Origin of the sequence: Flavobacterium sp. UBA4197, assembly GCF_002379575.1 — a bacterium.
GTDB classification, from domain to species: domain Bacteria; phylum Bacteroidota; class Bacteroidia; order Flavobacteriales; family Flavobacteriaceae; genus Flavobacterium; species Flavobacterium inviolabile.
Window position 1 is genome coordinate 115,453 of the sequence record NZ_DFUB01000032.1, and the last position, 57,671, is coordinate 173,123.

At 39.0% G+C, this 57,671-nt stretch carries 55 protein-coding genes (1 of these 55 running past the window's edge); 22 read left to right on the forward strand and 33 right to left on the reverse strand.

The window, feature by feature from the left end; translation table 11 throughout:
• Positions 1-136: 136 nt before the first annotated feature.
• The 4 genes from B3394_RS16395 to B3394_RS16410 all read right to left on the reverse strand — a co-directional run bounded on the left by B3394_RS16395 (position 137) and on the right by B3394_RS16410 (position 3,301).
• The gene (locus B3394_RS16395) at positions 137-616 is read right to left on the reverse strand and encodes a MarR family winged helix-turn-helix transcriptional regulator (RefSeq protein WP_177734638.1); all 480 of its coding nucleotides are present in this window, start codon (positions 614-616) and stop codon (positions 137-139) included.
• Positions 616-1,110 (reverse strand): GNAT family N-acetyltransferase, encoded by a 495-nt coding sequence (locus B3394_RS16400; protein ID WP_286927191.1) that lies wholly within the window; start codon positions 1,108-1,110, stop codon positions 616-618. The genes B3394_RS16395 and B3394_RS16400 overlap by 1 nt, the downstream gene beginning before the upstream one ends.
• Before the next feature lie 371 nt (positions 1,111-1,481).
• Positions 1,482-3,050, reverse strand: coding sequence for a malate dehydrogenase (quinone) (gene mqo / locus B3394_RS16405; protein WP_286927193.1), 1,569 nt, complete (start codon positions 3,048-3,050; stop codon positions 1,482-1,484).
• Entirely contained in the window at positions 3,047-3,301 is a 255-nt protein-coding gene (locus tag B3394_RS16410) for a hypothetical protein (protein WP_286927195.1), read from the reverse strand. Before B3394_RS16410 ends, mqo begins: the two co-directional genes overlap by 4 nt.
• A gap of 212 nt (positions 3,302-3,513) precedes the next feature.
• On the opposite strand from B3394_RS16410, the gene B3394_RS16415 reads away from it, so the two are divergent.
• From B3394_RS16415 to B3394_RS16435, 5 genes are all read left to right on the forward strand, one after another.
• The gene (locus tag B3394_RS16415) at positions 3,514-3,930 is read left to right on the forward strand and encodes a GNAT family N-acetyltransferase (protein ID WP_286927250.1); all 417 of its coding nucleotides are present in this window, start codon (positions 3,514-3,516) and stop codon (positions 3,928-3,930) included.
• 150 nt (positions 3,931-4,080) lie between these two features.
• Complete coding sequence (locus B3394_RS16420) at positions 4,081-4,500, forward strand: hypothetical protein (RefSeq protein ID WP_286927252.1); 420 nt, start codon at positions 4,081-4,083, stop codon at positions 4,498-4,500.
• 121 nt (positions 4,501-4,621) lie between these two features.
• Positions 4,622-4,951 (forward strand): YegP family protein, encoded by a 330-nt coding sequence (locus B3394_RS16425; RefSeq protein ID WP_177734643.1) that lies wholly within the window; start codon positions 4,622-4,624, stop codon positions 4,949-4,951.
• A gap of 179 nt (positions 4,952-5,130) precedes the next feature.
• A complete protein-coding gene (locus tag B3394_RS16430; protein ID WP_286927254.1) occupies positions 5,131-5,637 on the forward strand; it encodes a GNAT family N-acetyltransferase in 507 nt (168 codons plus the stop codon).
• A 73-nt stretch (positions 5,638-5,710) separates the two neighbouring features.
• Entirely contained in the window at positions 5,711-6,388 is a 678-nt protein-coding gene (locus tag B3394_RS16435; RefSeq protein ID WP_286927256.1) for a hypothetical protein, read from the forward strand.
• Positions 6,389-6,503: 115 nt separating this feature from the next.
• Here the strand turns inward: B3394_RS16435 and B3394_RS16440 are convergent, their stop codons facing one another.
• Positions 6,504-6,686, reverse strand: coding sequence for a CAL67264 family membrane protein (locus B3394_RS16440; RefSeq protein WP_177734646.1), 183 nt, complete (start codon positions 6,684-6,686; stop codon positions 6,504-6,506).
• 63 nt (positions 6,687-6,749) lie between these two features.
• Complete coding sequence (gene holA / locus B3394_RS16445; RefSeq protein WP_177734647.1) at positions 6,750-7,754, reverse strand: DNA polymerase III subunit delta; 1,005 nt, start codon at positions 7,752-7,754, stop codon at positions 6,750-6,752.
• 55 nt (positions 7,755-7,809) lie between these two features.
• Between holA and B3394_RS16450 the strand changes: the two genes are divergently transcribed.
• The 3 genes from B3394_RS16450 to B3394_RS16460 all read left to right on the forward strand — a co-directional run bounded on the left by B3394_RS16450 (position 7,810) and on the right by B3394_RS16460 (position 10,183).
• The gene (locus B3394_RS16450) at positions 7,810-8,256 is read left to right on the forward strand and encodes a type I restriction enzyme HsdR N-terminal domain-containing protein (RefSeq protein WP_286927258.1); all 447 of its coding nucleotides are present in this window, start codon (positions 7,810-7,812) and stop codon (positions 8,254-8,256) included.
• A gap of 14 nt (positions 8,257-8,270) precedes the next feature.
• Positions 8,271-9,260 carry a glycosyltransferase family 2 protein gene (locus B3394_RS16455; RefSeq protein WP_286927259.1) on the forward strand — a complete coding sequence of 330 codons (990 nt, stop codon included), beginning with the start codon at positions 8,271-8,273 and terminating at the stop codon, positions 9,258-9,260.
• An 83-nt stretch (positions 9,261-9,343) separates the two neighbouring features.
• Positions 9,344-10,183, forward strand: a complete 840-nt coding sequence (locus tag B3394_RS16460; protein WP_177734650.1) for an OmpA/MotB family protein — start codon at positions 9,344-9,346, stop codon at positions 10,181-10,183.
• Positions 10,184-10,395: 212 nt separating this feature from the next.
• Here the strand turns inward: B3394_RS16460 and B3394_RS16465 are convergent, their stop codons facing one another.
• From B3394_RS16465 to B3394_RS16475, 3 genes are read right to left on the reverse strand one after another with little or no spacing between them, the layout of a single operon-like run.
• A complete protein-coding gene (locus B3394_RS16465; protein ID WP_177734651.1) occupies positions 10,396-11,016 on the reverse strand; it encodes an L-threonylcarbamoyladenylate synthase in 621 nt (206 codons plus the stop codon).
• A gap of 24 nt (positions 11,017-11,040) precedes the next feature.
• Positions 11,041-11,190 carry a hypothetical protein gene (locus tag B3394_RS16470; protein WP_286927260.1) on the reverse strand — a complete coding sequence of 50 codons (150 nt, stop codon included), beginning with the start codon at positions 11,188-11,190 and terminating at the stop codon, positions 11,041-11,043.
• Positions 11,191-11,201: 11 nt separating this feature from the next.
• Positions 11,202-13,541, reverse strand: coding sequence for an ATP-dependent helicase (locus B3394_RS16475; RefSeq protein WP_177734653.1), 2,340 nt, complete (start codon positions 13,539-13,541; stop codon positions 11,202-11,204).
• Positions 13,542-13,697: 156 nt separating this feature from the next.
• Here B3394_RS16475 and B3394_RS16480 point away from each other — a divergent pair, with 156 nt between their 5' ends.
• A complete protein-coding gene (locus B3394_RS16480) occupies positions 13,698-14,216 on the forward strand; it encodes a hypothetical protein (protein ID WP_177734654.1) in 519 nt (172 codons plus the stop codon).
• A gap of 82 nt (positions 14,217-14,298) precedes the next feature.
• Here B3394_RS16480 and B3394_RS16485 read toward each other — a convergent pair whose 3' ends face one another.
• Positions 14,299-16,044, reverse strand: a complete 1,746-nt coding sequence (locus B3394_RS16485; protein ID WP_286927267.1) for a hypothetical protein — start codon at positions 16,042-16,044, stop codon at positions 14,299-14,301.
• A gap of 209 nt (positions 16,045-16,253) precedes the next feature.
• The gene (locus B3394_RS16490) at positions 16,254-18,323 is read right to left on the reverse strand and encodes a M1 family metallopeptidase (protein ID WP_286927268.1); all 2,070 of its coding nucleotides are present in this window, start codon (positions 18,321-18,323) and stop codon (positions 16,254-16,256) included.
• A gap of 89 nt (positions 18,324-18,412) precedes the next feature.
• On the opposite strand from B3394_RS16490, the gene B3394_RS16495 reads away from it, so the two are divergent.
• From B3394_RS16495 to B3394_RS16510, 4 genes are all read left to right on the forward strand, one after another.
• Positions 18,413-19,144 carry a diphthine--ammonia ligase gene (locus B3394_RS16495; RefSeq protein ID WP_286927269.1) on the forward strand — a complete coding sequence of 244 codons (732 nt, stop codon included), beginning with the start codon at positions 18,413-18,415 and terminating at the stop codon, positions 19,142-19,144.
• A gap of 7 nt (positions 19,145-19,151) precedes the next feature.
• Positions 19,152-19,766 carry a hypothetical protein gene (locus tag B3394_RS16500; RefSeq protein ID WP_286927271.1) on the forward strand — a complete coding sequence of 205 codons (615 nt, stop codon included), beginning with the start codon at positions 19,152-19,154 and terminating at the stop codon, positions 19,764-19,766.
• Between the two features lie 78 nt (positions 19,767-19,844).
• On the forward strand, positions 19,845-20,351 hold the full coding sequence (locus B3394_RS16505) for a hypothetical protein (RefSeq protein ID WP_286927273.1): 507 nt from the start codon (positions 19,845-19,847) through the stop codon (positions 20,349-20,351).
• Between the two features lie 3 nt (positions 20,352-20,354).
• Complete coding sequence (locus tag B3394_RS16510; RefSeq protein WP_273246659.1) at positions 20,355-21,041, forward strand: aspartyl/asparaginyl beta-hydroxylase domain-containing protein; 687 nt, start codon at positions 20,355-20,357, stop codon at positions 21,039-21,041.
• 137 nt (positions 21,042-21,178) lie between these two features.
• Here the strand turns inward: B3394_RS16510 and B3394_RS16515 are convergent, their stop codons facing one another.
• From B3394_RS16515 to B3394_RS16535, 5 genes are all read right to left on the reverse strand, one after another.
• Positions 21,179-21,445: a hypothetical protein gene (locus B3394_RS16515; RefSeq protein ID WP_177734661.1), complete on the reverse strand. Its 267-nt coding sequence runs from the start codon at positions 21,443-21,445 to the stop codon at positions 21,179-21,181.
• 146 nt (positions 21,446-21,591) lie between these two features.
• Positions 21,592-22,035 (reverse strand): hypothetical protein, encoded by a 444-nt coding sequence (locus B3394_RS16520; protein WP_286927275.1) that lies wholly within the window; start codon positions 22,033-22,035, stop codon positions 21,592-21,594.
• Between the two features lie 26 nt (positions 22,036-22,061).
• Entirely contained in the window at positions 22,062-22,427 is a 366-nt protein-coding gene (locus tag B3394_RS16525; protein ID WP_177734663.1) for a hypothetical protein, read from the reverse strand.
• A gap of 294 nt (positions 22,428-22,721) precedes the next feature.
• Complete coding sequence (locus B3394_RS16530; protein ID WP_286927325.1) at positions 22,722-24,815, reverse strand: S41 family peptidase; 2,094 nt, start codon at positions 24,813-24,815, stop codon at positions 22,722-22,724.
• A gap of 22 nt (positions 24,816-24,837) precedes the next feature.
• Complete coding sequence (locus B3394_RS16535; RefSeq protein WP_286927327.1) at positions 24,838-28,632, reverse strand: leucine-rich repeat domain-containing protein; 3,795 nt, start codon at positions 28,630-28,632, stop codon at positions 24,838-24,840.
• A 106-nt stretch (positions 28,633-28,738) separates the two neighbouring features.
• On the opposite strand from B3394_RS16535, the gene B3394_RS16540 reads away from it, so the two are divergent.
• From B3394_RS16540 to B3394_RS16555, 4 genes are all read left to right on the forward strand, one after another.
• Complete coding sequence (locus B3394_RS16540; protein ID WP_286927329.1) at positions 28,739-29,479, forward strand: MBL fold metallo-hydrolase; 741 nt, start codon at positions 28,739-28,741, stop codon at positions 29,477-29,479.
• A gap of 81 nt (positions 29,480-29,560) precedes the next feature.
• A complete protein-coding gene (gene recG / locus B3394_RS16545) occupies positions 29,561-31,663 on the forward strand; it encodes an ATP-dependent DNA helicase RecG (RefSeq protein WP_286927331.1) in 2,103 nt (700 codons plus the stop codon).
• Positions 31,664-31,812: 149 nt separating this feature from the next.
• The gene (locus B3394_RS16550) at positions 31,813-32,676 is read left to right on the forward strand and encodes a bestrophin family protein (protein WP_177734667.1); all 864 of its coding nucleotides are present in this window, start codon (positions 31,813-31,815) and stop codon (positions 32,674-32,676) included.
• 105 nt (positions 32,677-32,781) lie between these two features.
• Positions 32,782-33,705, forward strand: a complete 924-nt coding sequence (locus tag B3394_RS16555) for an AraC family transcriptional regulator (protein ID WP_286927348.1) — start codon at positions 32,782-32,784, stop codon at positions 33,703-33,705.
• On the opposite strand, the gene B3394_RS16560 is transcribed toward B3394_RS16555, so the two are convergent.
• Positions 33,702-34,076, reverse strand: coding sequence for a DUF779 domain-containing protein (locus tag B3394_RS16560; protein ID WP_286927349.1), 375 nt, complete (start codon positions 34,074-34,076; stop codon positions 33,702-33,704). The two genes, B3394_RS16555 and B3394_RS16560, sit on opposite strands and share 4 nt — an antisense overlap.
• A gap of 74 nt (positions 34,077-34,150) precedes the next feature.
• Entirely contained in the window at positions 34,151-35,656 is a 1,506-nt protein-coding gene (locus B3394_RS16565) for an aldehyde dehydrogenase family protein (protein WP_286927350.1), read from the reverse strand.
• Positions 35,657-35,909: 253 nt separating this feature from the next.
• Between B3394_RS16565 and pheT the strand changes: the two genes are divergently transcribed.
• On the forward strand, positions 35,910-38,336 hold the full coding sequence (gene pheT / locus B3394_RS16570; protein WP_286927351.1) for a phenylalanine--tRNA ligase subunit beta: 2,427 nt from the start codon (positions 35,910-35,912) through the stop codon (positions 38,334-38,336).
• Positions 38,337-38,408: 72 nt separating this feature from the next.
• Here pheT and B3394_RS16575 read toward each other — a convergent pair whose 3' ends face one another.
• From B3394_RS16575 to B3394_RS16635, 13 genes are all read right to left on the reverse strand, one after another.
• Positions 38,409-39,089 carry an HAD family hydrolase gene (locus tag B3394_RS16575; protein WP_286927352.1) on the reverse strand — a complete coding sequence of 227 codons (681 nt, stop codon included), beginning with the start codon at positions 39,087-39,089 and terminating at the stop codon, positions 38,409-38,411.
• A 139-nt stretch (positions 39,090-39,228) separates the two neighbouring features.
• Positions 39,229-39,726 carry an HAD domain-containing protein gene (locus tag B3394_RS16580; protein WP_286927354.1) on the reverse strand — a complete coding sequence of 166 codons (498 nt, stop codon included), beginning with the start codon at positions 39,724-39,726 and terminating at the stop codon, positions 39,229-39,231.
• Positions 39,727-39,748: 22 nt separating this feature from the next.
• On the reverse strand, positions 39,749-40,156 hold the full coding sequence (locus B3394_RS16585) for a hypothetical protein (RefSeq protein ID WP_286927355.1): 408 nt from the start codon (positions 40,154-40,156) through the stop codon (positions 39,749-39,751).
• A gap of 449 nt (positions 40,157-40,605) precedes the next feature.
• Positions 40,606-41,172, reverse strand: coding sequence for a fasciclin domain-containing protein (locus B3394_RS16590; RefSeq protein ID WP_273246668.1), 567 nt, complete (start codon positions 41,170-41,172; stop codon positions 40,606-40,608).
• A 235-nt stretch (positions 41,173-41,407) separates the two neighbouring features.
• The gene (gene rpsA, locus B3394_RS16595; protein WP_177734674.1) at positions 41,408-43,171 is read right to left on the reverse strand and encodes a 30S ribosomal protein S1; all 1,764 of its coding nucleotides are present in this window, start codon (positions 43,169-43,171) and stop codon (positions 41,408-41,410) included.
• Between the two features lie 305 nt (positions 43,172-43,476).
• A complete protein-coding gene (locus B3394_RS16600) occupies positions 43,477-44,853 on the reverse strand; it encodes a nucleoside permease (RefSeq protein WP_286927357.1) in 1,377 nt (458 codons plus the stop codon).
• Between the two features lie 129 nt (positions 44,854-44,982).
• A complete protein-coding gene (gene cmk / locus B3394_RS16605; RefSeq protein WP_273246669.1) occupies positions 44,983-45,672 on the reverse strand; it encodes a (d)CMP kinase in 690 nt (229 codons plus the stop codon).
• A 12-nt stretch (positions 45,673-45,684) separates the two neighbouring features.
• A complete protein-coding gene (gene porQ, locus B3394_RS16610) occupies positions 45,685-46,704 on the reverse strand; it encodes a type IX secretion system protein PorQ (RefSeq protein ID WP_177734677.1) in 1,020 nt (339 codons plus the stop codon).
• A 142-nt stretch (positions 46,705-46,846) separates the two neighbouring features.
• Complete coding sequence (gene lon, locus B3394_RS16615) at positions 46,847-49,306, reverse strand: endopeptidase La (protein WP_177734678.1); 2,460 nt, start codon at positions 49,304-49,306, stop codon at positions 46,847-46,849.
• A 267-nt stretch (positions 49,307-49,573) separates the two neighbouring features.
• The gene (locus B3394_RS16620) at positions 49,574-50,572 is read right to left on the reverse strand and encodes a DUF6252 family protein (RefSeq protein WP_286927359.1); all 999 of its coding nucleotides are present in this window, start codon (positions 50,570-50,572) and stop codon (positions 49,574-49,576) included.
• A 164-nt stretch (positions 50,573-50,736) separates the two neighbouring features.
• Positions 50,737-51,345, reverse strand: a complete 609-nt coding sequence (locus B3394_RS16625) for a lipocalin family protein (protein WP_177734680.1) — start codon at positions 51,343-51,345, stop codon at positions 50,737-50,739.
• A gap of 62 nt (positions 51,346-51,407) precedes the next feature.
• Positions 51,408-52,703: an MFS transporter gene (locus tag B3394_RS16630; protein ID WP_286927404.1), complete on the reverse strand. Its 1,296-nt coding sequence runs from the start codon at positions 52,701-52,703 to the stop codon at positions 51,408-51,410.
• Positions 52,704-52,759: 56 nt separating this feature from the next.
• Positions 52,760-53,578 (reverse strand): M48 family metallopeptidase, encoded by an 819-nt coding sequence (locus tag B3394_RS16635; RefSeq protein WP_394353027.1) that lies wholly within the window; start codon positions 53,576-53,578, stop codon positions 52,760-52,762.
• A gap of 180 nt (positions 53,579-53,758) precedes the next feature.
• On the opposite strand from B3394_RS16635, the gene B3394_RS16640 reads away from it, so the two are divergent.
• Genes B3394_RS16640 through B3394_RS16655 form a run of 4 tightly spaced genes read left to right on the forward strand, consistent with a single transcriptional unit; the run spans position 53,759 to position 56,130 of the window.
• A complete protein-coding gene (locus tag B3394_RS16640) occupies positions 53,759-54,619 on the forward strand; it encodes an alpha/beta hydrolase (protein ID WP_177734682.1) in 861 nt (286 codons plus the stop codon).
• Positions 54,620-54,624: 5 nt separating this feature from the next.
• Positions 54,625-55,092 carry a peptide-methionine (R)-S-oxide reductase MsrB gene (msrB, locus tag B3394_RS16645; RefSeq protein ID WP_177734683.1) on the forward strand — a complete coding sequence of 156 codons (468 nt, stop codon included), beginning with the start codon at positions 54,625-54,627 and terminating at the stop codon, positions 55,090-55,092.
• A complete protein-coding gene (msrB, locus tag B3394_RS16650; protein WP_177734684.1) occupies positions 55,089-55,481 on the forward strand; it encodes a peptide-methionine (R)-S-oxide reductase MsrB in 393 nt (130 codons plus the stop codon). The genes msrB (B3394_RS16645) and msrB (B3394_RS16650) overlap by 4 nt, the downstream gene beginning before the upstream one ends.
• Before the next feature lie 4 nt (positions 55,482-55,485).
• Positions 55,486-56,130: an endonuclease III domain-containing protein gene (locus B3394_RS16655; protein WP_286927450.1), complete on the forward strand. Its 645-nt coding sequence runs from the start codon at positions 55,486-55,488 to the stop codon at positions 56,128-56,130.
• 61 nt (positions 56,131-56,191) lie between these two features.
• Here B3394_RS16655 and B3394_RS16660 read toward each other — a convergent pair whose 3' ends face one another.
• Entirely contained in the window at positions 56,192-57,574 is a 1,383-nt protein-coding gene (locus tag B3394_RS16660) for an MFS transporter (protein WP_177734686.1), read from the reverse strand.
• Positions 57,575-57,594: 20 nt separating this feature from the next.
• A protein-coding gene (locus B3394_RS16665; protein WP_286927452.1) for a porin crosses the window boundary here: on the reverse strand, positions 57,595-57,671 show its end. It continues 1,303 nt past the right edge of the window; the window shows 77 of its 1,380 coding nt (coding positions 1,304-1,380); its start codon lies beyond the right edge, outside the window — the gene reads right to left on this strand; the stop codon is at positions 57,595-57,597.

Genomic DNA, 57,671 nt, shown 5'->3' on the forward strand with positions numbered 1-57,671 from the left:
ACACCATTCATATATCGTACTTCTAACTTCTTATATTGAAGAGGGTTGATATTTGAGGTTTGAAGTAACCCTTAATATATCATACTTCTAACCTCCTACATCTTGCCTCTTGCTTTTTGCCTCTTGCTTTTTGCCCTTATTTCCCCTCTTTCAACTGCATCGCCCTTTGTAAAAAACTCTGATTCGCTATTTTACTTTCGGCTTCGTTGATGGCTTTTAATAAATTGTTCTGATTGTCGGCTATTTCATTCAGCGCCGTACTGATAACCTCCCAAACGGGTTTCATTTCTTCAATGAGTTCCTGTCCTTTTGCCGTGAGCAAAATCAGACGTTTGCGTTCGTCTATTTTGTCCTTTTTAGAGCGGATCAGCTTTTGTTTTTCAAGTTCTCTTAACAGGCTTATTGTTGACGGATGGGTATAGCCAATTTCGTTCGCTATTTCCACTACACTCAATACTTCTTTATGATGAAGCGTGTAAATAACCGGAAACCACTTGGGTTCAAACGCAATACCGAAAGCCTTATATACTAAGGCGCCATCTTTACGCAACTGTTCACTAAGACGCTGTAGTCTTGTGGATATGGCTAAAATACCCGATTCATCAATAATATTCATTATACCTGATTTAGCGTTAAATGACAAAATACATTATCGGCACTCATTAACGGAAATTGTTCCGGCAGTGCTTCCTTTTCAATACGGACAAAATGGTTACGTTCGTAAAAACGTAAAGCTGCTTCCAATATTGAAACGGTTCCCAAATATAAGTGTTCTATACCATTTTCTTTGCTATAGGCAATTAAGATCTCTAATAATTGCTGGGCAATCGCCAGCTCTTTACCTCTGTATTCCTTTTTAACAAACATTTTCCGGATGGCACCTTCTTGATCGGCATATTTTACCAAAGCAATAGTACCTACCAGTTCCTCACCGATAAAAGCACCCCAAAAGCCCCCGCCATCAGTATAATAAAAACGGTCAATCGCCAGCAAATCCGGCTGATCTTCTAAAGTAATGGGCACGTTAAACTCCTTTTGCTGAATGCTTAAAATCAAATCGACAGCTGCATTTGAATATTCGTTTTTTATAGGTTTAATAACTGTTTTCATAGTATTTTTATTTACAATACAAAACTACGTAGTTGAATACATATATAATACTTTTTAAGTTGAATTTAACGTTTTTATAAAGAATTGATAAGTGGCAATTAGCAAAGGGCAATTAGTAAAAGGCAAAGGGCAAAAAAATAAAAAAGGCAATTACCAACCTTATAGTGATACATAAAGTTGGTAATTGCCTGATTATTGATTTAAAAATTCTTATACCTTGCTAATTGCTCCTTGCTAATTGCTCCTTGCTCCTTGCCCCTTGCCCTTTGCTTTTTACCTTTCTCTACACCATCAAGCTTGCTCCTTGCCTCTTGCCCTTTGCTACTTCCTTTTCTACACCATCAAGCTTACTCCTTGCCTCTTGCTTTTTGCTACTCCGCAATCTCTTTCCAGACAATTCCCAGTGTTTCACAGTTCTTTTGTCGTATTGCATTTGCTAACGGGATATTATCAGATAGTTTTTGGCCATAAGAAGGAATCATTTCTCTGATTTTCAATTGCCATTCCGGTGTTTTGAGTTTTTCGGCATAACATTTTTCGATGACTTTCAGCATAATCGATACCGAAGTTGAAGCCCCGGGAGAAGCGCCCAGTAAAGCCGCCACACTTCCATCGGAAGCCGTAACGACCTCCGTTCCGAATTGCAGAATACCGCCTTGTGTAGACTGGTCAATTTTAATAACCTGAACCCGCTGTCCGGCAATTCGAAGATCCCAGTCTTCCATTTTTGCTTTGGGGAAATACTCTTTTAAAGCGGCCAGACGCTGTTCGGGTGTTAAAACAACCTGTTCCAGCAAGTACTTTGTCAGCGGTACATTATCCAGTCCGGCTTCCAGCATCGGGCGGATATTATAAAAATTAAAAGATTCCGGAAGATCAGTCCAGGTACCGTTTTTCAGGAACTTCGGCGTAAAGCCGGCAAAAGGTCCGAAAAGCAGCTCCTTTTTGCCGTTGATGATACGGGTGTCCAGATGCGGCACAGACATAGGCGGTGAGCCAACCGAGGCCATACCGTAAACTTTAGCCTGATGCTGTGCAATAATCTCAGGATTGTTACACACCAGCCATTCTCCGCTAACCGGAAAACCGCCGTAGCCTTTGGCTTCCGGGATATGTGTTTTTTCAAGCAGCGGCAATGTCGCACCACCGGCACCAATAAAAACAAAACGGGCGTTGATGGTTTTGGTCTGATTGGTAGTCAGGTCTTTTACATAAACCTTCCAGGTACCGTCTTTATTCCTTTTAAAATTAGTCACCTGATGATTCACTTTCAGGAATGTTTTGGCAGACCTGGTCAGATTTGCCGTCAGTTCCTGCGTTAGTGCACCATAATTAACATCGGTACCGATATCGATTTTGGTTGCCGCTATTTTTTGGGAAGCATCCCTCCCATTCATAACCAACGGAATCCATTTGCTGATTTGCTCCGGATTATCCGAAAATTCCATTCCGGTAAAAAGCGGTGCTTTTTGCAGCGCCAGAAACCTCTTTTTCAGATAGGTAACATTCTTCTCACCGGTTACAAAACTCATGTGTGGCGTGGGATTGATAAACGAATGCGGCGGACCAATTTTTTTAGCCCGTACAAGATAAGACCAAAACTCTTTTGAAATTTCAAAAGACTCGTTAATCTCCACAGCTTTATGAATGTCTATCGTACCGTCACTTAATTCCGGTGTGTAGTTGAGCTCACACAAAGCGGAATGCCCCGTACCGGCATTATTCCATGCAGCCGAACTTTCCTGTCCGACGGCATCTAATTTTTCATACATCGCTACCGACAATCCGGGATCCAGTTCTTTTAACATGGTTCCTAATGTTACACTCATTATCCCGCCACCCACCAAAACAACATCTGTTGTTTCACTTTCGCTGTCTTTTTTATCCGCACAGGAAATCAATACAACAGCGCTTACGAAGTAGATCAGGCACTTTTTCATCGGTTGCTGATTTCAATTAAGATGTTTATGATTTTGGCAAAAGCATATAAAAACAGGAAAATCAGGAATCCTGCAATAAATGTAAAAGCCGGTAATATCCAGGCGCCAATACCTCTGGGAGTAAACAACAGATAACCGGTACCGATAATTGTTCCAAGCGCTACCAGCCAGGCAAATAACGCGAATATGGACGATAGAGTTTTAAGTGTTTTTTGTTGCTTTTTGATGTCATTAGTAGTCGTTGTTTCCATAATTTTTATTTTTTAGGGGTAAATAATTCAAAATAAAACAGTTAACAGTGACTTAAAGATAAAAAAATAACAGCATATTCTTGTTATTATTAATCATATTATCCATTTACAACTGTATAATCGCAGTTATTACTTTTTGATTTATCTTTATCCGGCTGCTTTTAACAGCATATACTCCAACCATTCTTAAACAAAAAACTTTCCAGAGTGCCATGAAATACAAAGCCGTTTATCAGGACGTTAGTCCGGAAACCTATATCCACCTTCGCGTGTCCAGCGGATTAAGCCCTAAAACACCGGAAGTCGCCGAAACAGGATTGCGCCATTCGGTGTGCAGTGTGGTCATTATGGATACCGAAAACGATAACCAGGCTGTCGGGATGGGACGAATTATCGGTGACGGTGCCTGCCATTGCCAGATTGTGGATATCTGTGTATTGCCGGATCACCAGAAAAAAGGATTGGGCAAACTGATCATGCAGCAGTTAAAAGCTTTTATTGACGAATCACTGCCTGCTTCCTGCTATATCAGTCTGATTGCCGACGGTGATGCTTACCGTTTGTATGAACAATACGGTTTTCAGGAAGTCTGGCCGGCTTCGCGGGGAATGGCCTTTCTGAAAAAGTAAACAGCTATCCTCAATACCGCAGATTCCGTTAATTACAAAATTTTCAACCCTTATTACATATTTTAATTAACCTATAACAGGATCAAAATCTTCTTTTTCCTGAAGTGCTAAATTCGCCCCCGCTATCGAATAATACAGCATTTTAAGAAAATGAAGAAAACTATTTATTGCTTCCTGTTTGCAATCGCTTTTATGTGTCCGTCTGTAAACGCCCAAAACAACGAGCCCAAAACCAATACCAATCCAAGCTCCAAAATTGGCTTTTCCCTGTTTGAAGGTACTGTAATTGCCGGTTATGTAGACAAAGGAGCTTACTTAAATTTCGTCGGTCCGAATATCAGTTATACAAACGGAAAGTCAAAGTTATTATTAGGAATGCTTCCATCCCTGCGTTTTAAAGAAGACCATTCCGAACCTAAAAATGCTTTTGTTACGCCAAACTTAGGCGCCGGATTAACCTATTGCTATGGAAAAGTAGCCCTACAGCTTCCGTTTTATTACAATGCCAAAACCGCCACACAAAACGGAAAGTGGAATATGGGAATCGGTATCGGCTACCGTTTTAAGTAGTCTTTCAAGCAGTCCGTTATCCTTTTCCCGTTGTTTATTCACGATCACTTTTACGGAAACCCGTAAGGCTTACCGCTAATTCCGAAGTAATCTTGTTCCTCATAACATTAAAAAAATAACAATGGGAAAATTTGAAATTAAAAAAAGGATCAATGGGGAATTCCAATTCAATTTAAAAGCCGCTAACGGGCAAATTATTCTTACCAGCGAAGGGTATACAACAAAATCCGGATGCCAGAACGGGATTAATTCCGTAAAAAACAATGCGCCGTTAGATTCCCGTTACGACCGGAGAACGGCAACAAACGGAAAATCCTATTTTAATCTGAAAGCAGCAAACGGTGAAATAATCGGTACCAGCCAAATGTATGAAAACGCCAGCAATCGTGATAACGGAATTGAATCGGTAAAAACGAATGCACCAACAGCCGAAATAGCAGATTTGAGTTAATCGCCAATAATTGTAAAGCCATCTTTTTAAGATGGTTTTTCTTTTTTACCTGTCGGCTAATCATAAACAATTATTTTACAAATATCACACACATTATTATATTTAATAAAAAAATCACAAATTTCACTACAATAATCCTATTTATCTTACATTAGCATTCCAACTCAATCTGTATAATTATGATTATTGCAACTAGTACCCTTCAGGATATAGACACTATCTTTCAGCTGTATGAAGCCGGAACCGACTACCAGAAAAGTGTCGCCGAAAAACACTGGAAAGGTTTTGAACGCGGATTGGTCGAAACCGAGATCCGGGAAAACCGCCAATGGAAAATGATAATTGGCGGTGAGATTGCCTGTGTATTTGTCATTACTTATAATGATCCGTTTATCTGGCAGGAAAAAGACCGGGATCCGGCAATTTATATTCACCGCATCGCCACCAATCCGCAGTTTCGTGGCAATGGTTTTGTTAAACATATCGTAGCCTGGGCAAAACAGTTTGCTAAAGAGAACAAAAAAGAATACATCCGCATGGATACCGGAAGTGGTAACGACAAACTGAACAATTATTATATCCAGTGCGGTTTCAACTATTTAGGCGTTTTTGAATATCCCGCCACAGATGATCTGCCGGAACATTATAAAGACGGTTCTTCCAGCCTGTTTGAGATAGTGGTCTAAAAACAGTCGGGATTACGCTCCTTTTTATATCTTCGTTTCAGAAAGAGTTCAAACTGAAATACCCAGCAACTGCATGACCAACCGATTGTTACTGATACTGCTATGTTTTATGGCACTGCCTTCATTTGCCCAACTGCAGCATGGACTTCACGGTCGTGTAAAAAGCACCCGGGAGCATTCATATCGCCCCAAATTAATAAACGATCAATGGGTAAACGGAGCTGCCCATACAGAAGGCAACCAGTTATTTTTATTTGATGAAGAAGGTAAATATACCGAAATGGTCGTTACCGATAGTTTAGGCACTATCATTATGAAACTGGTTCCTTCCTATAAAAACAATAAAATTGGAACTGAAAAAATCTATGATCGCGATGGTAAGTTACTGCAGACCATAACGATGAATTGGCTGTCGCCTACCATAGTGGAATCTGTTAATAAGGATGCCGATGGTAAAAAAATCAATGAAGGAAAAACAACATACCGGAATAACCGGGTACAACATGTCTCCTATCGGGTCTATAAAGACAATATTGTTACCGGGGAATTTTCAGCGGTATTGACTTACAATACAGACAATCAGTTACTGTCGCATAAAACAACCGATTCAAAAGGAGTAATCACTTCTTTTAAAGAGTACCGGTATTTAGCTTTTGACCGTTCAAACAACTGGACCAAAATGCTGGTTTACGACGCTAAAAGCGACAAAAATCCGGAAACAATTGTAATCCGCCAATTGGATTACTATTAGCTTTTCGTTATCCGGTAATCCAAAAAAATAAACCCGAAACAAGTAACTTGTTCCGGGTTTGTTTTTTATATAGAATAGCGCTACATGAACGCTTATCGGATTTCTTATTATGGTTTTATACCCTTCCTTTAAGGGCGTTAAAAACCCATGCATTCGCCAAAAAGCCAATTCCTACCGCTGCGAATCCCCAGCCTGAAACTTCACTGTATCTGAAAATTCCCAAGCCAATCAGTAAAAATCCCATGATAACCATGATTAACGTTGCCCATCCTAAGATGGTATTTTTATTCATTCCCATAATCTTTTTTATTTTGAACGCCAAATATCGTAATAATATCAGTGTGGTAGCGTTTATGAAGTGTTAATTAAAAATCTTAACCAGCATCTCTTTCAGTAAATCATGCTGCGGTAACGCATTAGCACCCACTCCCTTACTTTTCACATCCACATCACGCAGTATCGCTACGATCTGACTCACTTTTTTCATCGGGTAATTCTTAATCGCCACATCGTAATCCTTTAAAAAATACGGATTGACCTTTAAAACTTTCGCCACATTAGCCGGATTTTTATCTTTCAGTCCGTGGTATTGCAATAACTGCGAAAAGAAGCCAAACACTAATCCGGTCGTAACAACCAAAGGATTGTCTTTTGGATTTTGTGCAAAATAATCGGCTATCTGATAGGCTTTCAGCTGATTCTTTTCCCCTATGGCTTTTCGCAATTCGAAATTGTTGTAGTCTTTGCTGAAACCGATATTTTCTTCAATGACTTTTGGTGTGATCGTGCTTCCTTTTGGTAAAATGATCGCCAGTTTGTCCAATTCGTTGGAAATCTTACTTAGATCAGTACCTAAAAATTCCACAAGCATTGCTGCCGCCTTGGGTTCAATCTGATAGCCTTTCCCGGATAAAACGCGTTTTAACCAGTCGCCTACCTGATTTTCATATAGTTTTTTACTTTCAAAAACCACTCCGGCCTTATCCAGTACTTTGGTCACTTTTTTACGCTTATCCAGCGTTTTATATTTGTAACAGATTACCAAAACCGTTGTAGGCTGCGGATTTTCGGCATAACTTTCCAGTTTGTCGATGGTCCGGGATAATTCCTGTGCTTCTTTTACAATCACCACCTGGCGGTCCGCCATCATCGGGTAACGTTTCGCATTCGATACAATCTCTTCTACCGTCACATCGCGTCCATACAAAACCATCTGGTTGAAGCCTTTTTCATCTTCCGATAAAATATTATCTTCAATATATCCTGCCAGCTTATCGATATAATACGGTTCTTCTCCCATCAAAAAATAGATGGGTTTGATGTCGCCTGCCTTTATATCCTTTATGATTTTTAATACTTCGTCCAAAATAGATTCTTTAACAGTTGTCGGGAAATTAAAAACTTCAAATTATATTTGTGCTATGCAAAAATTGAATTTTCCGCCCTATTCCTTCCGGTTCAAAAATAGTGAAAATAAAGTGGCTATTTTTGATGAGATTCGTAAAAAATTTATCCAGCTCACACCGGAAGAATGGGTACGCCAGCATGTCGTTCAGTTTTTACTACTGGAAAAGAACTATTCCAAATCCTTTATTAATGTAGAGAAAGTCATCAAAATTAACGGTTTAACCAAACGTTACGATGCGGTAGTTTTTAAACCAGACGGTTCGATTTTCCTGTTAGTAGAATGCAAAGCTCCCGAAGTAGCCATTACACAGGGCACTTTCGACCAGATTGCCCGGTACAATATGGTGCTAGCGGCCGATTATTTAATGGTAACCAACGGACTAAATCATTATTTTTGCCGGATGGATTATGAAAAACAAGAGTATCGGTTCCTTCGGGAACTGCCCGATTTTATATCCTAAATAAAGCGTATACTTTGAAAAAAACAGCTGTAGTCATATTAAACTGGAATGGCGTAAAATTACTGGAACATTTTTTACCCTCCGTGATCCACCATTCGCCCGAAGCAACTATCTATGTGGCCGATAACGCCTCAACCGATACGTCTGTTGCTTATGTAAAAGCGCACTTTCCTACGGTAAAAATCATTAGCAACAGTCGTAATTTTGGCTTTGCCGGAGGTTATAATAAAGCCCTGAAACAGGTAGAAGAAGAGATTTATGCGCTGGTAAATTCCGATATTGAAGTAACGGAGAACTGGCTGCAACCGATACTTGCACTTTTTGAGCGGGAACCGCAAACAGCGATTATCCAGCCGAAAATACTGGATTACAAACAGAAAACACATTTTGAATATGCCGGTGCTGCCGGCGGTTATATTGACAAATACGGCTTTCCATACTGCCGTGGCCGCATCTTTGATACCGTTGAAGCCGATAAAGGTCAATATGACGACATAACCGAAATTTTCTGGGCATCCGGTGCCTGTATGTTTATCCGGAAAAATATTTTCCGGGAATTAAACGGTTTTGATTCCGATTTCTTTGCACACCAGGAAGAGATCGATTTGTGCTGGCGTGCTTTTAACAAAGGCTATACGGCAAAATACTGCGGTTTTTCTACCGTATACCACGTGGGCGGCGCAACGCTGAATACCGGAAATCCCCGTAAAACATTCCTGAATTTCAGGAATTCCCTGTGGATGATGACTAAAAATTTACCCAAAAAGCAATTGTTCCCTACCCTTTTTACCCGGTTATCGCTGGATGGAATTGCCGGAGTGCGCTTTTTTTTCCAGGGAAAATTCAAACATACCTGGGCTATTCTAAAATCACATTACTACTTTTACCTGTTCATTAACAAGTCATTACAAAAAAGAAATGCCATTCAGTCTGAAAATTATTACCGGACCAGGTCAATAGTTTATCGCTATTACTTAAAAAATGGCAGGTTTTTTGATAAATAAGATTTAACATTAGTTTATCTTTTTAAACTTTAACCCGCAGTAAAATCTTAGTAAATTTGTAATTCCTATAAATTCATCATTTTATGAAAAAAATCGTTATTGCCCTTTCAGTACTTGCAATCACTTTGACCTCTTGTGGTTCAAAGAAAAAAATTGCATCATTAGAAGAAGAAAATAAAAAAATTCAGGACCTTTTAAACACGTGTACCGTTAAGTTAAATTCTTGTTTAACTGAAAAAGACGCTATGGCGGGACAACTTGACTTTTTAAAGAAAAACAACTCCGATTTAATTAATAACATGGGGAATTTGACCACTTTATCTTCAAAAGGTGCTCAAAACCTGGAAAAATCTTTGGAAAGTCTTAAAGAAAAAGATTTAAAAATTACCCGTCTTCAGGATGCGTTAACGAAAAAAGACAGTGTAACGCTTGCTATCGTTACCAGTTTAAAAAGCTCGGTGGGTATCAGCGATCCGGACATCCAGATCAATGTAGAAAAAGGAGTTGTATTCATCTCTATTGCCGATAAATTATTATTTAAAAGCGGAAGCTACGTAGTGAGCGACAGAGCAAAAGAAGTTTTAGCGAAAGTAGCGAAAGTAGTTAACAGCAAACCGGATTTTGAATGTATGGTTGAAGGACACACGGATAATGTGCCTATCAAAAATGCCGTATTAATTGACAACTGGGATTTATCTGTTAAAAGAGCTACCTCTATTGTGAGAGTATTACAGGAAGATTTGGGTGTAAATCCAAAACAATTAATCGCTGCCGGAAGAAGTTTCTATGTGCCTTTAGCAGATAATGACACGCCTGATAACAGAGCTAAAAACAGAAGAACAAGAATTGTTGTCCTTCCAAAAATCGATCAGTTCTATGATATGATCGAAAAAGAAATGAAAAACATGGCTGGTAAAAACTAATTGTTTTTAACACCATCCCTATAAATAGAAAAAGCAGGTCCGAAAGACCTGCTTTTATGTATCCCTAATTTTTTTTTTTAATAACCAATTAAATATTTAAATTAAGAATAGCACTTTGTATAGCTGTTTATAGCGATTTGGCTTAATTTTTCTTACGCTAAGGTATGATATATTATCGTATAAACAAAGATTTTGCCAAAAAACAAGAATAACTACAACACATCCAGACTTCCTTTTCCTTCACGGATAACTTCCGGTTCACTGCCTGAAAGATCAATCACCGTGGAAGCGGTATTATCCCCATAGCCACCGTCTATTACCGCATCGACCAGGTTCTGCCATTTCTCAAAAATCAATTCCGGATCGGTTGTATATTCAATAACCTCATCGTCATCATGAATGGATGTCGATACGATCGGGTTCCCCAACAAGCGAACAATATCCAGGGCAATAGCATTGTCCGGCACCCGGATACCCACAGTATTTTTCTTTTTAAACTCTTTCGGCAGGTTGTTATTACCGGGAAGAATAAAGGTGTACGGTCCCGGTAAAGCGCGTTTTAATATTTTAAAGGTAGCCGTATCGATTTGCTTGACATAATCGGAAATATTGCTCAAATCACAGCAAACAAATGAAAAATTGGCTTTATCCAGTTTGATGCCTTTAATCCGGGCTATCCGCTCCAAAGCTTTCGAATTGGTAATATCACAGCCCAATCCATAAACCGTATCGGTTGGATAAATGACTAATCCGCCATCTTTTAAAATTTTCACAACCTTGGCAACAGCTGCCGGATTGGGATTTTCTGGGTAAATTTTAATAAATTCTGCCATGCTTATAGCTTTTACGGTTAAACATTATTGGGGCTTATCGTTGTGTTCTTTATTTTTCTGCTTCATTCGTTTGAAATAGTAGAACAATAAAAGGCCTAACCCAAAAAACACGGCTGTTATAACAACCTGCCAGATGAGTAATCCTGTTGCATCATGTTGTGTTGCTGTTTCCATTTTTTATAAATTTACCCTATTACATCCAGTTTCGCAAAACGCAGCAATAGTTTTTTGATTCCGCCTACTTCAAATTTAATTTCCGCTTTTTTATCGGCTCCAACGCCTTCCAGGTTCAGGATCTGTCCTTTTCCGAACCGGTCGTGCATAACCACATTCCCTACATTCAGGGCGTTATTGGCCAGATTGGCACTTCCGGATGTTGGTACATTACCCGAAACCGGTTTCAGCTTACGGATATTTCTATCCATTTTCGGTTCCTCGTTATCCGTTATATATTTGGGTGGCGTTCCGGCAATCGGTTTTGCCAGTCGCAGTTTGGATTTATCCACATCGCCAAAAATATCGGCATTAATTGTCGGTTTATAACGGTAATTGGTTTCCACCGGTGTTAAGTATTCCAAATACTGGCTGTCTATTTCTTCAATGAATCGGGACGGCTCGCTATCAACCAGTTTCCCCCAGCGGTAACGCGATTGCGCATAGGTCAGGTAAGCCTGGTGTTCTGCCCTGGTTAAGGCTACATAAAACAACCGGCGTTCCTCTTCCAGTTCACTACGGGTATTCATACTCATCGCACTCGGGAACAGGTCTTCTTCCATCCCTACAATAAATACGGTTGGAAATTCCAGTCCTTTTGCCAGGTGAATGGTCATTAGCGCTACACGGTCGTCATCGCCGGTATCGTTATCCAGATCCGTTGCCAAAGCCACATCTTCCATAAATTCCGATAACGCACCACGGGCTCCGTCTACTTCTTTCTGTCCTTCAATAAAATCTTTGATACCGCCCATCAAAACTTCGATATTCTCAATTCGGGCAATACCTTCAGGCGTGCTGTCTTTTTTCAGTTCCTGGATCAATCCGGTCTTTTTGGCAACATAATCGGTTAGATATAAAGCATCCTGGGTTTCATTAATTACCTGGAAACTTTTAACCATCGTTACAAAATCCTTCAGTTTGCCTTTGGTTCCGGAGTTTAGTTTTAAATCAATTTTATCAATATGTTCCATTACTTCAAAAATGGAACGTTTGTAATGATTCGCCGCTATGATTAATTTTTCTACGGTCGTGCCGCCAATTCCCCTTGCCGGATAATTGATAACACGTACCAAAGCTTCTTCGTCTTTCGGGTTGATAACCAATCGAAGGTAGGACAATACATCCTTGATTTCCTTACGCTGGTAAAATGACAATCCTCCGTAAATACGATACGGAATATCTCTTTTACGGAGCGCATCCTCCATTGCCCGGGATTGCGCATTGGTACGGTACAGAATCGCAAACTGATTGTTGTTCATCTGATGCTGCATCTTTTGCTCAAAAATAGTACCGGCTACAAAACGTCCTTCTTCACCATCGGTTAAACTGCGATGGATTTTAATTTTTGGTCCAAAATCGTTTGCCGTCCAAACCACCTTATCCAGTTTGGTCTGGTTTTTATCGATAATGGTATTTGCGGCTTCCACAATGTTACGGGTAGAACGGTAATTCTGTTCCAGTCGATAGGTGTTTACGCCTTCATAATCTTTCTGAAAGTTTAAGATGTTGTTGATGTTCGCCCCACGGAAGGCATAGATACTCTGCGCATCATCCCCTACCACACAAATATTCTGAAAACGGTCGGACAACGCCCGTACAATCAGGTACTGGGAGTGGTTCGTATCCTGGTACTCATCCACCAGTATATAGCGGAAACGATCCTGGTATTTCATTAAAACATCCGGAAAACGCGTCAGTAATTCGTTTGTTTTTAATAGTAAATCATCAAAATCCATCGCGCCCGATTTAAAGCAGCGCTCAACATAGTTCTGATAGATTTCGCCCATACGCGGTTTTTTACTCATCGCATCGGCTTCCTGTAATTCCGGATTGTTAAAGTAGGCTTTAACGGTAATCAGGCTGTTTTTATACGACGAAATCCTGCCCAAAACCTGTTTGGGTTTGTACACGTCTTTATCCAGCTGCATCTCTTTGATAATCTGTCCTATCAAACGCACACTGTCCTGAGAATCATAAATGGTAAAATTGGAAGGATATCCCAGTTTGTCGGCTTCACTACGCAGGATTTTAGCAAAAACCGAGTGGAATGTTCCCATCCATAAGTTTTTGGCTTCGCTGTTTCCAACAATGCTGGCAATACGCACTTTCATTTCCTTTGCGGCTTTGTTTGTAAAGGTTAAGGCCAATATGTTAAACGAATCAACTCCCTGATGCATCAGGTAAGCGATACGAATGGTTAATACTCTGGTCTTCCCTGAGCCCGCTCCGGCAATCACAATCATAGGCCCGTCTTTCTGTAAAACCGGCGCACGCTGGGCTTCGTTAAGCTGATCAATATAATTTTGCATGGTGATAATATCAAACTTCAAAAATACTACTCATTACGCTTTATTACAATTAATTTACGATAGTTTTTTATTTTGCGTGTTTATTTCTTTATTCGTTTATTTGTAACGCTTTGAGCCGATTTTTAATTCTAATTTTAAAATATTTCCGATCATACTATGGACGCAACCAAAATCGTCGAATTATTAGCATATACTGTTCCTGCAATCATTACCGGTGGTGTAGCTTATTATTTCTTTAACCTGCACACCCAAAATGAAGAAGGACGCCGTCGTTTTTTATTACACAAGGAAGCTCAGAAAAGTGCCCTTCCGATTCGTTTACAGGCCTACGAGCGCATGACCTTGTTTTTAGAGCGAATCAATCCGGCAAAATTACTGGTGCGTATTGCTCCGATCACTTCCGATAAAAATGATTATGAAAGCTTGCTGATCCACCATATCGAACAGGAATACGAACATAACCTGACCCAACAGATTTATATCTCCGAGGAAAGCTGGAATATTATCCTGACCGCAAAACACACTACTATCCAGATTATCCGGAAAGCATCTATGGGTGCTGAAAATGCGAATAAACTGCGTGAAATTATTTTAAGTGATATGATGGAAAAACAATCACCGAGTTCGGTAGCCTTGTCGTTCCTTAAAAACGAAGTGGGCGAATTGTTTCGCTAAACCGTATTCAACTGACCTTAAATAAAAAAGACTTTTCAAATGCATGAAAAGTCTTTTTTCGATTAAAATAACAAACAAACAATTAATTATCTCTGATCACGTGGGCTATCCCCGTAATCGTATGTGTGACCGCCGGATTCATATTATCCGGATAGGTTCCGTTAAACGTAAGGTCTATATATTGTCCTACAGCTCCAAAATTGCTCAGGTTAAAAGAAACCGTATTGGAAATCTGTGAAGAGATATAGTTACCAGGCACTCCTTCAACGCTGAAATTGGTAGTGGTATAGGTTCCCGGCACATTGGTATTACCCCAGATATAAATTCCGGTATTAACGCCATTGCCGTGTATGTTCAGTCCGTTAGGTGTATAGGATGCTCCCAGGTTTGTCAATATATAAACCGTTGGATCATTATCAACCTGATAGGAAATAAATTCCGTCACCGCATTACAGGCGACAATATTACCAATGTTCGTTACCGGGCTGGTAAATGTATAAGTGATGTTACCCGTTGTCTGTAAATTATCATAATCCGATCCTTCTAAAGAAAAGTTCACTGTAGAAGTACCGCAAACCAGCGTATTAAAGCTAAAAACACCGTTTGTAATCATGGCATATTGCGGCTGATTTCCGTAATTTAAAATAACATAACCGTTTGTCACAGCGGCATTGCTGCAATTCACCAGATTCCCCTGTATCTGCGTGGGCATTACTCCCGGATTGTTAACAACAACCGTCGGCAAGGTTGTATTGCCAGAGAAAGGCCCTATTGGTGTTGAACTGATTATTCCGCCGCAGTTATCGTAAATAACCATCGTTAAGCTTTCGTTTGCCGGCACCAGTCCGCAAACCTGTCCGTTCGTATTGGTTGTTCCCATAACCGGATACAAGTTCCCGCTTCTGATAATGCCAACCTGAATACTGGACAATGGGTTACCATTAGCATCTTCCAAAGACACACACATTGAAATTACCGGGAATTGGGCATCGCAGTTCCACCATGAAAAATGGGAAACATTCCCTACATAGGTATTGCCTTGTTTGGTTGCACTTCCTTCCTGGATCCAATACCCTTTCGCATTATCAAAATGCCATAGCGGAATCGTCGCCGGAGCGGAAGCCAGCTGGCTGTTGTCTATTTTCATGACCATTTGCGCGGTATGTCCGCTGGCAATTTGCAGTTTCTGACCGGCACTGCCCCGTAATTCCACATTAAGCATTCCCAGTGTTTCCAAAGCTTTTGCGTTGCCGCTCTCGTCCTGGGCAAATAAAGTTCCCGGCATTAGGCTGCTTAAATTAGCATCAGACGGCAGTAAATGATACATTGAAACACTCACACTGCCGGAATAGGCTGCACCGTTTGCATCCTGAAAAGCACCGTCAAAAACAACTTTCGTTCCGGAAGCAAGCGTTACTTCACTCGCCGCACCGGAAGCAATAACCTGAACCGGCTGTAAAGGCAGCATCATGATTTTTACATTATTATTCCCGTTAGTAGGAACCATCGTACGCGAGCCGTCTACATAACCGGCTTTTTGCGCAGTGATATACGCAAAACGTTCGTAAACCGCAGCCGATTTAATGATAAACACTCCGTTGCTGTCTGTTTGAGCAGTTGTGCTTCCTATTTTGACATTTACACTTTGAATAGGATTGTTGTTAACATCTACTATCTGTCCGATAAAATCACGGGAAACCTGATTTCCAAAATTACCGGAGATATTACCACCTCCGGAACTGCCTCCTTCATAAGTACTTTCAGATTCACATCCGATCGTCAATAGCATGGAAGCCAGTACTACCATTAAGAGTTTGATTTTATTCATAAGCTTGTTGTTTAGTGTTGTTACCTTATAGATACCGTTTGTCTGTATTAGTTGCGTAAATAAATCGCATTTTTTAATATTTATTTAATATAAAAAACAACATTATTTAACAAGCAATACTTTAATAACAACAAAACACTTAAAAATATAAACAAACCCAATTATACGAATTTTAAAAATAAGCCGTACAACAGCTGTTTCCGGCTGCTTTATTCTTCGAGCAGTCTTTTTAACTGTGCCTTTTCATTTTCCGGCAGTTTGGGTAATAATTCCGTCAGATAAGCTTTGTAACGTTCCGTTTTTAGCAGTGTCCGGATGGTTTCCCGGCAGAATTTGCTGAACTGCCATTTGTGATGGGTGGTTCCGTTTACCAGACAGGCTAAGGTATTGCTGTCATTTTTGTTCAGGTACAACAAATTGACCAGCGCATTCTGACGGACGTTACTTTCATATTTCGGGGAAGCATAATCCAGTAGTTCTTCATAAAACGGCATTTTATGATCGTTTTGATAATCGGCTGTGGCAAGTGCCAGCGTCAGCCAGCTTATTCTCAGGTTTTTATCGTTAAATCCCTGCCAGTTCATCGTTTTGTCCAATAATGACGTACGCTCTTCCGGGAATTGCGCCCACAATGCCTTAAGTGCAATCTCCTGAGTGATATAGGACGCATCGTCCAACAGCACTTCATATTCTTTTTTAAAGGTTTTCGGGATGGTGCGCAGTGATTTTGCCACCGCCTGTCTTGCTTTCAGATCTGAAGATTTTAAGGCTACGCGAAACAGAGCTACATTTTGCTCAAACGGTGTGTTTTCAAGCTGATAGATCACTTCTTCCTTAGCCGGATAAAAGGCATCCGATTGTAATACCGCTTCCAGTTTTTGCGCTTTGACCGTTAAAAGCTGATCCTGTAAATCTACTATTTCAAGGTAATCCCGGATAAATTTGTTCTTTTTAACAATCAATAAAGCCTCCGCTATTGGAAATTCGGCACTTTCCAGCCAGTTTTTCCGGAACTGCTGCGTGTCAAAATCCGAAACCTTATTGATTTCGGCTAAAAAGTCATCGGTTATTACATTTTTAAATGCATATTTCTGCAAATAGGCCTGGACGGCTTTCCGGAAAGGCTCCTCACCTACATTAGTGCGCAGATAGTGTAAAGCCCACGCCCCTTTCTGGTAAAAGGTAATCGAACTTGCTTTTTCATTTAACAACGGTATCACATCTGTTTTGGAAGCCCGCAGCAAACGTTCGGCCATTTCATACAATTCCCAGTTAAAATGATCGGCTCCAAAGATTTCCTTTTCTGCCAGTAAGGCATAATACGTCGCAAAGCCTTCCTGCAGCCAGTGGTGTTTGCCCGATTGTGCCGTGATCAGGTCACCAAACCACTGGTGCGCCAATTCATGGGCATTGACATTCACATAGGTTCTGTCGTTAAACCCGGTTTCATCTACTACATAATCCTGGGAAAAAATGGTAGCTGTAGTATTTTCCATCCCGGCATATAAAAAGTCCAGTACCGGAACCTGCCGGTAAACCTGCCACGGGTATTTCACGCCTATTTCACGTTCGAAAAAATCGAATATTTCCTTCGAATAGCGGTAGGTCGGTTCAAATTTAGCCGTATCGGTATCCTGAAGGTAAAATTCCAAAGGAGTGCCCGTTGCCGTAATTGCCGTTTTTTTAGCAAACCTGCCAATAGCCAGCATCGCCAGATAGGAACTCATTGGTTTTTCCATGGCATACTGCCAGACCATCCGGTTATTTTTCAGTTCTTTATTCTTCAGCACACCGTTTGAGAGTACCTGAAAATCTTTATCGTAAGCAATCGTAAGCGAAAAGATCATTTTTTCATTAACATCATCAAAGCTTGGCAGCCAGTGACTGGTGTATTTCCCCTGTCCCTGGGTCCAAATCTGGGCCTGATTGCCGGCTCCTATAAAATAGAGGGTTTGTCTGGGTTGTGCTTCATAATGCAGTGTCAGCTTGTTTTTCCCTTTTTTAAATCCTTCAAAAAGCTGCAGCTTCCTGCCGTTATTTTTAAATGCAACGGTTTTGTTATTGATCTTTACCTGTGTAAAATCCATGCGCTGCGCATCTATCGCGATCGTATCGATTGCTGCCAATACCTCAAAATCATAAGTGATATCGCCGCTTATTTTTTTTGCCGCTACATCAAATGCGAGGGAGGCATTGATTGTTTTAAAGTCTACTTTCTCAAGTTGTTGTGCCTGTGTAAAAGCACAAATAAAATAAATTACCGCAGTTAGTCGCTTCATATCGGGAATAATGGAAAGCTCAAAGTTACAAAGATTGCCCTAACATTTTCGCTGCTTTTTTTGTAAGTTTACGCTTTAATCCTTCTATTTTGAAACCAAAAGCCGTTTTTAACTGGAGCAGCGGAAAAGACGCTACTCTTGCCCTTTATAAAACCCTTCAAAACGATACTTTCGACGTTAATTACCTGCTAACCAGCATCAGCAAGCAATATGACCGGATCTCCATGCACGGGGTTCGTACCGCATTACTGGAGCAGCAGGCGGCCAGCATCGGTATTCCGCTGGTAAAAATGGAAATTCCAGAAATGCCTACGATGGAAGTATATGAAGCCGTAATGCAAAATACGCTCACCGGTTTAAAGGCAGAAGGGATTACCCATTCCATCTTTGGCGATATCTTTTTAGAAGACCTGCGGCTTTACCGGGAAAACAAATTGGCATCCATGGATTTACAGGCTGTTTTCCCGCTTTGGAAAATCCCGACAACTGCACTAATCCGGGAATTTATTGCCCTGGGTTTTAAGACTATCGTAACCTGCGTCAATGAAAAATACCTTGACAAGAGTTTCGCCGGACGGATTATTGACGATTCCTTTATAAACGATTTACCGGACACGGTAGATCCCTGCGGGGAAAACGGGGAATTTCACACCTTTACCTTTGATGGTCCGTTATTTAAGGAAGCTGTTCGCTTTGAAATCGGCGAAATCGTACACCGAAAATATGAAGCCCCAAAAACAGATACCAGCTGCAATACAGATCCCGAAAAAACTCCTGCTCCGGATTATGGTTTCTGGTATTGCGATTTAATTCCAAAATAATACCCTCATGCTCCAACAAATATTCTGCAACCTAATCGCTAAATACGATGCCGATACGAACACTGCCAATGCCCTGTGGCATACTATTGCTAAAAATTACAACAGTTCCGGAAGGTATTACCACAACCTCAGCCATCTTGAAAATTTACTGGCTTCCTTAACGCAGCACAGCGAAATGATTGAAGATTGGGACACGGTAGTGTTTGCTGTTTTTTATCACGATGCCGTTTACAATACCATCAAACAGGACAATGAAGAAAAGAGTGCACAACTGGCCGAAAAAGAATTAACCCGGATCGGATATCCTGCACACCGGATCCAGCGCTGCAAACAGCATATACTGGCAACGAAACGGCACGAATCCGGAACCGATACGGATACCAATCTTTTCACCGATGCCGATTTATCCGTTTTGGGAGCAGACTGGGATATTTATGCCGTTTATTATCGGAATATCCGTAAGGAATATGCCATTTATCCCGACATGTTGTATAATCCGGGAAGAAAAAAAGTTTTACAGCATTTCCTGGCAATGGATACGATCTACAAGACTGCCGTTTACCGCGACCGTTACGAGCAAAAAGCAAAAGAGAACCTGCAGCGGGAACTGGAATTAATATAGTCTGTTAAAATCAGGTAAAACCACTTAATCCGGACAGGCTGCTTTTTACTATTTTTAAGCTCCCAAAATAACACCGGAATGCAGTTTGTACAACATACCCTGGAACTTGAAAAAGTTCTGACATTTCTCAATGAAATCGGCATCGCTATAGTTGAAAAAGAACTGCACGATACCTTTTTACCGGGACTTTCCTTAGGTCCTGGTTGTATTTATGTAGATTTTGAACGCCTGTTATATCCCGGTGATTTATTGCATGAAGCCGGTCATCTCGCCGTTACTACTCCTGCAGAACGGAAAGTAGCCGGAACGGAACAGCAAAGTCCCGACTGGCCTTCGGGCGGTGAAGAAATAGGCACGCTGTTATGGTCGTTTGCCGCAGCACAGCATTTACAGCTTCCGCTTGAATTTGTGTTCCATGCTAACGGTTATAAAAACGGTTCGGACATGCTGATGGATAATTTCAGAAAAGGCAATTACATCGGGCTTCCGTTTTTAGAATGGGCCGGCATGACCTTAAGTGAGGCAAAAGCCGCAACCGAAGGAAAAAAAGCTTTTCCCTATATGCAAAAATGGTTAAGAGAGTAAAGTATGGAACTGGTACGTGCAATAAAATTCCCTTTTACATTTGACAAACAGCGTTTACAGGACGATGTTGCCAAAATAATGTCCTACAAATGGACCGATCATTACAACAAGAACGATTATAACGGAAAATGGACTTCGGTAGCGCTGATGTCGGAAAACGGAAAATCAGATTCCATCCTGGCAATGAACAGTAAAGCAATACACTATACCGATGCTTTGTTATCCTGTGCTTATTTCAAATCGATACTCGATAATTTCCCTTTTGAAAAAACTGCAGTCCGGCTGCTCAATTTAACCGCAGGAACCGAGATAAAACCGCATCGCGATTACTGCCTGGGTTATGAAGACGGCTCTTTTCGCCTGCACATACCGATTATCACCAATCCGGACGTTATATTTATCCTGGATGACAAACGGCTCGTTATGGAAGAAGGCGACTGCTGGTACATTAATGCGAACTTTACCCATTCGGTTGTAAATAACGGTACTGCCGACCGTATTCACCTGGTTATTGACGGACTTCAAAACGAATGGACCGATGCCCTGTTTTATAAAGAAGCTTCGCCGGAACAATTCCAAAAACCGGTTTCGGAACTAACGGAACCGGAAAAACAGCGTATCATTGAGGAACTGAACCGCATGAACCCTCTTGTTTCCGAAAGCATCATCAAAAGCCTGAACAACAGTTGATTTTACCATTACACCCAAAACAACATATCCCTAACAAAGAAGGTAGGCTTAACCAAACCTACCCTCTCCTGTCTATAAACACAATTTATTTATGGAACTCTAAACTATGCTTACTATGACCTTCATTTTATGTGGCATTATAATCGATAAAATCGTTTTGAATCTACAACCGGTTTTGCCATTAACGGAAGGCTTTCTTCCCTGCCGTGGACAATAAAGTCAAAGCTTGCTTTATTCAGTGATTCGTCCATAAAATCCTGTAATCTGAAATCGGCTTTTACCTGCCTGATTGATACTTTTGTATTGTAATCGGTATAGTGATCACTTAAAACCGATTCTGTTCCCAGATAGTACTTTTTTCCGTTAATTGTCGCAAATGCGGAAACTATAAATGATCCGTTCATGGGGCTTTGTTTTTTTGGTTAAACAACGTTCTTTATTTATATAGGATTCGTTTTACACAAGTTGTTTTACCGGGATAAAGCAACTATACTATAAAGGGGGGCTTTTTACGTATTACTCCGAACTTTTAATTTATATATTGATTTGGCTAATTTGCCAGGCTTTGCATCTGCATCCGGGATACCGCGAAACTATTCCACAGGGAACCGCAGAAAATAAGCAGCATACCCACGATTACCGTCCATTGGGTCAATGGCGAAAACGTTCTGCTTATCAAAATGATCAGGGAACCGGTCAGACTTAGTATAAAAGGCGCATATCCTTTTAGTTTTATTTTTTTAAGCAATGCCCACAAATTCAAAATAAGCAGCAGCAACAGCAGCGGAAACAACCATCCGGTATAGGAAATTTTTGCGATTCCGAAGCTTACCAGCATACACATATAGGATGTCCAGCACAAGGAACATTTTGGAAAAAACACCGTCAATACACGCAATACCAATGCAGAAATTGCATGATAAATGCCTTTTTTTTGAATTTCCGGTGCTTCCGTTCCGGAAACAGCGCTGTGATTACAAGTACTCTTATCCATCTTACTAACTTTTAAAGGTTACTTAATTACTGTCTTGAACTTGCCTTTAGACTTTGCAACCACGATGTATCTGCCGGTGGCAGATTTTCTAAAATGATACTTTCTGTTTTTTCATTCACAGTTTCCTTGCTGTTTTCCATTACCGCTGCGCTTTCGCCCCTGGTAAGGGCATTACTTTTCTGAAGCGAATACATTGCTAATAATGATGCTGCTGAGGCATCATCCAAAAGGCTTTTTAAATTAACCGGATTGTTAAATGCTTCCGGAGATTGTGTACCTTCTCCCTGCTGTGTTTCGATCTGAAAAGATTGTGTCATTTTTTGTTCTCCTTTCTGACACATACTAAAAAGAAACAACGAACAGGTTGCAATGGTAATTTGGGAAATTTTCATTTTTTCTACTATCGTTTTTTGGTTATAGTTCAATCGTCAAAAAATACTTAACCTTATAGCCGATAAGATAATTTTGTATACAGCATTTGAAAGCATAAAACTAAAAAGTAGCCCACTGATTTTTATACGTGTTTTTACCTGTTTTTTCAAAAGCAGGGCCAAAGCCGGCCCGGCAGACAACCCGCTATCGATGAGAAACATACCGGCCCAATAGCCCGTATATCCTGGGTTTCGCTTGCTATATCCCATAAAAAATCCCGCTTGCAAACGGGATTTCTATGGCTAAAAAGCTTTTTATTTTGCTGATGCTACATACCGGAGTGCTCTTTCCAGTACCTCATCTTTATCGTTCATGAGTCCGTTTCGGGTAGGTTTTACTTCCACATCCGGAACGATACCAATTCGCTGGGTTTCCCTTTGGTCAGGATAATAAACACCCAATCCGGTAATCATGGTTTTAAAATTTCCGGGCAGGTCAATTTCAGAAACATTGCCATCGGCACCGGCTGTCTGGCTTCCAAATACTTTGGCATTTGGCGCCACCTGCAAGGCCATAGTTGTATATTCGGCATTACTCTGGGTGGTTTCGTTAACCAGTATCGCGATCCTTCCTTTATAATAATCCGGATTTTCACGTCCCACCTGCAAGGCTTTGTCGCTCATTTTAAAGCTTCCCGGATTTTCAAGTGATCCGGCGGCAAATTTGACAAAATCGGTTGGTTTTGGCATTAAATAACCGCCCAGGCTAAACACTATAAAATCGGACGGATAGCATCTTAAATCAATAACAAGTCCTTTTGTTGTCTTGAATTTTTCCATGATGCCGATGATTTCTCCTCTCTGAAGGGCACCCGGATAAATATAACCGATGTTTCCTTCCAGCATTTTATGCGATGGTGTATCGTCTGCAAAAAACTGTACCTCCTTTAAAGGCTGACAGGCAATTTTTTTAATTTCATCTTTTTTACCGTTGTTTACCGTCACACTGATGCTCGCTGCATTCGTACGCAGTAATTTACGGCTTATATCCCTGATTTCGGTTGCTTTATTGGAAGTTGCCAGGTATTGTTTTTTATCATCTATTACTTTTTGAACGGGAACTCCGTTAATTTTAGTAATGATATCCCCTACTTTCAGGTTGGTCGTTTTCCCAATTCCGTTTAACAAACGGGTTACCACTATTTTGCCTTCAATCGCTTTTAATTCAACCGGAGCAATGTTGGCCCCGAAAAAATTCTCAACCGCTTTACCAGCCGAAAAGACAAAACCATGGGAATCCTGAATTTCACTAACCAGCTGCATCATCGTGAGCTTATAGGTCAATTCGTCCTGGGCCGCTAAAACTTTAGGAATGTATTTTTTAAGTACGCTGTCCCAATTCTTTTCGATCAGGTGCTTGTACGGGAAGTAATACTCAATCATGTTCCAGTAACGGAAAAGTGCCAACAGTTTGTAGCCGTCGTCCGCCCATTTCATATCCGGATACGCTGCTTCATTTTTAAAGACAGGGTTATCCGCCTGTCCGAAGCCCAGGTAATAGCTTCGCTTGATTTTTCCCGGTTCCAATTTCCCGAAAGAAGCAATCCAGGCTTCTTTGTCTGTTGCAAATTTTGGCGATTTCACTATCGGAAGTGCTCTGAAAAGCGCATAATCCATATTGTACTTCCCGGCAGCGATTTCCGGGTGATGGTATTTTAAATAGCCCCATGTTTTTCCCAGTTCATACAGGTTATCCAGTTGTTGCGGCGTGGGTTTATTTATTGTAAAACCGGAGCCTGCGGCAAATTCCGTTATATCGTTGTCTGCCGGGTAACTAATGGTTTCAATTCTTTTCCCATCGACGGTTATTACAAAATCGTCAAGCCAGATCTGTCCTTTTCCGGAAAGGAGTGCGCCCACATAAATCGTACTGGCATCCGGATGGTTCGGTACGGCGATGGAGTATTTTTTCCAGTCGTTTGTTCCGGCTATCCCCTCTTTCTCCATGTTTTCAAAGGCAACAATGCTTCCGTTTTTATCCAGACGGATAAATAAACCGGCAAAACCTTCCACATTATCCGTCTTCATATAGCCTTCCAGCCTGATCTCTTTCCCTTCATAACTGTCCGGTAACGTGGTGACCAGCACTCCATAAGGGTTTCCACCTTCGGTTGCCTGGATTTTTACAGCATGCTTCCCGGAATAAACAACGACCGTGTCTTTCCCTATTTTATAATTTTCCCAGACATTCCATCCTGCAGGCAGCTGTTCGTTCTTTTCATACTGTTCAAAATCAAAATTAAATTTTGGTTTAACCGACTGCGCGTTTATTGTGTTTAAAAAAAAGACCACGCCTATAACAAACTGTATTTTTATTTTTTTTATAGAAAAACATTTTATTAGTTTCATATAGATAATTTTATTTGACAATCTACTTAGAATTTTTATCAACCAAACCATTTACAATTCGTTCATAAATTTTAAGTACATTATTTGGCAGCTTTCTAACATCATTAAACCAATCTTCTCCTTCTGGTTGTTCTTCTTTTTCTATTATTAATTTTAGGCATTCTATAACAATATACCAAGCCATATTTCTATTATCAAAATCGCTTATAGGTTTAGCCATATAAGGTAAAGCTGTAAACTCTCCTAAATCATTTACATTTGTATTCCAATTACAATAATCAAGTATAATAGGTACTATTTTTAAAGATTTATCTTTATTATACCTTTCAAATGCTTTGGCTATTTCATATTTATGGATATAATCTGTCCGCATTAAATTAGGACTAATCATAAAACAAATAATATCTGATTCATCAAAGTTCTTTTGAATATCATTATCCCACTCTCCTCCTGCCATTAATTCAGTGCAATACCACGAACTTATTTTATTATCTAACTTCAACGCTGATAAATGATTCTGGAACTCGTTTACTAAAACAAGATCCTGTTTAGAATATGATATAAATATTTTCTTCATCTTATTTAGCTGTTTATTTGTAAAGTTTTTAAAATTGTAAATAGGTATATTTTTACGAATCTCAAAATTCAAATCTATAATACACTCTTCAGTATTTTCTTCGTTAATATTTTTCTTTTTTTCCTTTTTATAAGAACCAATTAATTTATCATTTTCATTCTTAAAAATATCACCCCCTCTAACGAACCATTCGTTATCTATTGATAAATACAAATCATCTGGTAACATATCTATTATATTCATAAAACTATCTGTATCTAATTTTCTTGATATAGTTCTATCTACTTCATTTTTATTTTCTAAATCAAATTCATTGAATTCTAACAATGGTATATCATTATAAATTGCTATTATGCAGTTAAAAATGTATTTTTTTATTAGCTCTTGAGTTCTTATTTCTTTAGTAAGAAATTGAAAGTATACCTCAATTATTAAATTAGAGAAGTCCAATTTAATAAGGCATTTTGTTATTCCTCTAAATGTAAAAATCAATTGGTCTCTCCAAAAAAATTTACTATCGGGATTATCTCCAAAATGACATATCAACTGGTTAACAATTCCAAATGGTATAAAATTTTCAAATTTTAAAACATATGTAGGATTACCTAATCCAAATGTTAAAATATCGTATTCGTTTTTAGAATTAGAAGCATCTGACAACTTTAAAAAGCTAGGAACAAAATACCTTTCATGTGATGAATCATAAAAAATGACTTGCTGTATTGTTAATAATTCTAGTAACTTTTCGTCATTCCCTATAATCTTTTTCAACTCATTCTTTTCAATAATTCCATTTTTTAAAATTTCTTTTTTTAAAATTTTCTCATGTATATATTTTGTTAATAAAACTGGATTTAGCCAAACTATGTCTTTTAATTCACTAATGTGCTTGTAGTAAAGTATTAAACCTTGGCTATTTAACTGATCCAAATCATCTCTTAAATAATTCAGAATATCATCCTGCTTCTCACTATCTAATCTACCTCTTTTATATTCATTCAATAAATCATGAATGGATATAGCCTCTTTCTTTTTATAGTTTAAAATATAACTTAAGAAATCTTTATACCATATTGGCTGTTTAATTTTTTTCCTTTCTTTTTCAATTATAGCTCTTAATGTTCTTTCTAAATAATCTAAATTGATTTTATATAATTCATTATTTTTAATAGCCATTTGATTTAAAGCTATATTAAATTCATTCATAATATCAATATCTTCCTTCAAGGATTCTCTTTTGAAATCACCTGAATCTGCATAGGTTTGCACTAACAATATAATATCTTCTTTTATATGGCTATTTCTTAAATTCATTTGGTTATAATAATATTTCAACTGATATAACCAATATTTTTTACTGAAATCTCTGGTGTATTTTCCACTATCTTCTCTTCTGATAGAATTACGATTAGTTTTATTATTCCATAACAATAAATTGATAGCTCCATTAGTCAAAAATGCTTTATAAATACCATGGTAATAATCCTGTCCTCCAAAATCGAAATAAATTATTTCAGGCAGAACATTACTTTTTGACAGCTTTGGGAATTTCTCAATTCTTATAATATGGGTACTATCATTTCTGTCAATAATTTCTTTTTTCTTTTTTGGTGATAATAAATAATCTAACAAGGTTGATTTTCCCGTTAAATGATTGCCTAATAACAAAACTTTTACTGGTAATATATAGTCCCCTAATTCTTCAGATTCCATCTTACTAAAGTAATTCATTAAACTAATAGAGTGATTTTTATATTTTTCCAGTTTCCAATTTTGTTGCTCAACTATAGGATTGTTATTTATTATAATTTTTACTTCTTTTGAAACCAATTCACTCAATATAGATATATCATTCAAATTGTTTGAGTGTAAGTCGATTAGCCGTATTGATTTTAAATTCTTAATAAAATCTAATGCAGATATTCTGTTGTTACTAACATTTAGTGCTATCAGTTTTTCAAGACTTTGATAAGACGGAAATTTAACAATCTTATTATTATTTACATATAGTTCTGTTAAGTTTGATAGCTTTGTTAAACAACTAATATCCTCAATTTGATTGTTACTTACATTTAAAATTTCTAACTTTTTTAAAGTTTTAAGATTATCTATATTTTTTATTCTCCAGGGCTCCCGCCTTAATGTATAATTCCAAGAACCACCAACAATCAGTTTTTTCAAATTCTTAAGCTTAGATATTTCCTTTGGAATTTCAAATATATTATTGTGAGCATTATCATTGTTACCTGAATACTTTTTCACCCATTCACTATCTTTAAACTCAGCCCATTCATTACTTAAAATAAGTTCTTCAATATGAGTACAACTGTATAATTCAGGTATCAAATCCAAATCAGTAATACCAATACTTCCTAAATCTAAAATATTTGTTCTATTTTCTATACAATGTTTTATTATTCCTTCAGCTCTATATCTTATATTTTCAAACCATATAAAACAGGCTTCATCTGTCAATCCATTAAATTGTATGTAAGGATAATGGATTGGATTATCATCAAAAAAATAAAAAAATAAAGGCTCTTTATTTATTTTTTTATTTTCTATATTGTGTTTTATCAAAGGATAAATTGGTGATAAATCAAAAATAGAGTTTGATGAAAAATGAATTGTTTTAATATTTCGTAAGTTTTTTAGAGCAGATATATCATCAATTTTATTGTAGGAAAAATCAAGAAATTCTAATTGAGTAAACTTAGAGATTACAGAGACATCATCAATATAATTATGTCCAGCTTCTATCCTTTTTAATTTAGTTAAGCCTTTTATTCCTAAAATACTTCTTAATTGATTACTTCTAACATTTAAATATTCTATATCAGACAATCTTAATTCTGCTATATCATCAATATTATTATTCTCTAATGAAAGATATTTTATCTTAACTAAATTATTAGTACTATCATCTATACTCTTAAGTAAATTACTATCTAAGCTTAAATAAAGTAATTCTGATAATTCTTTTAACAAACTAATATCTGTAATGCTATTGTTTGATAAATTTAACGCTATTAGATTTTTGAAATCTTTAATAAAATCCAAATCTTTAATATTGTTACTCACTAAATTTAAACTAACAACCTGGTTGTCAAAATCAACAGAAAATGTATTTCTATCTGTTTCATAAAAACTAGCATTGAAATTATCTTCATAAAAATTACGCTCAAAAAGATTTTCTCCTAATATTTCTTCTAATTTTTTTATTACAGCAGGTTTTTTCATAACTTAATGTTTCAACAATATTAAATATATCTATTTTGAAACACAACATTTAAATTATTTTTATAATCACATTTTCTATCACAATAAATTTGACATTACATAAAAAATGAAAATAGCCCCGTTACAAGAAGGAAAATTCAATGTTGAAGCAGGAAAAACCTTTATCCCTTATGGCAATCTGACCAATCCTAAAGGTATGCTGCTGTCCATTCAGCCTTTTTTAATACAGACAAAAACGGAAGTTATCCTGCTGGATACCGGTTTGGGATTTTCCGTTGACGGCCGGTTACAGCTGTTTACCGCTCTGGCAAAAGAAGGTATCGCACCGGAACAGGTTACGCATGTGCTGCTGTCCCATTTGCATAAAGATCATACCGGCGGCATGGGGACTTTCCTGGCTGACGGTTCTTTTCAGTTCCATTTTCCGAATGCTGTTTATTACCTGCAGGTACGGGAATTGCGTTATGCCTTATCCGAAAAACACCAACCTTCCTTTGAACCGAAACTGCTGGAAGCACTAAAACAGCATCCGCAGCTGGTTATGCAAACGGAAGACGAGGGTTTTATTACCGATACGATCCGTTTTACCGTTTGCGGCGGCCACACTCCCTACCATCAGGTGTTTTGGGTTACGGAAGACGGTGAAACCGCTTTTTACGGCGGCGACAATTTACCGCAGCTCACTTATTTACAGCATCATATAGCCTATAAAACGGATTTTGACGGCAAAGCCGCGATGGAATGGCGTAAAAAATGGGAGGTTCAGGCAAAAAATGAAAACTGGACCATCCTGTTATACCACGATAACGAGATACCGGTATTGCGGTTTAAAGCCGAAATGTTTTAAAAGTTTTTTGGTTTCGGGGTTTTCAAATTTCCTAATTTACCGCTATCTTCGTAAAGTGCTTTTACAAACACAAATTCCCGGATGAATAATCTTCTTGAAACTCCTATAGAATACCTGAAAGGCGTTGGTCCGCAACGTGGCGAATTGCTGCGTAAAGAACTCAGCATTCACCGCTATGGAGACCTGATCAACCTGTATCCGAATCGTTATATCGACCGCACGCGTTATTACAAGATCAACGAGCTGCAAAACAACAATTCGGAAGTACAGATCATCGGGAAAGTGATCCATATCAAAACCGTGGAGCAAAAACGCGGAAAGCGCCTGGTTGCTACTTTTGTGGACGATACCGGAGAAATGGAACTGGTTTGGTTCCAGGGACAGAAATGGATACGGGAAAGTTTAAAGCTCAATGTTGTTTATGTGATATTCGGAAAGGTAACGGCTTTTAACGGTATGTTCAATATGGCACATCCGGAAATGGAGTTACTGGCCGAACACGAAAAAAGCCTGCGCTCGGCAATGCAGTCGGTTTATCCGTCTACCGAAAAGCTGACTCAAAAGGGGATTACCAACAAAGCGGTAAACCGGATGATGCAACAGCTTTTTGTTGAAACACAAGCCTTGTTTAAAGAGCCGCTTCCTGCCTATCTGGTGGAAGAGTTAAAGCTGATCCCGAAAAATGCGGCGCTTTTTAACATCCACTTTCCAAAAAGCCAGGACCTGCTGGCCAAGGCGCAGTTCCGGCTGAAGTTTGAGGAGTTATTTTTTATCCAGCTGCAGCTGATTACCAAGAATCTTATCCGCAAGCACAAAATCAAAGGACATCCTTTTGATAAAGTGGGCGATTATTTTACAACGTTTTACAGCCATCATCTGCCTTTTGACCTGACAAATGCCCAGAAAAAGGTGTTGAAGGAAATCCGGAACGATCTGGGCAGCAATGCGCAGATGAACCGCCTGCTACAGGGCGATGTCGGCTCGGGTAAAACCATCGTGGCTTTAATGAGTATGCTGCTGGCACTGGACAACGGTTTTCAGGCCTGTTTAATGGCACCTACGGAAATTTTAGCCAATCAGCATTATTTAGGGATACGGGAACTGGCACAGGGACTGGACATTAACATCCGGATATTAACCGGTTCCACCAAGACCGCCGACAGACGCATCATTCACGAGGAACTGGAAAACGGCAGCCTGCACATTATTATCGGTACGCATGCCTTACTGGAAGATAAAGTGAAATTTCACAATTTAGGACTGGCAATAATTGACGAACAACACCGTTTTGGTGTGGAGCAACGCTCAAAACTTTGGAAAAAGAACGAGGTACCGCCCCATGTTTTGGTCATGACGGCAACACCGATTCCGCGTACCCTGGCCATGAGCCTGTATGGTGATCTTGATATTTCTGTTATTGACGAACTTCCGCCGGGCAGAAAACCGATACAGACCGTACACCGTTATGACAGCAACCGCCTGAAAGTATGGAAGTTTTTAAAAGATGAGATAGCAAAAGGACGGCAGATATATATTGTTTATCCGCTGATCCAGGAAAGCGAAAAAATGGATTACAAGGACCTGATGGATGGTTATGAGGGTATTTCCCGCGATTTTCCGCTGCCGCAATACAGCGTGAGCATCGTGCACGGGCAAATGAAGCCTTCGGAAAAAGATGCCGAAATGGAGCGTTTTGCTTCCGGAAAAACCAACATCATGGTTGCCACCACGGTTATTGAAGTGGGTGTGAATGTTCCCAATGCGAGTGTTATGATCATTGAAAGTGCCGAACGTTTCGGGTTGTCGCAGCTGCACCAGCTTCGCGGTCGCGTGGGACGTGGTGCCGAACAGAGTTATTGCATACTGATGACCGGACACAAGCTGAGCAACGATACCAAGATCAGGATTGAAACCATGTGCCGTACGAACGACGGTTTTGAAATTTCGGAAGTGGATCTTAAACTGCGCGGTCCGGGCGATATTATGGGCACGCAGCAAAGCGGTGTACTGAATTTACAGATAGCCGATCTGGTAAAGGATCGCGAGATTCTGCAATTGGCACGTCACCATGCCATCCGGCTGTTAAAGGACGATGCTTCAATGACCAAACCGGAACACCTGGCTTTACGGCAGGCTTTTATTGAAATCTCGAAGAAAAAGAATATCTGGAATTATATTAGTTAGAAGGATGATTTTTGATATATGAAGTATGATATACAAGGGATGATTTTTGAGATCTGATATTTGTGATTTTACTTTAAATAATGCATTATAACTAATTACTATTCAAATACTATAAAATAACAAAACAAACAATATAAAAACTCAGCAGTATGGTTGCTTACAATCCCAAGGACTGGATTACTTTTATTTTTCGTTTTCACAAAGCGGATACCTTTCGTCAGTTAATCCCGATGATGATTACCATTGGTGTTTATTCTGCCGGAATCGGATATCTGGAAATGGAATACTGGAAGTTATCCGAGCAGAGTCATGTTAAGAATATCACCATCATGCACGGTATGCTGGGTTTTGTGATTTCCTTGTTACTGGCCTATCGCACGAACACTGCTTATGACCGCTGGTGGGAAGGGCGTAAATTATGGGGCGGATTAGTGAATAACAGCCGTAATTTGTCTATTAAGCTGGCCGCCATGCTAAAAGACGAAAGGGACCGTATGTATTTCAGAACAATGATTCCCGGCTATGCATCCATCTTAAACCGTCATTTAAAGAATACGAATACTAGCAAACAGCTTTCGGAGGATTTTGATATCAGCCTGGATCACAACAAGCACAAACCGAATCAGGTAGCCCGAATGATGTTCAACAAAATCAACGAGTTGTACGAATCCAAAAAGATAACCGGCGACCAGCTTATCATTATCAATAGCGAAATACAGTCGTTTACCGAGATCTGCGGTGCCTGCGAACGTATTAAAAACACACCTATTCCCTATTCGTACAGTGCTTTTATCAAGAAGTTCATTTTCTTTTATGTCATGACACTTCCTTTTGGCTACGTATTCAGCCTGGGTTACTATGTGGTTCCGGTGGTTGTTTTTATTTTCTATGTTTTAGCGAGTCTGGAACTGATTGCCGAAGAGATCGAAGATCCTTTCGGAGATGATGCCAACGATTTACCGACCGAACGCATGGCGAGCAATATCAAAATACACGTGGAAGAACTACTCTGACCGAACGTTAATTTTATCTTATTGAGGTTCGCACTTCAGTAATTTTCACTAAATTTAGTAGCCTGTATTTTCAGGCTGCTTTTTTTTAATTTGAAGTTACAAATCATGAGCTTATCCAAATCATTGCTAACGGCACCTGTTTTATCCAACGAAAAGTCACTGAAGACTTTAGTTGAAAACAGAACTATTTATTCGCTGAACAATTGCGAGTTAAATATTTTTGAAACCTATCAGACTTCCGACCTGGTTCCGCTAAAGTTTAATGATCTGGTGGTTACCAGTATGCTGAGAGGCAAAAAGATCATGCATTTGTTTGATGAGCCGGGTTTTGAATATGTACCGGGTGAAACCGTTGTTATTCCGGCGAATGTGGAAATGAAAATTGATTTTCCGGAAGCTTCCCGAAACAATCCCACGCAATGCCTTGCCCTGGCAATTGACCATATCAAAATAAAGGAAACGCTTCATTTTTTAAACGAGCGTTATCCCAAAGAAGGCAACGGCAATTTCTGGAAACTGGATTATGAGAATTATTTCTTTTACAACAATATCGAATTAGCGACCACAATTAACAAACTGGTTAAAGAATGCATGAGCGATTCGATAACCAAAGATGCTTTAGCCGACCTGACGTTACAGGAATTACTGGTTCGCATCATACAGACACAAACAATAAAAGCAATTGATACCAATGTTTTTCCGGACAAAAACAGTCCGATTATCCCCGTGGTGGAATACATCCGAAAAAATATCCGCGAGAACATCAGCTTAAAAGAGCTGAGCGATAAAGCCTGCATGAGCACTACTTCCTTTTACCGTTTCTTTAAGCGGGAATTAGGTATGAGCCCTATTGAGTTTATCCTGAATGAAAAAATCAAACAGGCCAAACAGTTGCTAAAAAACCCAACCATCCAGGTAAACGAAGTTTGTTTTCAGTCCGGTTTTGAAGATTGCAATTACTTTATCCGGTTGTTTAAAAAATACGAAGGCATTACGCCTAAGCAGTACCAGCTGCTTTACATCAATTAATCTTCCTTATAGCGCAAAGGTTCCAGATCGCCCCGTTCTGCTTCGGTAAATAACCGGGAATGGATGATAAACCGTTTGCCATACGGGATTTCCAACGAAAAACTGGCCCCTCTGCCGGTCACTACATCCAGCGTTAAATGCGTGTGCTGCCAGTATTCAAACTGGTCTTTGCTCATCCAGAATTCACAGCCTTCAATCACACCAAGGCATACATCGCTATATCCCAGCTGAAATTCTCCTTTTGGAAAACACATGGGCTGCGAGCCGTCGCAACAGCCGCCGCTCTGATGGAACATCAATTCGCCGTTCCGTTCTTTTAACTGATCTATTAAAGCTATTGCTTCATTGGTTACTGCTACCCGTGCTGTCATACTTTTAAAATTTAAAAACCTAACAGGGCAGTTACCCTGTTAGGTTTCATTGAGGTACTTGTTTTTGAAAAAAATTAAAAGAATCCTAGTTTCTTTTTGTCATACGAAATGAGCATATTTTTGGTATTTCGATAATGTTCAAGCATCATTTTATGGTTTTCCCTTCCAAAACCTGATTTTTTATACCCGCCAAACGGTGCATGCGCCGGATAGGCATGGTAATTATTCACCCAGACTCTTCCTGCCTGGATAGCTCTCGGCACCTGGTATAATTCATGGGCATCACGGGTCCATACTCCGGCACCCAATCCATATAAAGTATCGTTTGCAATCGCAATAGCGTCTTCTACTGTTTTAAAAGTGGTTACACACACTACCGGTCCGAATATTTCTTCCTGGAAAATCCTCATTTTATTAGTGCCTTTAAATACCGTAGGCTCGATATAATAACCACCGGATAATTCTCCTTCCAAACGGTTGATGTTCCCGCCTACCAACACTTCCGCACCTTCTTCTTTTCCGATTTTCAGGTAGGACTGGATTTTTTCGTATTGGTCATTCGATGCCTGCGCGCCCATCATGACAGTTTTATCCAACGGATGTCCGATCTTTATTGCTTTTACTCTTTCGACAACCCGTGTTATAAATTTGTCGTAAATATCTTCCTGTACCAGTATTCTTGACGGACAGGTACAGATTTCACCCTGATTTAACGCAAACATTACTGCTCCTTCAATCGCTTTATCAAAGAATTCATCATCGGCATCCGCTACGGATTTAAAGAAGATATTCGGGGATTTCCCACCCAGTTCCATCGTGGACGGAATAATATTTTCTGCTGCATACTGCATGATCAATCTACCGGTTGTGGTTTCCCCGGTAAAGGATACTTTGGCAATTTTAGGCGATGTTGCCAGCGGTTTTCCGGCTTCAATACCAAATCCGTTTACAATATTGATTACTCCCGGCGGCACTACATCTTTAATTAAATCCATTAATATCAAAATGGAAACCGGTGTCTGTTCGGCTGCTTTTACTACGGTACAGTTTCCTGCCGCAATAGCCGGTGCTATTTTCCAGGTAGCCATCAGCAACGGGAAATTCCACGGGATAATCTGCCCTACGACACCTAAAGGTTCGTGCAGGCAGATACTCACGGTATTGGAATCATGTTCGGCAATGGTTCCTTCTTCGGCACGAATCACCCCGGCAAAATAGCGGAAATGATCAATACAAAGCGGCAAATCGGCAGCCAGGGTTTCGCGTACCGCTTTTCCGTTATCGATAGTTTCCACTGTTGCCAGGTATTCCAGATTTGCTTCCATGACATCAGCAATCTTATTCAGCACCAGACTTCTGTATGCCGGAGATGATTTTCCCCAGGTTTTAAAAGCTTCATGCGCGGCATCAAGTGCCAGATCAACATCTTCTTTTGTGGAACGGGCGGCTTTTGCAAATACTTTCCCGTCTATTGGTGATACATTTTCAAAATACTCTCCCTTAACCGGAGGCACAAACTTCCCTCCTATAAAATTATCATACTTTTCTTTAAATTGGGGTCTTTGAAATACATTGCTCATAATAATTGTTTTTTGCGTTTATTCAAATTTACCGCCAATGCCAACAGTAAAATAGCATAATTCCTTCAATCAATAGCATATTTTTTACACCTGTAAAATTTTAAGTTTATTTTATTAAGATTTCCTTATTAATTCTGTTATTTCGTTACACAATTATAAATAAGCAAAAGGCATTTCTTTCTGTAAAAAAGGCAAACTTTTCTTTATTCTACGCCTTACAATACTTATATTTGCATCCTTAAAATTTACTACAATGCGTATATCATACAACTGGTTAAAACAATTCATAAAATTAGATTGGAATTCGGAAGACACTGCTGCCTTACTGACTGATTTAGGTCTGGAAGTGGAAGGTGTTGATAAGTATGAAAGTTTAAAAGGCGGACTTGAAGGCGTTGTGATTGGTCATGTATTGACCTGTGTACAACATCCTAATGCCGACCGATTACGAATTACTACTGTTGATCTGGGTGAAGGTGCTCCTGTTCAGATTGTATGTGGTGCTCCAAATGTAGCGGCAGGACAAAAAGTTGCCGTAGCGACCATTGGTACAAAATTATACGACAAAGAAGGCGTTGCTTTTGAAATTAAAAAAGGGAAAATCCGCGGAGAGGAAAGCCACGGAATGATCTGTGCTGAAGACGAATTAGGTCTTGGTGAAGGTCATGACGGTATTATGGTTCTGGCCGATGATTTAAAACCCGGAACACCGGCGTCCAAAGTTTTCAATATTGAAACAGACGAAGTATTCGAAATCGGATTGACACCAAACCGTGCCGATGCGATGAGCCATCTGGGTGTTGCCAGAGATTTAAGAGCCGGATTGATTCAGAAGAATATTACGCATTCAGAATTAATCACTCCTTCTGTGAGTAAGTTTAAAGTTGAAAAACGTACGCTAAAAATCGACATTAAAGTTGAAGACAATAAGCTTGCGCCAAGATATTGCGGGGTTACCATTTCGGGCATTACCGTAAAATCGTCTCCGGCCTGGCTGCAAAACCGTTTAAAAGCAATTGGTTTAACACCAAAGAACAATATTGTTGACGTTACCAATTATGTATTGCATGAATTAGGACAACCGTTGCACGCTTTTGATGCTGCTAAAATTAAAGGTGGTAAAGTTGCTGTAAAAACTGTTCCTGCCGGAACCAAGTTTGTGACGCTTGACGATGTGGAAAGAACATTACATGAAGAGGATTTAATGATTTGTGACGACAACGGCCCGATGTGTATTGCCGGTGTTTTTGGCGGAAAAAATTCGGGTGTAACAGAGAACACAACGGCTATTTTCCTTGAAAGTGCTTACTTTAATCCGATCGCTGTTCGTAAAACGGCAAAACGTCATTCTTTAAGCACAGACGCTTCTTTCCGTTTCGAAAGAGGTATTGACCCGACGATCACGGAATATGCTTTAAAACGCGCTGCTTTACTGATCCAGGAAGTAGCCGGCGGTGAAATCACTTCGGATGTTATTGACCTGTATCCGAAAAAAATAGAGGATTTCTCCGTTTTACTGAATTTCAGAAATGTAACCAAAATTATCGGACAGGAATTATCCAATGAAACCATTAAGAAAATCCTTGTTTCGCTTGATATCAAAGTAAACAGCGTTTCCGATGCAGGATTGGGATTAACCATTCCGGCTTATCGTGTAGACGTTCAGCGTGAAATTGACGTTATTGAAGAGATCTTACGCGTTTACGGGTATAACAATATCAATTTTACACAAAAATTAAACGCTTCGATTTCAAATTCGTCCCGTACGGAGGATTATAAGATCCAGAACATTGTTGCCAACCAGCTGGTTTCACAAGGTTTTAATGAAATGATGGCGAACTCGCTTACTTCTCCGGAATATGTAAAATTATCCGAGAAGCTAAAAGAGGAATTCAACGTGTTAATGCTTAACCCGCTTAGTAACGATCTATCCGCAATGCGTCAGTCGTTACTGTTCAGCGGTCTTGAAGCGATTTCTTTTAACATCAACAGAAAACGCAGCGATTTACGTTTATTTGAATTTGGAAAAAGCTATCACAAGCTTCCTTCCGGATATGAAGAAAACAAACACTTAACGCTTTTTGTAACCGGAAACCGTTTGATGGAAAGCTGGACAACTGCCCAGAAACCATCGGATTTCTTCTCTTTTAAAAGTTATGTAACAGCGATATTATCCCGTTTGGGCATTGATAAAACGGCTACACAACCATTAGACAATGATGTATTTGCAGAAGGAACGGCTTTATCTGTAGGAAAAGATATTGTTGTGGAATTGGGTACGGTTAAAAAATCGATTTTAAAACATTTCGACATCAAACAGGAAGTATTATTCGCCGATTTTAACTGGAGTGCTATTTTAAAATTGCTTTCTACAAAAATCAAATTTGTGGAAATCCCGAAATACCCGGAAGTACGCAGGGATTTAGCCTTATTGATTGACAATACCGTTGCTTTCGATCAGATTTTTGCTATTGCCAAACAAACGGAAAAAAGCTTGTTAAAAGATGTCAACCTTTTTGACGTGTATGAAGGCAGTAATTTACCGGAAGGTAAAAAATCATACGCCGTGAGCTTTACCATTCAGGACAATTCCAAAACCTTAACAGATGTTCAGATCGACAAGATCATGCAGAAATTGCAGGCTAATTTTGAAAAAGAACTAGGCGCTACATTGCGATAATACAACCTCACTATAAACAGAAAGTCCCGGAAAACCGGGACTTTTTTTATTGCTGACACTTTACAAATTTCTTTATAAAGTACTTTTTAGCGGTAGAATATCCGAAAGCCGGGCAACAATTTTTTTATACGGATACTGATGAAAGTCTTCCTTTGCTGTCATTCCGGTGGTAACACCTACAAAATCCACTCCGGCTGCCTGCGCTGCTTTGGCATCGATTATATTGTCGCCGAAATACAACGTTTGCTCCGGAACGGCATTGAGCCGTTTCATAGCTGTTAAAAGCCCTTCCGGGTCGGGTTTTGCCCATTTTACATCTTCCATACCAATAACAATATCAAACAGTGTTTCCACCTGGTTTTTCACGATGGATTCGTTGATAATATAGCGCTGTTTGGTCGAGATAATTCCCGTTTGCCGCTGACAATCTTTCAGCCGGGTTAGAAAAGGAATGGCATCCGAATAGAAAAAGGTATTATCCGACATGATTCCGTCTGCCTCTTCAATGTATTCCTGCTTCAAACGCATAAGCGTTTCTTTTTCCTGAATACCCGTCAATACAGCAAACGAATCTTCCAGTGTCATTCCGATGGTCCTTTTAATAACTTCATCGGTTATGCCGGTCCAGCCGTGACGGTTTAAAACAATGTGAAAACAACTTACGATTCCTTTTGAAGCATCGGCTAAAGTGTAATCAAAATCAAATAAAAAAGTGGTGTAGTTTTGATGAAAATCAAATTCTGATAAAATCATTTTATGCAATTTAGAAGTGATTGCACACAAATATACAATTCCTTTCGTTTTACCGCCCTATCCCCAAAAGAGATTAACACAACTTTATTCTTTAAAAATAAAGCAATCACAAAAAGTTACACTTACTAATCAAGAAGATTCAATCTCTTTCAAAAAATGACTGGCAATCAAAAAAATCTTCTTTACCTAAAATCTTCTTTAAATCTACAGAATTATTTAATCCTGTGTAAGGATTTGTAAGCACCAATCTCTTTTTTAAGTTTTCCGGGAGCCCATTCAAAGATTTATCATCATCAATAATTATGATGTCTTCAGAATGTAAATTACGTTTATGCACCCAATTTACAATTTCTGTTTTCCTTGTGTTTTTATTATGAAGTGGTAAATTTAAAATAGAAATATTATCAGTATGCACACCTCTTGTCTTAAAAATTCTTTTCCATTCACTTATAGTAAATCGAAACCTATGAGAGGTGGATAAAATTAATTCATCATCATCTCCATTAGCATGAATAACAGAATTTAGAATCTGTACAGCGATAATATTGAACCTGTAAAATCCATCATTATCAAACTCCACCTTTTGGTGTGGATTTGCATGAACCATTACCCCATCTATGTCTAAAAAAATTTTCATAATTCAATTATGTACGATTACACTACTCACTATCCTCATAAGTTGAAAGAAAATCATCATTACAAAATTTTCGATAGGCCGGGTTATTAAAATCCCAGTCTTCATTTGTATCTATTATTATTTCATTAAAATTTATCGGTTCATCTGAAAAAGACCGATTAGCCTTAACTATTTCAAAATCTATACCAGCCATTTTGTAAGCAATATATCTATGGTTTCCATCAACTACTAATTCATCATTACTCACCCTAATTGCTCCAAATCTATAACCTAATAAAACTCTTCTATATATACGCTGAATTATTGCAAAACATAATTTCTTATGAGTTGTTAAATAATCATGGTTTGTATTTTTAACAAAATGATTAAGTTTTTCAATATCAAGTAAATTATCCACACTTTTGTTTTCTTCTTTTAAATTTTCACACACATACTTTTTTTAAAGTTTAGTTATAAAACAAAAATACAATTAATTACCTATCAACCAATTAAGCAGTCGAAAATTATGCCAAATTTACAATAAATTCTGTTAAATAAAAAAATATTAAGTTTGCTCATTCTTCATATTAAATATCAATACTTTCAACAATAACCCATCAAACCCTGACAACTTTTATTCTTAGAGCACTAATCATTAATCCTAATATAATGATACATTCTCATTATTTTACACATTGATAAAGGAACCCTTTCTATTTCTTCACCTAAAAACTTTTATAATTACTTAAATTAAAGAATATAATTCTCTGTTAAACTTAGATCCATTAACACCTCTGTTTATTTAAAAGAACTTTTTAAGCTATATTATCATTTATTCAGTCACCAAAAATAAAAAGCCACATCAAACGATATGGCTTTTTACAACAATCAAAAAAAACATTATGATTTAGGCAGTAAAACGGTATCTACTACGTGAATCACGCCATTCGACTGGTTCACATCGGCAATGGTTACTTTTGCACTGTTTCCGCTTTCGTCTGTTATATACAGATCTTTCCCTTTCATCCAGGCTGTCAGCGTACCACCGCTAACGGTTTTCAACGTTGCTTTACCTTTTCCTTTTTTGATGGCTTTATCAATATCCACTGCATTCATTTTACCGGCAACCACGTGATAGGTCAGAATCGTTTGTAATTGTTTTTTGTTTTCCGGTTTTAATAAGGTTTCAACGGTTCCTTTTGGTAATTTATCAAATGCTTTATTGGTTGGGGCAAAAACGGTGAAAGGTCCTGTAGATTGTAATGTTTCCACTAATCCTGCTGCTTTTACGGCAGCTACTAAAGTGGTATGATCTTTTGAGTTAACAGCATTTTCTACAATATTTTTAGAAGGGTACATTGGGGCACCGCCAACGGTTACTGTTTTTTCTTTTTGTGCAAAGGAAGCAGTTCCTAAAAATAACGCACACGCAATAAATGCAACGGATAAGATTTTTGAAGTTTTCATAAATGGTATAATTTTTATTGTTTATACAGTCATTTACGCAACAAACTTCATCCTGGTTTTTAAAAAGTAAAAAAAATAGGCACTAATTTTCCAGCGGCTTGTTATTCCACAAGAAATCAGCAGATTGCCGGCAATATTTTTTTTTAATTACAGGCACTATTAAACAAACCCGAAGCAGTTATAACAAAAAAAGTCCCGGTTGCCCGGGACTTTAAAATATATGCTGAATCAGGGATTACTCTCCTTTTTCCATTTTAGCTTTTAATTCTGCTAATGCATCGATATCACCTAAAGTAGTTTTTTCACTATTGTTAGTTGATGTTACGTTAGCTTCAGCAGCTTTCACATTTTTCTCTTCTTCTTCACGGAAGATAGCAGTGTGAGAAGCAACTACTCTTTTGAATTCTTTGTTGAATTCAATTACTTTGAAATCAGCTGTATCACCTTTTTTCAATTTTTTCCCGTCTTCTTTTTCTAAGTGACGAGTTGGAATGAAAGCAACGATATCATCACCAAATTCAACTGTAGCACCTTTGTCAACGATTTCAGAAATTGTTCCGCTGTGGATAGTTCCTACTGCGAAAGCATCTTCATACTGATCCCAAGGGTTAGCTGTAGTTTGTTTGTGACCTAATGATAATTTACGACCATCAACATCTAATTCTAATACTACAACATCTAATTTGTCACCTACGTTAACAAATTCTGATGGGTGTTTGATTTTCTTAGTCCAAGATAAATCAGAGATATACACTAATCCGTCGATTCCTTCTTCTAACTCAACGAAAATACCGAAGTTAGTAAAGTTTCTAACGATTCCTGTGTGTTTAGAACCTACAGGGTATTTAGAAGTGATATCAGTCCAAGGATCTTGCGTTAATTGCTTGATACCTAAAGACATTTTTCTGTCTTCTCTGTCTAATGTTAAGATTACAGCTTCTACCTCATCTCCAACTTTCACGAAGTCCTGAGCTGAACGTAAGTGTGTAGACCATGACATTTCAGAAACGTGGATTAAACCTTCAACACCTTCTGCAACTTCGATAAATGCACCGTAATCAGCGATTACAACTACTTTACCTTTAACTTTATCACCAACAGCAAGTTTAGCATCTAAAGCATCCCATGGGTGAGCGTTTAATTGTTTTAAACCTAATTGAATTCTTGTTTTCTCATCATCGAAATCAAGGATTACAACGTTTAATTTCTGGTCTAACTCAAGAACTTCACTTGGGTGGTTGATACGGCTCCAAGATAAGTCAGTAATGTGGATTAATCCATCTACACCACCTAAGTCAATGAACACACCATAAGAAGTAATGTTTTTAACAACACCTTCTAATACTTGTCCTTTTTCTAATTGACCAATAATTTCTTTTTTCTGTACTTCGATATCCGCTTCGATAAGCGCTTTGTGAGAAACAACAACGTTTTTGAACTCATGGTTGATTTTAACAACTTTGAATTCCATAGTTTTGTTTACATACTGATCGTAATCACGGATAGGTTTAACATCGATTTGAGAACCTGGTAAGAAAGCTTCAATACCAAATACGTCAACGATCATACCACCTTTAGTTCTGCATTTCACGAAACCATTAACAATTTCTCCTGATTCATTTGCAGCGATAACTCTATCCCAAGCTTTGATTGTACGAGCTTTTTTGTGAGATAATACTAACTGACCTGATTTATCCTCACGAACGTCGATTAATACCTCTACTTTGTCTCCAACTTTTAAGTTTGGATTGTAACGGAATTCGTTTAATGAAATTACACCTTCTGATTTAGCGTTGATGTCAACGATAGCATCTCTTTCTGTAATTCTCACTACTACACCTTCTACTACTTCTTCAGCATCTGTAGAAATGAAAGTTTTTGCTACTAAATCTTCAAATTCTTGTAAGTTTTTCTCGTCAACAGCATCAATACCTTCTTCGAAGTTATGCCAGTTAAAATTCGCTAAAAACTCTTCTTGTGTTTTTAATTGTTCAGACATGTCTGATAAAAATTTGTATTCTGTATTTTCTCGAGTTTCTTAATGCGATAGAAAACAACAGAAGTGTTTTACATAAATAGTTGATACCTAAAGGAAACTCTTCTTCGCCAAAAGGTGTGCAAAGGTAATATTATTTTTTTGATTTACAAAGCTTTATTAAAAAAGATATCACACCTACTCTGCTGGATATGAGCCGTATGCCCAATGAGCGTTCCGTTGCTTTTATCCGGTATTGCCTTTTAAAATCCCGGTTCTTATCCGGCATAAAAAAACCGGTACACTTTCGCTACCGGTTTCTGTAAATATTAATGCGCAATGTTTTCAACATCCTTAGGATCATGCTTGTGCTTGAACATAATTGCAAAAGCAATCGCAATAATCAAAGCATAGGCCGCAAATGTAAGCCAGATGTTATGCCAGTCTTTCATAAAGATACCGCTGCTAAAAACGCCATCTGCCGAAATTTCAATGCCGTGATTTTTTATAAATTCCGTCATTAACGGATTTGTCGTTTCCGTCTGTAAATAAGTAGACAGTTCGGTTGTATTGTTGAATGATTTCGTAAAGTACTTATCAATTGCCCATCCGGAAGTAAAGCTTCCCAGTATAGCTCCGAAACCATTTGTCATCATCATGAACAATCCCTGAGCCGAAGAACGGTTTCTGGAATCGGTATTGGTTTCCACAAAAAGGGAACCGGAAATATTAAAGAAATCAAACGCCATTCCGTAAACAATACAGGACAGGATAATCATCCACAAACCGTTTACCGGATCACCAAAGGCAAACAGTCCGAAACGCAATACCCACGCCAGCATACTGATTAGCATTACCTGTTTGATACCAAAACGTTTTAAGAAGAACGGAATTGCCAGGATAAATAATGTTTCCGATATCTGGGAGATCGACATTATTATCGTAGAATATTTTACCACAAACGAATCGGCATATTTAGGGAAATGCTTGAATTCATCCAGATACACATCGCCATAAGCGTTTGTTAGCTGTAAAGCTCCTCCTAAAAACATGGAGAAAACAAAGAACAATGCCATTTTATAATTTCCAAACAGTTTGAATGCTTCCAATCCTAATGTTTCTGTAATAGACGCATTTTCACTTATTAATCGTTGCGGCTTGCATTTTGGTAAGGTAAAGGCATAAACTCCGAGGATCAAAGCGGCAATACCGGCAATGTAAAACTGGTAATCTGTAGCCTTATTTCCGGTTAAATTGGTAATCCACATGGCTACGATAAAGCCTATGGTTCCAAAAACACGGATAGGTGGAAAATCCTTAACAATATCACTGTTGTTTTGTTTTAAAGCGGTATAGGAAATGGAATTACTCAGGGAAATCGTAGGCATATAAAAGCACATTGCCAAAAGCATAATGTAAATAAACATTGTTGGTGTGCCTACCTGCGGCATATAGAATAAAACCGCAGCATACAGGATGTGCAGTATTCCGTATAGTTTTTCTGCATTTACCCATCTGTCGGCAATAATCCCCGTTAGTGTCGGCATAAACAAAGAAGCGATTCCCATAGTTCCGAAAACCAGTCCAAACTGGGTTCCTTCCCAGTTCTTAGTTCCAAACCAATAATTTGCAATAGTAATGAGCCATGCCCCCCAAACAAAAAATTGGAAGAAATTCATTAAGATGAGACGGTTCTTTATACTCATGTTATATGTTGTAATTAGGGTTATTTAATTTTAAAAAAGCTGGTAAAGCTATTAATAAAAAGAAGAAATCCAAAATAAAAAAAGTTATAAGACAAACTTCATTTATTTCGGATTATAATTTAAAGGTATTTATTGTGCTAATTTTTCTGCTACCAGTTTTAAAACCAGTTCGAACTGCTCTTCTCTGTTTAAATCAGAGTTGTCAATTTCAAAAGCATCGGCCGCTTTTACCAATGGCGAATCTTCTCTACTGGTATCAATCTGATCGCGTTCTGTTACATTCTGAAGTACTTCCTGGTAAGTTACCGACTGTCCTTTTCCGGTTAGTTCATCATAACGGCGCTGTGCTCTGGTTGCCGGACTTGCCGTCATAAAAATTTTCAGTTCCGCATTGGGGAACACGACGGTTCCGATATCTCTACCGTCCATTACTATCGCCTTGTTCTCCCCCATTTTTTGCTGTTGCTCCACCAATTTGGCTCTCACCTGTGAAATTTCGGCTATTTTGCTGACCTGGCGGGATACTTCAAGAGTTCTGATCTCTGTTTCTACATTTTTACCATTAAGGAACATTTCGGCAAAACCCAGATGGGCATTGAATTCAAAATGTAGTTCCACTTCCGGCAAAGCAGCAATAAGTTGTTCTTTATTGAAGTGATTTTCCGAAATTATATTTTGTTGCATGGCAAACAAGGTTACCGCTCTGTACATTGCTCCGGTATCGACATACACATATCCCAGCTCTTTTGCCAGTTGTTTTGCCAGTGTACTTTTTCCCGTCGATGAGAAGCCATCTATTGCTATGGTAATTTTTTTCAAAATGCTTGTATTTTATTGTAAATTAATCGTAAGTCCGAAAAGGCTGGTATTTCCTGCGGAAGTGTAGCGCGAGTAAGAATAGTCGAATTTAACGGTATTGAATCGAAGTCCGAATCCGGCAGAAATTCCGGCAAAGGTTCGCTGATCGGTAATGGACAGCTCTTCACCTCTTCTGAAGTTATAGCCCAAACGGAAATTAAGGCTTTTTCCGGGAAACAATTCTGCTCCGACAATAACGTGCCGCATCGCATTGTTTATAAAAGATACTTTTTCTTCTTTAACTTCTCCGTCAATGGTGTTTTCTGACCTGTTAGGGTTTGAGAAAGCAATATCCCACTGTTGTAAGTTTTCTAAGGTCAGGTGCCACCTGATGGGCACATTTGCCATTTCCTGTGAAATTCCGGCAATGATCTCTAACGGTAACTTTTCCTGCATTCCGGCATAGGTCGTGATTTGTGTTCCCACATTCCGAACGGCCAGTCCGATATTAATGTCGTTATCTTCATCTACATAAATAGCGCCGATATCTACCGCTGCTCCAAAAGAGTTATAGCTTTCCAGTGTGGAAGATATCAGTTTGGCACTGGCGCCCACATGTATGTCTGTCCACGGAATATTATAGGCATAGCCGAAAGAAAGTGCAATTTCACTTCCTGTAAAGTCATTGGTACGGGTTCCGCTTTCGTCATATCCTTCAAAGGTTCCGTAATTCACATAGTTAACGCCGGCATGGAAGGTCTGAACGTGCCGGTCCCAGGTATAGGCATAGGCAGCCGTACCATAGGTAACTTCTCCGTAATAGTTCCCGTAATTCACCGAAAGGTGATTATCCATTTCTACATTGATAGTCGCCGGATTGAAGATCGCCTGGTTAACGTCATTATCATATATCGTAACCGTTTTACCGCCCAAAGCCGCCTGACGCGGTGAGGTAACTAAATTCAGAAACTGATAGGTATATTTTCCTCCAATCTGCCCATACGAACAGGCACAGATGATAAGAAAAAAAGAAGTCAGTATTTTTTTTGACATTTTAAATGTTCGTTTCTGAATTATATAACGCAGTTGCGAAGATATTATTTTTTTACTTACAGTAAAAAATAAAACAAGAAAGGCATACGCTAATTTTTAAATTAACGTATGCCTTTTATGATGCTTCCGGAAAGGATATTCCTTACTCTGCGAGTAACTTTTTAGCGTGTTTCGCTTTTTGGTCTGTTACGGCAATAGCCAGTACTTCGCTCATTTCTTTCACATAATGGAAAGTCAGTCCTTCCAGATATTCCGGTTTGATCTCATCGATATCCCTTTTGTTTTCATGACAAAGGATGATCTCTTTAATATTCGCTCTTTTGGCTGCTAATATTTTTTCTTTGATTCCGCCTACAGGAAGTACTTTTCCTCTTAGCGTGATTTCTCCGGTCATCGCAATGCTTTTCTTCACGCGTTTTTGCGTAAAGCTCGATACTAAGGACGTTAACATCGCCACACCGGCACTTGGTCCGTCTTTTGGCGTTGCGCCTTCCGGAACGTGGATGTGCACGTTGTAATTTGCAATCACTTCCGGGTTGATACCTAACATTTCTGCATTGGATTTGATGTATTCCAAAGCAATCGTAGCCGATTCTTTCATTACCGTACCTAAGTTTCCAGTCATCGTCATGTTACCTTTTCCTTTGGAAATAATCGATTCAATAAATAAAATATCACCGCCTACACTTGTCCAGGCCAATCCGGTTACCACCCCTGCCGTTTCATTGTTTTCATATTTATCACGTTCCATTTTAGGAGCGCCCAATACTTTTATAATGTCTTCATCGGTAACTTTAATGTTGTATGCTTCTTCCATTGCAATGGACTTCGCTGCATTTCTGACAATCGAAGCGATTTGCTTTTCCAGTCCGCGCACCCCGGATTCACGGGTATATCCTGCTGTAATTTTTTCCAGCTGTTTTTTACCGATCACCAGGTCTTTTACCGTAAGTCCATGCTCCTGTAATTGTTTTGGCAGTAAATGCTGCTTCGCGATCTCAATTTTTTCTTCAATCGTATAACCGGTCATGTTAATCACTTCCATTCTGTCGCGCAAAGCCGGCTGAATGCTGTTCATACTGTTTGAAGTAGCAATAAACATTACTTTAGATAAGTCATAGCCCATTTCCAGGAAGTTATCATAGAAATCGGAGTTTTGTTCCGGATCTAAAACTTCCAGTAAAGCCGATGACGGATCGCCGTTATGACTGCTGGATAATTTGTCTATTTCGTCTAATACAAATACCGGATTGGATGTTCCGGCTTTTTTAAGACTCTGGATAATTCTACCCGGCATTGCACCGATATAGGTTTTCCGGTGTCCTCTGATCTCCGCTTCATCACGCAGTCCGCCTAATGAGATACGAACGTACTCTCTTCCTAAAGCTTCGGCAATAGATTTTCCGATTGAGGTTTTACCAACACCCGGAGGTCCGTACAAACAAAGGATCGGGGATTTCATATCGTTTCGCAGTTTTAAAACTGCCAGATGTTCGATAATACGCTTTTTAACGTCTTCCAGTCCGAAATGATCCCTGTCCAGTATTTTCTGAGCGTGTTTTAAATCGAATTTATCTTTTGAATATTGATTCCATGGCAATTCCAGGAACAATTCCAGATAGTTGCGCTGAATTGAAAATTCCGCTACCTGCGGATTCATTCGCTGTAATTTTGACAGCTCTTTATCAAAATGCGCTTTTATTTTTTCATTCCATTTTTTAGACTTTGCCTTTTCACGCATTTCGTCTAATTCCTCTTCATGGGAAACACCGCCCAATTCTTCCTGGATGGTTTTCATTTGCTGCTGCAAAAAATATTCCCGTTGCTGCTGGTCTAAATCAAAACGAACTTTTGACTGAATATCGTTTTTCAGTTCCAGCTTTTGCAGTTCCAGGTTCATGAAACGCAATGTTTCCAGTGCCCGGTCCTTTAAGTCGTTTACGGCCAACAGGTTTTGCTTTTCATTCACCGTAAGGTTCATGTTTGACGAAACAAAGTTGATCAGAAACGATTTGCTTTCAATATTTTTAATAGCGAAAGTAGCCTCCGTTGGAATATTCGGGCTTTCTTTTATAATCTGAATAGCCAGTTCTTTGATGGATTCGATTATCGCATTGAATTCTTTATCCTTTTCGGTTGGGCGCTCTTCCGGAACTTCTTTTATGGTCGCTCTTAAATACGGCTCTTCGGTAGTTACCTCATCGATAGCAAAACGTTTTTTCCCCTGAAGAATTACCGTGGTATTCCCGTCCGGCATTTTCAGTACGCGTAATATACGGGCCACCGTACCCACATTGTGAATATCGGCTGCCGAAGGTTCTTCAACGTTTTCGTCTTTCTGCGCCACTACTCCAATGATCTTGTCACCGGAATTAGCATCATTAATCAGTTTAATCGATTTATCTCTTCCTGCCGTAATCGGAATGACAACACCCGGAAAAAGTACCGTGTTACGCAATGGCAGAATGGGCAGGTCTACCGGAAGGACTTCATTATTCATCTCTTCCTCGTCCTCAGGAGTCATTAACGGAATTAATTCTGCATCCGTATCGATTTCCTGAAGTGACAAATTGTCCAGTGTAAGTATTTTTTGATTTGACATAGTTTTTTTTAAGTCATTTTGTCATTAAATAGTGAATTGTGCAATAGTTTTTACAACTATTACACTGATAGTTAACCAATCGTCAGCGATTATCGTTAACTCCCTGTATATAAATCAATCTTTGTGCCATAAAAAAGCCCAAACATTGTCCGGGCTTTTGTATTACTTTATTCTCTTTCTTAATTAAGAATATCGCGATTGCTATTTTGTATCTGTTTCTTCTTTAGCAGGAATACTTTAGATTTTATAAATTCGATCCTATTACTATTATTGATACGTTACATCAAAAGTTCCGTCTGTTACATTATGAGTATCAGGTGACAAAACCGGTAGTGTAGCGACAAAATGGAATGTTCCTTTTATTTTTTTATTTGCTACATCATGACTAATAACGGTCACAGAACCTGAATCGGATGCAAAATTTCCTAACGGGCTCATATCCTTAGTATATCTTCCCGAATAATCACCAATCATGGTTAAATTATAAGTTCCTGGTGTTACATTACTTTTCAGAGATAATGCTATGTTTTCAACAGCACCTTTTCTTCCAATAATATTGATTCTATCCGACATAGACATCGCAGAAATATTTGTTGGAGTAAAATTCTGCCCATTTAGTTTTGCAAAAAAAGTATTATTATTTGATGGATTTGTAGGTACATCTGCAGTATATGGAATATTGGTGAACGATCCGTTTGTAAATACTTTTGTTTCTATCGTAACTCCATTGGCATATCTGATTCCTGTAAACTTAAATTTACCCGATATTTTTTTATTCTGTGTATCAATACTGGTTATTATAATTTCAGCTGTATCAGTATAGCCTGGAACACCCGCAAATGCTCCCCATTGATCACTTGCTCCCATATATGGAATACTTCCGGAAGCCTGACTGTATATTAATGCAAAACCACCTTGTACACCTCCTGAATTTTCATCATAATCATCCCAGGTGTAGGTTCCAACGGTTCCTTCCGGTACTGTAATCTGAAAAAACTCTCCTGTTGACTTCATTCCGGTTATAGCAATATAGTCATCATTAACAATTGCCTGAGTAGTATTAGCGGTAAAAGTCTGTCCATCAAAATCGGCTTTAAATGCTCCACTTGTTCCACCACCGGTATTGCCACCGCCAGTATTACCACCTCCTGTGTTTCCGCCATTATTAACTGCTAATGCCGGGTCAATTGACTCTACCTCACAGGAAACAAAAGTAAATGCCGTAAAAAACAAGAAAACCGTTGCTAAAAGTTTAATTTTTATCATCTTTAATTTGTTAGTTTGTTAAAATTTCGCCAAATATAGCGGTTTATTTCAAATTTTTCTTATTTAATTGAACAAAAATATATTGATATCACATATCTGTTTTTTTAGTGAAAAACACAAAAAAAGCCGCCCTAAAGGCAGCTTTAAAACAGGTATCCTGATTTTTATTGTTTTGTATAGACAATGCTGATAGTCGCTGTCAGGTAAACCGGTGAACCGTCATTGGCAGTACCTACAACCTGTCCTTCTTCAACAGATGCTGTTATCGTACTTCCGGAAACCGTATAATTATCTGTATAGGTTTCTCCTTCATCCGTATACGTTAGTGATAAAGTAGTACCGGTTAATGTCCACGTACCGGTAAGATTCGGATCGGTGAAGCATTCCATCGTTTCCGTTACTCCGTCAGAAACAATATCAATTCCATTGGAGGATGCCGTAAACGTATTATTGGCATTCAATACTAACAGGCTATTGTTAAAACAGTTTGTTTCATTCATCTGATTGGTTGAAGGTGTGCCGTCTCCATTCAAATCGGTAGGAACAGAAGTATTAAAGGCTGTCATTAAATACGTCCCTGTGATATTGCCGCCACCGGTATTACCGCCACCTGTGTTTCCACCGCCGGTATTGCCACCACCGGTGTTTCCTCCTCCTGTATTCCCTCCGTTATTGGTTAGCAAAGCTCCGTCTACCGGCTCTACATCACAAGCAGTAAATAAAAGTCCTCCGGCTATTAATAAGCCCATACCTATATTTCTAATATTCTTCATACTTCAATTTTAGTTAATTACAATATTACGGTTAATTCTTTAGTAACGAAAATTTCTTCTTTTTATTCTTTGGGTACCCTTGTTAACAGGATCAATCCTACCACAAAAAATACAATTAAAAACAAAATGGCATTTTGCATTTTCCCTGTTATGTCTGCAATATAGCCATATAAAAACATACCGATTACGATACCGATCTTTTCCGATACATCATAGAAACTGAAAAAGGAAGTGGTATCCTGTGTTTTCGGGATAAGCTTCGAATAGGTAGACCGGGATAACGATTGTATTCCGCCCATAACAAGCCCTACGCAGCTGGCTGCAATATAAAATTCATTTGGTGTCACTACAAAATAGGCATAGATACAGATCAGGATCCAAAGGAAATTGATCAGCATCAACACCCTGATATTTCCAAACTTCGCGGATGCTTTTGATGTAATAAAGGCTCCGAAAACAGCGATTAACTGAATCAGCAGTATGCTGACAATTAATCCCATTGTTCTTTTTTCGTCACTACCCCAGGCGACTTCTTTTTCACCAAAATAGGCCGCAACAATCATAACCGTCTGCACAGCCATACTGTAAACAAAGAAAGCGCCCAGATAACGTTTTAACGGCTTGATTTCCTTTAACTGGCTCCATACCTTCTGTAATTCTTTGAATCCGTTAAAAATAATCTGCTTCTGAATCTTTTTACCGTTTTTATAATCCGGCAGATAGCGATAAGTATACTGGCTAAAGCCCATCCACCACAGTCCTACCAGCACAAAAGAAAACTGCATTGCTTTTAGCTGGTTTTCAAAGCCGAAGGTTTCAAACTTCATGACCATGATCAGGTTGATGATTAACAATATAACACTGCCCACATAGCCTAAACCATATCCTTTCGCACTGATGCTGTCCTGTTGTTCCGGAAAAGCAATATCGGGTAAATAGGAATTATAAAAAACCAGACTTCCCCAAAAACCAATCAACGCCAGCATGTACGTCAGCAATCCGATGATGATATTATCCAATGAAAAGAAATACAATCCCATACAGGAAAGCGATCCCATATAGCAGAAAAACTTCAGAAAGGTCTTTTTATTTCCTAAATAATCGGCAATACCGGAAAGCAGCGGCGATAAAATAGCGACCACTAAAAAACCGATAGCGGTTATATAGCTGATCAGGGCTTCACTGCGAATGGATAATCCGAAAAGCGGAATTTCTTCTATCTCCTTAATACGGAAAAGTGCTCCATAATATAACGGAAAGATAGATGATGAGATTACCAGGGCATAAACAGAGTTTGCCCAATCATAAAATGCCCATGCATTTAGCAGTTTCTTGCTGCCTTTTTCAAGATGTATCATAAATAGGTATAAAAAAAGCTGTTCTTTCTGAACAGCTTCGAAGATACTATATTTTTTTATTTAAAAACAACACCAAATTTTTTCGCTTCCGCTTTTGATTGCGGAATTAGATTCCTGATTTCCGCTATACGGGTTTCATTACTCGGGTGTGTGCTTAAAAATTCCGGTTGTGCCTGTCCTCCGGAATTAGCCGCCATACGCTGCCAGAAAGCAACAGCGGTATCCGGGTTATATCCGGCAATTGCCATTAAGGTTAGTCCTATTTTATCGGCTTCACTTTCGTGTTTTCTGCTAAAAGGCAGCATACCGCCATATTGTGTGGTTACGCCATAAGCCGTCATGGCGATCTGCTGGGTTTCCGCACTTTTATTTCCAACGGCTGCTCCCACACCGGCTGCTCCCAATTGCTGTAATAAACCGGCACTCATTCTTTGCTGTCCGTGATTTAATAAAGCATGCGCTACCTCATGCCCCATTACCGTGGCCATTCCGGCATCGTCTTTACAAATAGGCAATATTCCGGTGTAGAATACGATCTTTCCACCAGGCATACACCAGGCGTTTACTTCTTTACTGTCTACCAGATTGTACTCCCATTTATAGTCTTTTAAATATCCCTGGTACCCATTGGCGTTCAGCCATTTTTCAGCTGCCGCTTTGATTTTCATTCCCACATTTTCAACGCGCTGTACATCTTTGGTACCTTTAACAACCTTATTTTCACTTAAAAACTGATTGTATTGCTGAAAAGAAGACGGATAAATTTCGCTATCCGGCACTAATGCCAAAGTGCTTTTTCCGGTAAAAGGGTTTTTAGCACAGGAAATTCCCAATACCAATAAACCAGCTACTACTAAACGATAATTCATTTTCATAAGGGATACATTTTAAATTTTAACAAAATTAGTGATTCCTGATAAATTAGTAATGAATATCCTAACAAAAATCAAGGCTCCTTCTCTCCGGAACCGGATTTCGTTTCCCTATATTTTAAGAATAATTTATCAATAAAACGACAGTTATAACTTAACTTGCAACTGTTTTAGTATACAAAAATGAAAGAAAATAAACCAAAGCATCAACAATCCGTTAAAATACCCAAAGTAATTCTTTTCACGGCCAAACTATTTGAAAAAGTATCTTCAGATCTGGCAACCCAGTTTGCCATGAAATTGTTTATAACCCCAATCCGTTACAAAACGCCCAAAAGAGAATTTGAAATGGATAAAAACAGCCGCCAGGAATTACTGATGGTTCCTGCGATCCAAAAAGAGGTGATTTTGTATCACTACGGTTCTTCCGATAAAAAAGTCTTATTGGTTCACGGTTGGAGCGGACGCGGTACGCAATTGGTAAAAATAGCCGATGAGTTACTAAAATCCGGTTATGCAACGATTAGTTTTGATGCACCCGGACACGGAAAATCGCCCGGAAAAACCAGCAATATGAAAGAATTTATTGCTGCAATATTAGAGATTGAAAAACAATACGGGCCGTTTGAATATGCCATCGGGCATTCCTTAGGCGGGATGTCGGTAATGAATGCCATCAAACAACAACTGAAAGTTAAAAAAGCAATTATCATTGGCAGCGGTGATATTGTAAAAGACATTATGGACGATTTTATCCTGAAATTGGGTTTAAAAAAGGAAATCAGCCAGCGAATGAAAGCCCGGTTTGAACACAAATTTGGCGAAACCATGGAAAACTTTTCTTCGTATATAGCAGCAGAGATGGCTACTATTCCGGTATTAGTGATTCATGACGAAGACGACGATGATGTTCCGGTAAAAGCGGCACACCACATCTACAAGCATTTAAAAGACGGACAGCTCATGATTACCAAAGATCTTGGGCATCGAAAAATATTAGGCGATAGTAAAGTCATTAAACGGATTATGGAATTTTTACACTAAAGGTTATGAAAAATCTAATTTATGTTATCGCATTGTTGACTGCTTTTTCCGGTTTCGGGCAAACACCGGGTAAAAAGTTCAACGTCCAGAAAACAGACAAAGAATGGAAAGCACAGCTAACCAAAGAAGAGTATGAAGTACTGCGCAATAAAGGAACCGAACGTGCTTTTACCGGAAAATACTGGAATACCTTTGAAAAAGGGAAATATGTTTGTGCAGCCTGCGGTCAGGTTATTTTTAATTCCAACAGCAAATTCAAATCCGATTGCGGCTGGCCTTCGTTTGATCAGGCCATAAAAGGTTCGGTTATTTACCAGCATGACAATAGTTTTGGTATGGACAGAACCGAAGTGTTGTGTGCCAACTGCGGCAGCCACCTGGGTCATGTTTTTGATGACGGCCCGGCAGCGACAACCGGAAAACGATTCTGTACCAACTCTGTATCCATTAAATTTATACCTGCAAAAAAATGAGTTACCCGATAAACAAATCCGAAGAACAATGGAAATCCGAACTGGGCGAAGAACGTTACCGCATTCTTCGTCAGAAAGGAACGGAATATCCGCATACCGGAAAATACAACCTCCATTTTCAAAACGGTACCTATTGCTGTGGTGCCTGCGGTGAACCGCTTTTTGAAAGCGATTCTAAATTTGATTCGCATTGCGGCTGGCCTTCGTTTGACGAATCCATTCCCGGAAAAGTAGCCTATATAAAAGACGTTTCCCACGGAATGATCCGTACCGAAATTTTGTGTGCCAATTGCGGCAGCCATCTCGGACATGTATTTAATGACGGTCCGACCGAAACGGGAATACGTTACTGCGTCAATTCGCTTTCTATCGATTTTAAAGAGGAATAAATCCATGGACTTATTTAGTGATTCCATAAGCTGGGCCGAGAAATTAGCACCAATCATTACACAGTATAAAGACCGGAAACATCCCCTGGAATACCAGAACCTGTATCAGTTGGTTATTATGGTGATATTATCCGCTCAGGATTCGGATGCCAATATCAATAAAATAGCACCCGCACTTTTCCGGCGATTTCCCAATTTTGAAAGCCTTCAGCATACCACTCATGACGATTTATTTCCATATATCAGCGGTGTCAGGCATTTCCAGATGAAATCCGCATGGATACTGGAAACGGCACAACTCATTAAAACCGATAAAAACATTCCGCTTACAATGGAAACCCTGACCCAGTTGAAAGGTATCGGAAGAAAATCGGCCAATGTGATCATGAAAGAATCCTTTGTAAAACCGGCTGTTGGTATTGTTGTGGACCTGCATGTACTGAGAGTTGCCCCGAGAATCGGGCTTATTCCTGCTACAAAAGACGGCAATAAAGCCGAAAAACTGCTCATGCAGCTGTTCCCCAGAACGCTATGGGAAGATGTTGGCATGTGTATCTCTTTTTTAGGAAGGGAGATCTGCCGGCCTACCAACCCGAAATGTCCCGGCTGCTTTATCAATGCCCATTGCCATTATTACAATAATAACTAATTATAAAAAAACAAAAAAGCTGCCCGAAAACAGGCAGCTTTTTTTATTTTGAACCGGATCCTTATACTTTTGAAAGGACTCTTTTCTCCTCCGGCTGATGTTCTTTTTCCTCTTTATTATCCTGATTGAAAGTAGATACTTTCTTGGTATCCCGCATAAAGGCATATACCAGTAACGACACAAATACACAAGCCGTTACATAATAGTAAAAGTAATGCTCATTACCGGCATCTTTAAACCATAAAGCTACATATTCTGAAGTTCCTCCAAATACAGCCACCGTTAACGAATACGGTAAACCTACTCCCAATGCCCGGATTTCCGTTGGGAATAATTCCGCTTTAACCACAGCATTAATCGAAGTATAACCACTCACAATAATCAATGCTATCATCACGATAAAGAACGCACTCCAGATACCGTCGGCCGGACTTAAATTGCCTAGAGCGTTAAACAACGGTACCGTTGCCAGTGTTCCTAAAATCCCGAAAGTCAGCAATAACGGCTTTCTTCCGATCTTATCGGATAACAACCCGAATACCGGCTGTAAGGCTGCAAAAAGGAATAATGAAATAAAGGTAATAATCGTAGAATCTTCTTTCGAGTATCCAACAGTATTGATCAGGTATTTCTGCATATAGGTCGAATAGGTATAAAAAGCAACCGTTCCGCCCAGGGTCAAACCAACCACCAGTGCCAACGCTCTCGGATGTTTTAGTAACTCGCTGATGCTGCCGCTTTTCTTTTCGGTGATCGTTTTGTTTTTATCATCTGTTTTTTTGAAAGCTTCCGTTTCTTCCATGTGGCTTCTCAGGTATAAAGCTACAATAGACAAGGCTGCTCCGATAAAAAACGGCACTCTCCATCCCCAATCATGCATTTGTTCTTCCGTTAGGAACATTTTTTGCATGATCAGCTGAATCCCCAGGGCGATTAACTGCCCGCCAATTAGCGTGACATACTGAAAACTGGAATAGAACCCTCTTCTGCTGGACACTGCCATTTCACTCAAATAGGTTGCCGAAGTACCGTATTCTCCTCCAACACTCAATCCCTGCAGTAATCGGGCTACTAAAAGTAAAATGGGTGCCAGAATACCAATTACTTCAAATGAAGGTGTTAAGGCAATCAATAACGATCCTAAAGACATTAAAAGTACCGATAAGGTCATTGAGAATTTTCGTCCTGCTTTGTCCGCAATACTTCCGAACAGCCATCCGCCAATGGGACGCATTAAAAATCCGACTGCAAAAATTCCGGCTGTATTTAATAATTGTGCCGTCGGGCTGCTGGACGGGAAAAATACCGGAGCGAAATAAATGGAAAAGGCAGAATAGGCATACCAGTCATACCATTCCACTAAATTACCGATGGAACCGCTGATAATGGCTCTTAATCTGCGAGATACCGACATCTCCTGTGCTTCTATACTATTTGTATTCATCTGTTTTGTTTGCTTGATTTTTATAAACTAATTTGAACGCTTGCCAATATTTCACCGGCTCTTTGGGTTACTTTCAATGATTCCGGATCATAAAGCG

Coding starts and splice junctions, on each gene's coding strand:
- B3394_RS16600 (WP_286927357.1), bottom strand. CDS start 44,853: ATGAGTATAAAGAACCGTCTCATCTTAATGAATTTCTTCCAATTTTTT.
- B3394_RS16590 (WP_273246668.1), bottom strand. CDS start 41,172: ATGAAAACTTCAAAAATCTTATCCGTTGCATTTATTGCGTGTGCGTTA.
- mqo (WP_286927193.1), bottom strand. CDS start 3,050: ATGAAAAAGTGCCTGATCTACTTCGTAAGCGCTGTTGTATTGATTTCC.
- B3394_RS16540 (WP_286927329.1), top strand. CDS start 28,739: ATGAAAATAGCCCCGTTACAAGAAGGAAAATTCAATGTTGAAGCAGGA.
- recG (WP_286927331.1), top strand. CDS start 29,561: ATGAATAATCTTCTTGAAACTCCTATAGAATACCTGAAAGGCGTTGGT.
- B3394_RS16640 (WP_177734682.1), top strand. CDS start 53,759: ATGAAAGAAAATAAACCAAAGCATCAACAATCCGTTAAAATACCCAAA.
- B3394_RS16550 (WP_177734667.1), top strand. CDS start 31,813: ATGGTTGCTTACAATCCCAAGGACTGGATTACTTTTATTTTTCGTTTT.
- B3394_RS16415 (WP_286927250.1), top strand. CDS start 3,514: ATGAAATACAAAGCCGTTTATCAGGACGTTAGTCCGGAAACCTATATC.
- rpsA (WP_177734674.1), bottom strand. CDS start 43,171: ATGTCTGAACAATTAAAAACACAAGAAGAGTTTTTAGCGAATTTTAAC.
- B3394_RS16630 (WP_286927404.1), bottom strand. CDS start 52,703: ATGATACATCTTGAAAAAGGCAGCAAGAAACTGCTAAATGCATGGGCA.
- B3394_RS16430 (WP_286927254.1), top strand. CDS start 5,131: ATGATTATTGCAACTAGTACCCTTCAGGATATAGACACTATCTTTCAG.
- B3394_RS16400 (WP_286927191.1), bottom strand. CDS start 1,110: ATGAAAACAGTTATTAAACCTATAAAAAACGAATATTCAAATGCAGCT.
- B3394_RS16655 (WP_286927450.1), top strand. CDS start 55,486: ATGGACTTATTTAGTGATTCCATAAGCTGGGCCGAGAAATTAGCACCA.
- B3394_RS16580 (WP_286927354.1), bottom strand. CDS start 39,726: ATGAAAATTTTTTTAGACATAGATGGGGTAATGGTTCATGCAAATCCA.
- B3394_RS16530 (WP_286927325.1), bottom strand. CDS start 24,815: ATGAAACTAATAAAATGTTTTTCTATAAAAAAAATAAAAATACAGTTT.
- B3394_RS16625 (WP_177734680.1), bottom strand. CDS start 51,345: ATGAAGAATATTAGAAATATAGGTATGGGCTTATTAATAGCCGGAGGA.
- B3394_RS16475 (WP_177734653.1), bottom strand. CDS start 13,541: ATGCAAAATTATATTGATCAGCTTAACGAAGCCCAGCGTGCGCCGGTT.
- B3394_RS16565 (WP_286927350.1), bottom strand. CDS start 35,656: ATGAGCAATGTATTTCAAAGACCCCAATTTAAAGAAAAGTATGATAAT.
- B3394_RS16635 (WP_394353027.1), bottom strand. CDS start 53,578: ATGAAAATGAATTATCGTTTAGTAGTAGCTGGTTTATTGGTATTGGGA.
- B3394_RS16410 (WP_286927195.1), bottom strand. CDS start 3,301: ATGGAAACAACGACTACTAATGACATCAAAAAGCAACAAAAAACACTT.
- B3394_RS16535 (WP_286927327.1), bottom strand. CDS start 28,632: ATGAAAAAACCTGCTGTAATAAAAAAATTAGAAGAAATATTAGGAGAA.
- B3394_RS16470 (WP_286927260.1), bottom strand. CDS start 11,190: ATGGAAACAGCAACACAACATGATGCAACAGGATTACTCATCTGGCAG.
- B3394_RS16450 (WP_286927258.1), top strand. CDS start 7,810: ATGCAAAAATTGAATTTTCCGCCCTATTCCTTCCGGTTCAAAAATAGT.
- B3394_RS16555 (WP_286927348.1), top strand. CDS start 32,782: ATGAGCTTATCCAAATCATTGCTAACGGCACCTGTTTTATCCAACGAA.
- B3394_RS16505 (WP_286927273.1), top strand. CDS start 19,845: ATGCAGTTTGTACAACATACCCTGGAACTTGAAAAAGTTCTGACATTT.
- B3394_RS16520 (WP_286927275.1), bottom strand. CDS start 22,035: ATGGATAAGAGTACTTGTAATCACAGCGCTGTTTCCGGAACGGAAGCA.
- B3394_RS16560 (WP_286927349.1), bottom strand. CDS start 34,076: ATGACAGCACGGGTAGCAGTAACCAATGAAGCAATAGCTTTAATAGAT.
- msrB (WP_177734684.1), top strand. CDS start 55,089: ATGAGTTACCCGATAAACAAATCCGAAGAACAATGGAAATCCGAACTG.
- B3394_RS16500 (WP_286927271.1), top strand. CDS start 19,152: ATGCTCCAACAAATATTCTGCAACCTAATCGCTAAATACGATGCCGAT.
- B3394_RS16525 (WP_177734663.1), bottom strand. CDS start 22,427: ATGAAAATTTCCCAAATTACCATTGCAACCTGTTCGTTGTTTCTTTTT.
- B3394_RS16510 (WP_273246659.1), top strand. CDS start 20,355: ATGGAACTGGTACGTGCAATAAAATTCCCTTTTACATTTGACAAACAG.
- B3394_RS16435 (WP_286927256.1), top strand. CDS start 5,711: ATGACCAACCGATTGTTACTGATACTGCTATGTTTTATGGCACTGCCT.
- B3394_RS16420 (WP_286927252.1), top strand. CDS start 4,081: ATGAAGAAAACTATTTATTGCTTCCTGTTTGCAATCGCTTTTATGTGT.
- B3394_RS16465 (WP_177734651.1), bottom strand. CDS start 11,016: ATGGCAGAATTTATTAAAATTTACCCAGAAAATCCCAATCCGGCAGCT.
- B3394_RS16480 (WP_177734654.1), top strand. CDS start 13,698: ATGGACGCAACCAAAATCGTCGAATTATTAGCATATACTGTTCCTGCA.
- B3394_RS16660 (WP_177734686.1), bottom strand. CDS start 57,574: ATGAATACAAATAGTATAGAAGCACAGGAGATGTCGGTATCTCGCAGA.
- B3394_RS16620 (WP_286927359.1), bottom strand. CDS start 50,572: ATGATAAAAATTAAACTTTTAGCAACGGTTTTCTTGTTTTTTACGGCA.
- B3394_RS16575 (WP_286927352.1), bottom strand. CDS start 39,089: ATGATTTTATCAGAATTTGATTTTCATCAAAACTACACCACTTTTTTA.
- B3394_RS16490 (WP_286927268.1), bottom strand. CDS start 18,323: ATGAAGCGACTAACTGCGGTAATTTATTTTATTTGTGCTTTTACACAG.
- porQ (WP_177734677.1), bottom strand. CDS start 46,704: ATGTCAAAAAAAATACTGACTTCTTTTTTTCTTATCATCTGTGCCTGT.
- B3394_RS16425 (WP_177734643.1), top strand. CDS start 4,622: ATGGGAAAATTTGAAATTAAAAAAAGGATCAATGGGGAATTCCAATTC.
- B3394_RS16440 (WP_177734646.1), bottom strand. CDS start 6,686: ATGGGAATGAATAAAAATACCATCTTAGGATGGGCAACGTTAATCATG.
- B3394_RS16485 (WP_286927267.1), bottom strand. CDS start 16,044: ATGAATAAAATCAAACTCTTAATGGTAGTACTGGCTTCCATGCTATTG.
- pheT (WP_286927351.1), top strand. CDS start 35,910: ATGCGTATATCATACAACTGGTTAAAACAATTCATAAAATTAGATTGG.
- B3394_RS16395 (WP_177734638.1), bottom strand. CDS start 616: ATGAATATTATTGATGAATCGGGTATTTTAGCCATATCCACAAGACTA.
- B3394_RS16460 (WP_177734650.1), top strand. CDS start 9,344: ATGAAAAAAATCGTTATTGCCCTTTCAGTACTTGCAATCACTTTGACC.
- B3394_RS16515 (WP_177734661.1), bottom strand. CDS start 21,445: ATGAACGGATCATTTATAGTTTCCGCATTTGCGACAATTAACGGAAAA.
- msrB (WP_177734683.1), top strand. CDS start 54,625: ATGAAAAATCTAATTTATGTTATCGCATTGTTGACTGCTTTTTCCGGT.
- lon (WP_177734678.1), bottom strand. CDS start 49,306: ATGTCAAATCAAAAAATACTTACACTGGACAATTTGTCACTTCAGGAA.